The following is a 57,671-nucleotide window of genomic DNA, read 5'->3' as shown; positions in this document are numbered from 1 at the left end:
AAATAATCAGGATAGCTGTTTCTCAATTGCTTGGCTGATTTCTGTTCCAAAGCCATGTGCGATAAGAATAATGCGATACCGATCAATGCATCTCTGCCATAATGGAGATCAGGAACAATGATGCCACCATTTCCTTCGCCACCAATCACAGCGTTTACGGCTTTCATTTTATTTACCACGTTCACTTCACCAACAGCACTGGGTGTGTACGTGCCACCATGTTTAATGGTAACATCTTTCAATGCACGGGTAGAAGACATATTGCTGACCGTATTTCCTTTTCTGTTTTTTAATACATAATCCGCAACAGCAACAAGGGTATATTCTTCGCCAAACAAAGAACCATCTTCACAAACAAAACACAAACGATCTACATCAGGATCCACAGCGATACCAATGTCTGCTTTTTGTTTGTTGACTTCGTTACAAAGTTCTCTTAAATGCTCCGGTAAAGGTTCCGGATTGTGAGCGAATTTTCCATTCACTTCACCATTCAATACTGTAATATCTTTAACGCCTAAAGCTTTTAATAGGGCAGGCACAGCAATGGCTCCGGTGCTGTTGATGGCGTCCAATACCACTTTGAATTTTGCTTTCTTGATAGCTGCAACATCCACCAAAGGATAAGCCAATACGGCATCAATATGTTGTTGAAGTGCTGTTTCATTAACGGTATATCCACCGAGTTTATCTACTGATGCAAACGTAAAATCATCTTTGGCAGCTATCTCTAACAAGGCTGCGCCATCTTCTCCACTAATAAATTCTCCTTTCTCATTCAACAATTTCAGGGCATTCCATTCTTTGGGGTTATGACTGGCAGTGAGGATAATACCACCTGCTGCTTTTTCAAAAACAACAGCCATTTCCACGGTAGGCGTCGTGCTTAATCCAAGATCTACCACATCCAGTCCAAGTGCATTCAAAGTACTCACCACCAGACGTTGAACCATCTCCCCGCTGATTCGTCCATCGCGACCAATGACCACTTTTTGGTTGTCGCCGGCTCTTTTGGAAAGCCAGGTTCCGTAAGCTGCGGTAAAGCGAACCACATCTAGTGGACTTAATGTATCGCCGGGTTTGCCGCCAATTGTTCCTCTGATACCTGAAATGCTCTTGATGAGTGCCATATTGCCTGATATTTTGCGGCTGTAAACATAATTCAATTTTTGTAGCGCTGCTTCATGTAATTTTGCGCTATCAATGTGTTTTTATGCCGGATAAAGCGTGGTTTAGGGATTGGTTTAATTCTCATTATTATCATTTATTGTATCAGCACAGGGACGATCGTGAGGCGATGGATTTTATCGCTACGCTGATTCAATACCTGCAACCCAAATCAGGCTCCCGTATGCTGGATGTTGCCTGTGGTAAGGGACGGCACAGCAAAGCATTGGCGGATATGGGTTTTGATGTAACAGGTATCGATCTTTCAGCCGCTTCTATCATTGCTGCCAAAGAGCAGGAAGCAGAAAATTTACATTTTTATCAGCACGATATGCGTTTGCCTTTTTGGGTGAACTATTATGATTATGCATTTAACTTTTTTACCAGCTTTGGTTATTTCAGAACACGCCGTGAGCATGATAGCGCCATTCGAACCGTTGCGCAAAGTTTGCAACATGGTGGTTATTTTGTCATTGATTACCTGAACGTGCATTATGCAGAAGATCAATTAGAAAAAGCAACCATCACGCAGGCAGGAGAAGTGCTATTTCATATCAGCAAATGGCAGGATGAAGATCATTTCTTTAAACAAATTCAGATTACGGATCCCACACATCCTACACCACATCATCTTTATACCGAACGAGTAGCAAAATTTTCATTGGGCGATTTCACAGATATGCTGGCTTACCAAGGCATGCAGGTACAGGAAGTATTTGGCGATTACCAATTGGGGAGATATGATGTACGTAAATCTCCCAGAATGATTATTCTGGCTAAGAAATATTAATGCTTAATTATTCTTGGGTAGGAACGATGTTTTTTTCAGGAGATTCCACTTTTTTATGGTTAACTACGGTAACAAATCGAGGTATGTGCACACGCACTTGGTTTTTATCAAAAGCGAAAGTCCCGGGCATATTAAAAACATAATCGCTGCCAGGTGACCAAACAGGCATCGTATTTGTTAATCCGGTATGCAATTCTCCTTTTACAAGTTGTTTTCCTAAAAGCCTGTTTTTTAACGAATCTGATAAAGTAATTTGTTGAGGATATTCCTTTACAGTAAGTGGTTCTAATAAAATACCATGCTTCTGTTTTTCATTCAACTTCAGAAATTTTTTCAAATGGGGATTGGTGGTTACATGAATGGTCTTTTTTTCAGTTTGCTGAGCAAAAGATATCATACAAGAAAAGAATAGGAGTAGTAGAAACAGTATCTTTTTCATACTTTAAATTAATCATTTATGAAATGGGTACTACTATTATAGATGGATATTTTGTTAAAAGTTTATTAACGACACATACTGTAACTTTATCCGCTCATGGCTGACTACTTTTTATTACAGTCTTTTTTTCAACGCCTTCTTCAAACAATATTGGAGTGGGATAGCTGGTTGTTCTTGAAAATCAATACGATAGTTACTCATCCACTACTCGATAAAATATTTCCGTTATGGCGTGATTCGGAATTATGGGTACCTTTTTATTTGTTTCTGATTGTATTGGCCATTGTGAATTTTGGTAAAAAAGCAGGGTCTTGGATTTTATTTGCAATCATCAACGTCGCCCTCACAGATCAGGCGAGCAGTTCATTGATCAAGAATTGGTTTGCTAGAATACGTCCATGCAATGAAGAACTCTTAGTTGGGAAAATGCGGTTATTACTGGAGCATTGCTCAGGTGGATTTAGTTTTACATCCTCCCATGCCACCAATCATTTTGGGTTTGCCATGTTTGTTTTTCTAACTACCCGACATCTTTTCGGAAAATGGGGAAAATGTCTGTTTGTGTGGGCTGCAACTATCAGTTATGGTCAGGTATATGTTGGGGTGCATTATCCCATCGATATTTTATTTGGAGCATTATTGGGTTCAGGTATTGGAGCTTTGACAGCAGGTTATTACAATCGTAAAATGGGGCCCATTACTTTATCGCAAAATGAAACATCTCTTTCACAATGAGCGACCGATTATTTAAAGGAACTTTATTAGCCTGTCTGCTGGTATACATACTCGCTATGTGGAGTATTCCTGTTATTGATATCGATGCTGCACAATATGCATCGATGAGTAGAGAAATGCTGGAGAACAATAGCTATCTCAAGTTGTACGATTTAGGGAATGATTATCTGGATAAACCTCCTATGCTTTTCTGGCTCTCTTCACTCAGTATGCGTTTCTTGGGTGTGTATGACTGGGCATATCGTATTCCCTCTGTATTGATGTTGTTATTGGCTATTTATGCTACCTACCGATTAGCCTTGCTTTTTTATAGCCAAATGATAGCTCAGTTATCTGCAATAATATTGGCTTCCTCACAAGCTGTTTTTTTAATGGTACATGATGTTCGCTGCGATACCATGTTATTGGGTTGGGTAACTTTTAGTTTGTGGCAATTAGCAGCTTGGTATGAAAACAACCGATGGAAACATTTGATCTGGGCATTTGTGGCAATAGCAGGTGGTATGATGACCAAAGGTCCTATCGCACTCATGGTTCCAATTTTTGCATTCGTACCTCATTTTGTATTAAGAAGAGAGTGGAAACAGTTCTTCAGATGGGAGTACCTCATCGGACTATTGATAGTAGCTGTTTTGTTATTACCCATGAGTATAGGATTGTACCAACAGTATGATCTGGAACCGGGTAAAATATTTCATGGAAAACCTGTGAATTCCGGTCTTCGTTTTTATTATTGGACGCAAAGCTTTGGAAGATATACCGGTGAAAATGTATTCAATGAAATGAATCATTTTACGTTTCTTCTTGAAAACATGTTATGGAGTTTTCTTCCATGGATATTTTTCTTTTTTGGAGGGTTGATCCTTGCCGTTCGGGAGCTGTGGATGAAACGATTCCGAATATCCGGTAAAGAAGAATGGATGACAGCAGGTGGCTTCATCATTACCTATTGTATTCTGGCAAGAAGTCAAGCACAATTACCTCATTATATTTTTGTGGTGTTGCCACTGGCGGCTATTATCACTGCACGTTTTCTGCATCGTATGCTTTTTGAACAGCAATGGCCGGTTTGGGGAAAGCTATTCAATTGGGTACATGGGTTTATTTTTTTACTCTTATGGGTTGCCGTGATCGTTTTGATTTTCTGGCCTTTCCCGGAAATTTCGATGGTATTAAAACTGTTGGCAATTGTTGGATGTCTGGGTTTTATTGGATTACTATTTCAAACCCGCAAACAACCCAAGCCTCTTTTTATTTTGGCGCTCTATACGGTCATAGGCGTTAATTTTCTGTTGGCGACAGGTTTTTATCCGCAGTTATTGAAATATCAAATGGGGAACACTGCCGCATCCGTTATTCATCAATCGCAACTGGATAAAAACAAAGTGATCCTGTATGAAATTGATGAAAGTAGGGCTCTTCACTTCTATGGTAAACATATTTTTCAAAGAAAAACGGCGCTGGATTCTTTGGTCGATAATGAAGTGGTTTTAACCAGAAAATCAACAGTCCCGGCGCTACAACAACGCTTTCCCAATCTGAGTACTATATTTGAGGGAGAATATTTCGGGGTAAGTATGTTGACCTTACCCTTTTTGAATCCAAAAACAAGATCAAAAGAAACCGTTTCTTATGTCCTCGTAGATCTGGATGGACAAAAAAATAAGAAACAATAACATGACGGAAATCTTTATTATACTCGGTTTAATCATTCTGAATGGATTTTTTTCCATGGCAGAAATTGCATTGGTATCAGCCAGAAAAGCGAGGTTGGAAGCACAGGCTGCTAAAGGTGATGTAGATGCGAAAAGAGCTTTAGACCTCGCCAATCACCCAGATACTTTCTTATCAACCATACAAATTGGTATTACACTGGTGGGGGTATTAACGGGTATCTACTCCGGAGATACATTCAAAGAGCCTTTGAAAGATTGGCTCTCTCAGTATGGCACATTTGGGGAATATGCCAGTACTGTAGCCACCATCATCATTGTAATCATTGTTACTTACCTCTCATTGGTATTGGGAGAACTGGTGCCTAAAAGAATTGGACTCAGCAATCCGGAAGGTATTGCTAAATCCGTGGCAGGACCAATGCGTATTGTAACCTGGATCACATTTCCATTTATCTGGTTATTAAGTAAGTCATCACATATCATTATTCGTTTGCTGAACATGAAGCCCAATGATAATCAGGTGACCGAGGAAGAGATCAAAGCGATTATCAGTGAAGGAACAGAACAAGGAACAATTGAAGAAGCAGAGCAGGAAATTATTGAACGTGTATTTCATTTGAGTGATCGTAATATCACTTCACTCATGACCCATAGAAGCGATATTGTTTGGTTGGAAGTAGATGATACTGTTGCTAGCGTGAGGGGAGAAGTGATGGAAAATATGCATTCGGTATATCCTGTTTGTGAGAAGGATATCGACCATATCAAAGGTGTGGTCTCTCTTAAAGATTTATTTGCAGCACATACTGATGCAACCATCAGCAGTTTGATGAAAGATGCGATGTATGTACCGGAAAACAATACTGCTTATCAGGTATTGGAAAAATTCAAGCAAACCAAAATTCATCATTGTTTTATTGTGGATGAATATGGTTCTGTACTGGGTTTAATTACCCTCAATGATATTTTAGAAGCCATTGTAGGAGACATTCCTCAGGAAGAAGATGAAGCCTATGAGATTTTGGAAAGAGCCGATGGCAGTTTCCTGGTAGATGCACAGATCCCTTTCTACGATTTTCTTACCCATTTTGATAAAACAGAATGGATGATGGAGGGAGATCGTGATTTTGATACACTGGCAGGATTCATTATCCATGAACTCGAAAAAATTCCGGTTACGGGAGATACGATGGAATGGAAAATGTTCCGTTTTGAAATCATTGATATGGACCAACATCGCATCGATAAAATCTTGGTCAGCTTGATTGAATCATAGCCTAAAACCGGAAGCTGGTTTCTCTTTTTGGATAATCCAATTTGTAGGTTTTCTGTATTCCCTTTGTTTTTACATGTACAATATTCACTTGGTTCGATTCATAATCGTACAATAAGCTACAATCAACATCAACGGTATTGATCAAGGGTTGATTTTCTATTTCAAAATAACACCAAGTGCTTTCCATTTGCTGTTCATATCCCAATATGCGAAAATTGACGGGTTTCCCATTCACATTCAGTTTGAGCCGCTGTGAAACATAAGCCTGCAATTGTTTTTCGATCAACTCTTTTTGCGCAGCATTTGCGATATCAATCTTCTGTTTACTGAATTGTTGTAAGGTTTTTTCCAGGTCATCACTGAATACCCTAACACTAATTTCCAATGTTGCTTCTTTGGCGTTATGGTTGATGTCAATAACCGACATAAAAAAAGGATGTGCCACATTGAGCAATCCGATCAACATCCACTGAATCATTATATTTACCATCTCAAAATCTTGCTTTTGTAGATACAAAGGTCACAATAAAATTATAATTCACCTATGGATCAATTTATTGTCTATTTTGAAACGGGATTCCAGCATATAGCCGACCTGAAAGGCATCGATCATATTCTGTTTGTGATGGCACTCTGTATCCGGTATCAGTTTATTGATTGGAAAAAGCTATTGATCCTCATTACCTCCTTTACAATAGGGCACTCCATCACATTGGCTTTAAGCGTATTCAATGTGGTGAATTATTCTGTTGCCTGGATCGAATTTTTGATCCCCGTGACCATTGTCATTACGGCGATCAGCAATCTGTTTGTCACCAAATTTACTTTCAAAAGTAAATTTCCACTGATTTATTTCTTTGCTCTTTTTTTTGGATTGATCCATGGTTTAGGCTTTAGTAACTACCTAAAAAGCATGTTGGGAAAGGACGAAACTATTATTGGTCAATTATTGGCGTTCAATTTGGGATTAGAGGCGGGACAGATCATAATCGTGCTGGCAATTTTGCTCATTTCATTTATATTCGTCCAACTTTTGAAGTGGAATCGCAGAGAATTTCTTTTGTTTATAACAGGAGGAGTATTTGCAGTAGCACTTCTCATGGCATTAGAAAGAATACCACAATAAAAACGAAACGATGAAAAAACTTGCTTCACTAGTAGTGGCTATTGGTATGTTCTGCTCTGTTCAGGCGCAGAATATCATGAATAACCCCACTTCTAATCATGGAAACAAATTTGAACAGTTGGGTACCATTCTTCCTACTCCGAATGAGTACCGAACTGCCAGTGGTGCGCCCGGACCAAAATATTGGCAGCAGCGTGCAGATTACAATATCAAAGCTGAGTTGGATGAAGCCAATCTCAAACTCAAAGGAAGTGAAACGGTTACTTACTACAACAACTCTCCGGATATATTGACCTATATCTGGTTACAGCTGGATGAAAACGAGCACAGCTCTGTGAACAATGCTGGGTATGAGGATGCCAGCTCACTCCGTCAGGTAAGTGTGAATTCACTGGATAATATGCAAGAGCGAAAGTCTGATAATGGCTACGGACATATCATCAGTAAATTGACGGACGCTACCGGTAAAAATTTGAAGTATACCATCAATCGCACTATGATGCGTATTGATTTGCCAACACCTTTGAAACCCGGACAAAAATTTGTGTTCAATCTGGATTGGAGTTATAAGATTTCAGATCGTATGGTAAAGAATGGTCGTGGTGGCTATGAGTTGGTAGATGGTAATCATCTTTTCACCATGGCACAGTGGTTTCCTCGTCTTTGCGTGTACAGTGATTTTCAGGGATGGCAGAACCATCAGTTTACCGGTAGAGGTGAATTTGCCTTGACTTTTGGTAATTACAACGTACAGATTACTGTTCCTGCTGATCATGTTGTATTGAGTACAGGAGAGTGTCAAAACTATGCACAGGTGTTAACACCTGCGCAATTGGCTCGCTGGAATCAGGCACAATCTGCCAAAGAGCCCGTTGAAATCGTAACCCTGGAAGAAGCTAAAAAAGCTGAGCAGGGTAAGAGTACACAAAAGAAAACCTGGATTTACAAAGCGGATAATGTTCGTGACTTTGCATGGACTTCCAGTCGTAAATATGTATGGGATGCAATGCCTGCATATGTTGAGGGTAAGAAAGTGATGTGTATGAGCGGATACGGTAAAGAAGCATATGGCTTGTACAGAAAATATTCTACCAAGGCGGTAGCGCATACCATTAAGAGCTATTCTAAATTCTCGATTCCTTATCCATATCCTGTTGCACAAAGTATTGAAGCCTCGAATGGTATGGAATATCCAATGATCTGTTTTAACTACGGAAGAACCAATCCAGATGGTACTTACAGCGAAGCAACTAAATATGGAATGTTGGGTGTGATTATTCATGAGGTAGGACACAATTTCTTCCCGATGATCGTAAACAGTGACGAACGTCAGTGGTCATGGATGGATGAGGGCTTGAATACTTTTGTTCAATACCTGTCTGAAGAGTTGTGGGATAACAAATATCCTTCACGTCGTGGGCCGGCCTGGGCGATTGTAGATTATATGAAATCTCCAAAAGAGCAGTTAGAGCCCATCATGACGAATAGTGAAAACATCATTCAGTTTGGTCCCAATGCATATTCAAAACCTGCTACAGGTTTGAATATTCTTCGTGAAACCATTATGGGAAGAGAACTGTTTGATTTTGCATTCCGTGAGTATGCACGTCGCTGGGCTTTTAAACATCCTACACCTGCTGATCTTTTCCGTACCATGGAAGATGCTAGCGCAGTAGATCTGGACTGGTTCTGGAGAGGTTGGTTCTATAGTATTGACGCTTGTGATATTGCTATTGACACCGTTCGTTATGCTGTATTTGATCCAAATGCACAACCGCAACAGCGTGCTTCTACAGAAGGACGTACCATGCCTATCGATAAACCTGTATTAAATGCTTTTGAAGATATTTCTAAGATCCGTAACAGAGAAGATAAAAGCATTATATTCCAAACAGATGTAGATACTTCTTTGCGTGATTTTTATTGGAGATATGCTCGCGGACTCGAGCCTTACGATTCTGTAACAAGAGTACCTGTACCTTCTTTCGGAACACCTGAAGTATTAACTGATGCTGAAAAAGCAAAATACAAAGACATGCATTTGTATGAAATCACTTTCAGCAATAAAGGCGGATTGGTAATGCCATTGATTGTTGAGTTTACTTTTGAAGATGGTACCAAAGAAACAGAACGTCTCTCTGCGCAAATTTGGAGAAAGAATGAGAATAAAGTAACCCGCTTGTTCATGACCAAGAAAAAAGCGGTAAGTATCAAGCAAGATCCGATGCGCGAGACTGCTGATATCAATGAGAATAACAACAAATGGCCTGCGGTTGCAGAACCTACTAAATTCCAGTTGTTCAAATTGCGTGCTGCTGCTCGTGGACAATCACAAGGAGTGAATCCTATGCAGAATGCACAACAAAAGAAAAACTAATCTGATCTAATTTTTTATAAAGCCGTTTCTTGCGTTGAGTTAGAAACGGCTTTTTTATGTAAAATAAACATCTATGCGACAGTTTCTTTCATTTATGTGTTTTCTGTTATCGATGCAAGTATTTGCTGCGTCAGTAGATACGATTACTATTTATAGTCAGGCGATGCGTAAAAATATCAAGACTGTGGTGATCAAGCCTGAAGGATATGAAATGCAAGGCGCTAAAAAATATCCGGTGGTGTATTTATTGCATGGTCATGGCGGTAATTACAGAAACTGGATTACAAGGGTTCCTCAAGTCAAAACCTTGGCAGACCAACATCAAATGATGATTGTTTGTCCGGACGGTGCTACCGGTAGCTGGTATTTTGATAGTCCGATCGACAGTAACTATCGATATGAGACTTTTGTGAGTAAGGAAGTTCCTGATTTTATTGATAGTATGTATCAGACGATCAATGAAAGAAAAGGTAGGGTGATTACGGGCTTGAGTATGGGTGGACATGGCGGTATGTTCATCGGATTTAGACATGCTGATCGTTTTAGTGGTTGTGGCAGTATGAGTGGGGCTTTACATGTATCAGTGATCACCAATGGCTATGATGTAAAGAAAAGATTGGGGGATACTGCAGTGAATAAAAAGTACTGGCAAGATTGGAGTGTGTTGAAAGTGATAGAGCAATATCCAAAAGATTCTTTATCGATTTTGATCGATTGTGGTATACAAGACAGAATCATTGGAATGAGTAGGGCAGCACATGACAAAATGCTAAAGCTGAATATCCCACATGATTATATTGAAAGACCTGGTGCTCATGATTGGGCATATTGGAGAACGGCGATTGATTATCAACTATTATTTTTCCGAAAACATTTTGATAAAATGCTCAAATAAAAAGAAAGCAACCTCCTTGCCTGAGGTTGCTTCTTACTGCATGTTATACAGTTTGCCCATTATCAGTCTGTGAATTTACCACCTGCTGTAATCCAATCAGTAATTTTCTTTTTATCAGTGGCACTTAATTGTCCGCCTTGTGGCATGAAAGATGGGTTGCCATCTACTGCTCTTGCTTTGATACGTGCAGACGCATTGACAATGTTACAATCCGTACTCAATGAAATACCTCCTTGTGCAGAAGCACCTGAATGACAGCTCACACAGTTGGTATTGATGACTGCTTTCACTGCTGCAAATAAAACACCGCTAGGGGATGAATTAACAGTGACTGCGCCTGATTTTGTACAACCTTCACTATCTTTTGCGATAATGGTGTGATCTCCGGCAGTTACATTATTGAATACATTGGATGCCTGAAAAGTGCCTCCATCAATATTATAAGTGAATCCGGTACTTCCGGAAGCTGTTACGGTTACTGAACCACCATTACAACCTGCTGCATTGGTAGAAGCCAGTGTAATCGTGATATTTTTACTGGCACAGCTATTTCCTGCCGGAGGTGGGGGATTACTGCCTGTAGATGGACTATCTCCTCCCTTGCTACACGCTACAATGATACTGGCTGTGCCGGCTATCATCATTAATCCGATTATGCTTTTACGAATTTGGTTCATATCGAAGTTTTAGATTTACCTTATGTACGTCATTTCTTTTTGTTTGGTTGCCTGAACTGGTAAGAAAAATAAATTCCGAAACTACTCAGTTTCGCACTGCCAAATCCCAAACCGCTCAATGGTAGGTTGGCAAAGGGTTCAACCACTAGGGAAGCACTTTTATTGACCTCCCGAATCCAGCCCGCAGATAATTTAAGAATGGAGAAAGGATGTGTTTTTCCACCCGGATAATTGGCATTTCTTCTTATCGGTAAGCCATTGTAGTAATAGAAGTAATTGTAATTTTCACGGGTCATGAGGTAGGAGGAAAGTCCACCGCTAACAAATGCCCTAGTTTTTGTTTTGGTATCAAACGTGTAACGAGCTAATAAAGGAATTTCCCACATCGTACAAAAACCATCTACTGTTTCCAGTTTGTAATTGGCTACCCAACTACCGGCAGGAGCTTTGAAATCGCTACCTGCCATTTTATAATTTTTTCGTGTGTATAATCCACCGGTATGAATAGACCAATTGTTGTTCAAATGATATCCGATCATGATTCCTCCGGATGCGCTTGCCTTGTCAGCGTACCTAAACTTGACAGTTGTGGCATCCATACCCACTACTAAGGCAAAACTGAAAGCGTTTTTTACTTTTTGGGTTTTGGATGTTGACAAATCTGTATGGGTTACAATTGGCTGCTCTTGTAAAGCGTTTTCCATGATTGATGAAGTATCCTTTATCTCATTGATACTGGTATTGGCTAAATTGCTGCCTGTATCAATGGTTGGACGAATAAAATTGACATTTTCTTGTAACGTGTTCTCTACTTTGGTAATATTTTCTTTAGTAGTAGTTGATGGATTCGAAAATCGCTTGATTTCATTTTTCTCTTCTGTTATCAATGCCGATTCTCTAGATGTTTTTTGTTGAACCGATACCGAACTAAATGATTCAGATCTCAATTGCTTGGGTGAAGAGAATGATCTTTGATCAATAGCATCCGTTGAAACTTTAACCGTATTTTTTGATGGATCAGTAGAAATGATCTCTTCTTTTTTAAGGGTACTGTTTGCAAGAGTTGATTCAATAGAAATTTTCTCTGATTTAATTTGCTTTGTTAAAAGATGATTGCTGATTTGTTTTTCGTCCAATCGGTTTTGGGTGTACCATAGGATACTTCCACCAAGTAATAACGCAGCCATGATCCACCAGAAAAAGAAAGGTCTTCTTTTCTTTTTCTCAGTAGGTAATATCTTATCAAGCTCTCTTTCCATTTGATCCCAGGAAGGAGACGCCGTCACCGTATAGCGATCTGCTGCCTCACGGCTCAGCTGCTCAAGTCTGCTATCGTTTTCCGGGTTAGACATAATTGGTAGGTATGTTTCTTTGTGAAATAATTTTTCTCAGATTACTCTTGGCTTTCGACAAATTCGATTTGGAAGCACCTATACTGATCCCCAATGTCTGCGCAATTTCATCATGACTAAAACCTTCAATAACAAAAAGATTGAAAACCGTTCTATAAACAGGGGTCAATTGTCTAATGGCTTCTATAATCTCCTGATAGGCCATTTTATCTAACCCGGTTTCCTGTGTATCACCCATATGATCATAATCACTGTCATTTTCCGGGTGTATGATATTCAATTGCACTTTTCTGAGTTGATCAATACAGGTGTTAACAATGATGCGTTTGAACCAGCCTTTGAATAGTGCTTCTGTATCTCCATCACGCAATAGATCAAACCGATCAATATTTTTATAGAGTTTGATAAATGATTCGTGTACCATTTCTTTCGCCTCTTCCTGCTGATGGATATAGCGAAAAGCGATTTTCATGGCATAATCAAATAATCCCTCATACAACATACGTTGAGAGTTACGATCATTCTGAGAACAACCGTTGATCAGGGTTATTATGGAGGCAGTCTGGGTTGACAAAATGGGCAGTAAAAGACTTTAGCCTTTCTGTTAAACTACAATAAATGATTGGGATACGCAATCTGTATGGTAGGGGTTGCCTCAGATGTCAGAAATATTCTAAACAACATTATCCGCCGGTTCTGCCATCTCTTACCTGTACTTTTTTCTTTCCCGAGTTCTTTTTTTCGAAGTCGAGCACTTCTTTGGGCTTGGTTTTTACCGACGAAGTATCCTTCTTTACCGACGTACTATCCGCTTTTTTGCCCCCTTTTTCAGGATTCCCGGGTTCTTTTCCGGGTTCAACGATCTGATCAAGAAACCAATGTTCTGTTTTGATCAGTTCACCTGTCATGGGATAAAAAAAACGCCAGCGACCATGTTTAAGCGCGTTACCACTTGTTTTAACGATCACCACTTCATTCTTATTCGGGTCAATTACATCTTGTACTTCGATGGTATCAAATTGTTTGGCCGGATTGACGGCTCTCCAGCCTTCTTCCCGCTCCAGGCCTGCAATGGTGTAGTATCGGCACATCCCGTCTTTCAGTCCCCATTTGTAATTTTCAACGGCCAAAAGATCACCCATGAGGTTGAATTTTCGCCAGATACCTTCTTTTTTTCCATTGATAAAGACACCTTCTTCTTCATAACCTCTCTCACCTCTTAACGGAGGCATTTCTACTTTCCAACGCCCTTGTTTTAGTCCATTTTTGTCTGTGCAATTGATGGTATCACGTTTAGAAGTAAGCTTAAAAGTGACACACTGAGCCGTAGAAGCCAAGGAAAAGAAAATGAATAATTGCAGGGTCAGAAAACGCATATTCACTAAATTGAGCATCTCAAATTACCAACTATTTATTTTAGTATGAGAAAATTAACAACTGCTTGCTTCCTGTTATGGTCTTTGATCGGATTGGCACAGGTTAAGCCTACATCAGCTGATGAGCGCATGAAAGGTGTTCAGCAAAGAAAATTGATGCAACAACAGTCGCTTATCAACAACACGAGTTTCCGCAATATCGGACCCAGTGTCATGAGTGGCAGGGTGGTAGATATGGAAGTAAATCCGGAAGACCCCACTGAATTTTATGTAGCGTATGCTTCCGGAGGTTTATGGCATACAATTAATAACGGGATCAGTTTCAATTCCATTTTTGATACCGAGGATATCATGACCATTGGTGATATAGCCATGGATTGGAAAAGTCGTACCCTTTGGGTAGGAACCGGTGAAGTCAATAGTAGTCGTTCGAGTTATGCAGGAATTGGTGTCTATAAATCTAATAACAATGGCAAGTCTTGGGAGTATCTCGGACTTCCTGAAAGCCACCACATTGGAGAGATCAAATTGCATCCTACTGATGTGAATACTGCATGGGTGGCCGTACTTGGACATTTGTATTCTCCCAATAAAGAAAGAGGGGTATACAAAACAACCGATGGTGGCAAAAACTGGAAACAGACTTTGTATGTAGACAATACTACAGGTGCTGTTGATATCGATATCAATCCAAAGAATCCGAATGAATTGTTTGCAGCTATGTGGTATCGTACACGTTCGGCTTCCAATTTTGAAGAAGGGGGTAAAACCAGCGGTATCTACAAAAGTACAGATGGTGGTGAGAATTGGCAATTGATGTCAAAAGAAGGTTCCGGATTTCCTTTTGGTGATGGTGTGGGAAGAATTGGATTGATGGTATATCCTTCCAATCCATCTACCATTTTTGCGGTCGTAGATAATAATTTCCGTCAGCCAGCCAATGCCAGACAAAACCAAGGCGATACCAGTCGTTATGTTTTAGCCGATTTTAAAGAGCTCACAAAAGATCAATTCCTCGCATTGAATGATAACAAGCTGAATGCATTCATTCGTTCACCGAGAAATGGAATACCGCAGAAATATACTGCTGCATCTCTGAAAGAAGCAGTGAACAATGGCACCCTTGCTCCAACAGCCATTTGGGATTATTTATATGATGCCAATACTGCTTTATTTGAAACACCTATCTATGGTGCACAATTATACCGTAGCGATGATGGCGGTACTAGCTGGAAAATGACACATAAAGATGCCATTCCAAACCTCTACAGCACTTATGGATATTATTTTGGTAAAGTATGGGTGAGTCCGGTGGATGATAAAAAAATCATTCTGACCGGTGTTGGTTTATTGATGAGCACAGATGGCGGTGCTACTTTTAAGCAAATCGGAAAAGAAAACGTGCACTCTGATCACCACTATGTATGGATCAATCCTAAACGCGATAGTCATATCATCAATGGTAATGATGGAGGTTGTAATATCACGTATGATAATGGAGAACATTGGTTCAAAGCCAATACGCCTCCTGTTGGACAATTCTACAATATTGCAGTAGATATGGCTCATCCATACAACGTATACGGTGGCTTGCAGGATAATGGCACTTGGTTTGGAGCCGGCATTACCAGAGAAAACTATGACTGGTATGATAGTGGTCATAATCCTTATACTTCCATTGGTGGTGGTGATGGTATGCAGGTGCAAGTTGATTGGAGAGATAATAAAACAGTGTACAGCGGTTCTCAATTTGGAGCTTACAGCAGACAAACAATTGGTACAAGAGAAAGAAGAAGTGTTCGTCCGGCAAGAGACTTGGGTGAAACAGCTTTGCGTTACAATTGGCAGACACCTATCTTACTCAGTCGCCATAATCAGGATGTATTCTATTATGGTAGTAACAAGTTTCACCGCAGCATGAATCGTGGTGATAGTTTAGTGACTATGAGTGCTGATTTGACCACCAATCCTAAACAAGGGGATGTTCCATTTGGTACTTTAACCACGATGATTGAAAGTCCTCTTCGTTTTGGTTTGATTTATGTTGGGTCTGATGATGGTAATATTCAAGTGTCTAAAGATGGGGGCAATACCTGGACGCTGATCAATAAAAAATTACCCAAAGGCTTGTATGTGAGTCGTGTGACCGCTAGTGCATTTAGTGAGTCGCGTGTATATGTTTCATTGAATGGATATCGTAATGATCACTTCACAGCTTATGTGTATGTGAGTGATGATTATGGTACTACATGGAGACCAATCATGACTGATTTACCTGCAGAGCCTGTAAATGTGGTGAAAGAAGATACGGAAGATGGGAATATCATTTATGTAGGAACCGATGGAGGTTTGTATGTAAGTGTTGATGGCGGAAAGAGTTCTATGCTGTGGAATAAAGGTATGCCTAGCAGTGTTCCCGTACATGATGTAGTAGTGCATCCAAGAGACGGCGAAGTTATTGTGGGTACACATGGTCGTAGCCTGTATATCGCCAAACTCGATGAACTCCGTAAGCTCGCGAAGAAGAAGTAATGTCTGATTTTTGAAGTTTGTTTTTTTGATCTTTGATTTCTTGATTTAATATTTACTCCAAATCAAGAAATCAAAGATCAAAAATCAAACTTTCTTTTTCCTCAATATCCATAAATCTTGTTTGCCTGCTTTTTTTGGATGCAGTTCCCCATCCCAGTATTCAAGTATCTCAAATTTTTCTGCTAATGTCGTCTTTAATTTTTCAGGTAAGTGATAGGTAGACATCATTCTGTGTCCTTTTTTAGAGAAAGGAGTATTGTATATTCCTTCTGATTGGATTTGTTGTTGCTGTTGTTTGGATAGCTTTTTGATGAAATGATTTCCATGCGTGGTGATCCAAATAATGCCATTGGGTTTTGCAATTCGATTCAATTCATTCATCCATTTTTGTTGATCATCACTGGCGATATGCGTAAGTACAGAAAACCCAATGATCAGATCGAAATAAGTTTCTTTAAATGGGAGTGGAGGATATGTCTCCTGAACTTTGAAATGAATACCCGGTATGTTCTTTTGATTCCATACAATGGTATCAATATTTGGATCAGAGGCATGAATATTGACTGATGGAGTGAATTTTTGCAGATGTCTGGTGATTCTGGAAGGTCCGCATCCCCAATCAAGTATCGTAGGTGACTTGGGTAAATACTGTTGTACAGACTCCCATATTTCATGGGTAGTCAACTTGCCGTCTTCGATAAATTTTTGATAATCCAGAAGGTAGGATTCATATAGTGTATAGTCATCCGGGAAAGCTATTCTTGGATGTTTTCTTTGGTATTGAAAATTTGCATATCCATATTGGATTTGTTGCCAACGAAAAGCCAGTTGGTCAAATAGGCTCAGGGGTATGGTCTTTTTTAACCGGTTCAACATCTGATAACAAGATAAAGTATTGAACTAAGAAATAAGTAACTTACAATAAATCATTTAATCTAGACTTATGCGCACTTTAGCATCTGCAATTTTTCATGTAATTTTTATAGTAAGTATGGTAGTAGGATGTAAAACCGACAAAACTGCTGATACAACAGAAAATAGTGAAGGGGCTCAATGGTGGAAAGAAGAAATCATTTATCAATTGTATCCCCGTAGTTTTCAAGATAGTGATGGGGATGGAGTTGGCGATTTAAAAGGTATCATTTCTCGATTAGATTATCTGCAAGGCTTAGGAATCACTGCTGTATGGCTCAATCCGATTTATAGTTCTCCAAACGACGATAATGGCTATGATGTTAGTGACTATCAAAATATCATGAAAGATTTCGGTACCATGGATGATTTTGATCAATTATTAAAAGGGCTGCACAATCGTAACATAAAGTTGATCATGGATCTGGTAGTGAATCATAGCAGTGATGAACATGAATGGTTTAAGCAAAGTAGAACTTCTCGAGAAAATCCTTATCGAAATTATTATCACTGGTGGAATGCCGAAAGAGGGAAGCCGCCATATCGTTATAGTTTATTTGATGTGAATCATGATGCATGGATGTATGATTCTCTTACCAATGCTTATTATCTCCACTATTTCTCTCGTAAACAACCCGACCTCAATTGGGAAAATCCAAAACTGCGTGAAGAAGTATATGACATCATGAAATTTTGGGCTGAAAAGGGAATTGATGGATTTAGATTGGATGCTTTTCAGTTTGCAGCCAAGGATACCAGTTATCCCGCTTTTCCGGAAGGCTATGAGAAGAATTTTACCAAGTATTACGCCATGCAAGGCAACCTGCATGGTTATCTGAAAGAGATGAATGAAAAAGTATTTAGTAAATATAAAGTACTCAGTGTTGCCGAAGGTGCAGGTAACTCATTTGAGGATGCGCATCAGCTTGTAGATGCAGATAGAAAGGAATTACATATGGCTTATGCATTTGAAGGAGTAGATATTGCCAAGCCGGAAGGGTATAGTCTTTTGGTTTTTAAAGAAGTATTCTCCAGATGGGATAGTGCTTTTGCGGAAAAAGGCTGGTTGTCAATTTTTCTTGGCAATCATGATCAAGCCAGAATGGTCAGCAGATTTGGGAATGATGATCCGGCATATCGTTCTGCATCTACGTCTATGCTCAATACGTTTATCATGACCATGCGAGGTACGCCGTATATCTACAATGGTGATGAGTTAGGTATGACCAATGCCGGATTTACAAGTATCCATGAATTCAGAGATGTACAAACCCTGAATGAATACAAACGTTTACAATTGACAAAGGGTGACCTGGCTGCTTATCTTAAAAAAATACAAGCATCCAGCAGAGATAATGGAAGAACCCCTTTTCAGTGGGATAACAGTAAAAATGCAGGATTTACAACAGGAACACCATGGATTAAAGTCAATGCAAATCATGTCGATATTAATGTTGCTCTACAAGAAAAAGACCCCAACAGCTGCTTGAACTACTTTAAAAAACTGGTTCAATTGCGAAAAGATCATATCGCTTCATTGGTGTATGGAAAATATACTTTGTTGGATAAAAATAATCCTGATATATATGCATACACAAGAGAAAGTGATGGTGAAAAATTACTGATCGTGCTAAATTTTTCTAAAGAAACAAAATTGCTCAATCCGGGATTCGGCTTGCAAAAAGCACAAATACTTTTGTCCAATCTTAGTACAAATCCTGTCATTACAAACGAAACCATTCATCTCGCTCCATATCAGGCTGTGATTTATAAACTGTAATACTTATGAAAGCTTTTATTTCTAAATTGAAAATAACGGTATTGTTTTCTTTTCTGTTAATAGGTTGTGCCAATCAGCAGGAGCATGTAGTGGTGAGTAGTCAAGTAGTTAAAGAAGATCCCGGTGATGTCATCTATACCAACTCTACGATCATTATTCAGCCCACTCAATTGCAATTAGATAGTCTTCAACAAAAACTCGGAGAATCCAATTTCCAAATCGTACAGGGTGACTATGTATTCTATGCAAACGCAATGACGGGATTCTTTTCCGATAAAAATGTGGTCAAGTATACTTTTTCAGGAGTCAATTCGCTTCATTATAAAAATGCGGAAGGTAAGGTCATGAAGTATAACCTTGAACAGAATGGAGAGTCATGGCAACTTTATTTCTATTCACCGGAAAAAGGATTTCGTCGTGTTGATTTTGTAGACTACGAATCAGCGTTTACAAAATTCTTTAATCAATAAAAGGCTTCGCTACTGATATTCTACGATGCTATCATCTCATGCAAATACTGCTTACTCTCTTCTTTAAATGCTTTTCTCGGTTTCAAACCCAGTAATTGGAACATTTGATTGTCTTCGTCAAACGATGGGTTAGGAGTGGTCAATAATTTATCACCGGCAAAAATGGAATTAGCACCTGCCATAAAACACAGCGCTTGATCAGCAACACTCATCTCTGTTCTGCCTGCACTTAAACGTACCATGGTCTTAGGCATCAGTATTCTCGCAGTGGCAATCATGCGAACCATATCCCATACATCTACTTTGGAATTATGCTCTAAAGGAGTTCCCGGAATGGCTACCAATGAATTGATAGGTACACTTTCAGGATGTTCAGGCATGGTGGCCAATGTATGCAACATACCTATTCGATCTTCATGTGTTTCACCCAATCCTATGATACCACCACAACAAACGGTAACACCGGCTTTACGTACGTTTTCCAAAGTTTCTAATCGGTCTTCATAGGTACGCGTAGTGATGATTTCACCATAATGTTCTTTACTCGTATCTAAATTGTGGTTATAAGCATACAATCCCGCATCTGCCAGTTTTTGAGCCTGGTCTTCCGTTAGCATACCCAGTGTACAACATACTTCCATTCCCATTTCATTCACACCTTTCACCATATCCAATACACGATCAAAATCACGATTATCTCTCACTTCACGCCAAGCAGCACCCATGCAAAAACGAGTAGACCCTGCTTCTTTTGCTTTCTGGGCATATGCCAATACCTCATCTTTTTTCATGAGGGCTTGAATATCAATACCGGTATTGTAACGGGCAGCTTGTGGACAATAAGCGCAGTCTTCACTACAGCCCCCTGTTTTAATACTCAATAGGGTACATACCTGTACTTCCGCAGTATCATTATACTTTCTATGTAATTCCGCTGCTCGAAATACCAGTTCGAGCAAGGGCATGTTGTAGATATCGTAAATTTCTTCTTTGGTCCAGTTATGACGGATGTCGATAGACATAAAAATCGATTTAGATTACAAATATATAGGAACAAGCAACAATAGAAGAGCTTTTCATATTACAATCTCTGTGTAACTACGTGGTTTATTGATTGGCATTTTTAACCACAGTGTCGCAGAGTTTCACGGAGATTGGTAAAAGGGAACAAAAATCATTTACTTGCTCATTCCCTGTTTCCTATTTCTTGTTTCTTATTCTTTATTCCTCCGTTTTCCTATGTTGAATATAATTCCTCCATTTTTCAATGACTTTCTGCATATCATCCGGTAGTGGGGCTTCAAAATGCATGGGTTGTTTGGTTACGGGATGAATAAATCCAAGCGTCTGCGCATGTAAAGCACAGCGTGGACAAATATCAAAACAGTTATCTACAAATTGCTTGTATTTGGTGTAGATGGTGCCCTTTAAAATTTTATCGCCTCCATATTCCCAATCATTAAAGAGTGTATGTCCAATATGCTTCATGTGCACACGAATTTGATGTGTACGTCCGGTTTCTAAAACACATTCTACTAATGACACATAATTGAATCGCTCGAGTACTTTATAATGTGTGATAGCATGTTTCCCGATTTCTCCTTCCGGATAGGCATCAAACATTTTACGATGCTGACGATGACGGGCAATATGCGCTTCAATTGTTCCATTGTCTTCTTGTACATCACCCCATACCAATGCCACATATTTTCTATTCACGGTATGATTGAAAAATTGTTTGGCTAAATGAGCGGCCGCATCACCGGTTTTTGCCAATACAATCAATCCGGTAGTATTTTTATCAATTCGATGTACCAATCCAAAACGTGGCAATGATTCTTCGTCTAGATTCGGATTTTGTTGCAGGAAATGATAGGCAACACCATTCAACATCGTGCCTGTAAAGTTGCCGATGCCGGGATGTACCACCATATTCGCCGGTTTGTTGAGTACCATCACTGCATCATCCTCATACACGATATTCAAGGGAATATTTTCAGGTTTCAGTTCGGTATGTTCAGGATTGATGAGACTCATCAACACAATCTCATCACCCGGCTTGATCTTATAATTGCTTTTAACAACCTGTCCATTAACGGTCAAAAAACCGGCGTCAATACCTTTTTGAACTTTGTTACGGGTAGCACCTTCAATACGTCCCTGTACCCATTTGTCAATGCGTAAAGGTTCCTGACCTTTGTCTACTTTAAAAGTCTTTCGTTCATAAAGTTCCTCAGTGCCTTCTTCAGGCTGGAGATCCAAATCTTCCTGCATCCTGCAAAAATAGCAGAAACCATCCAAGCGCATTTAAAATGAAAGGATATCCGCTTTCCATACTAATTTTGCAAGATGCAGTCAGTACTATTCAGGGATTTGGGATTCAGGTCTTATCAATCGGTTTGGGATGAGCAGGAAGCCATGCTTAAAGAGAAGGTGGATATGAAGTCGGCTGCAAGAATGATGGGGCATGTTGATCAGTCCGCCAACATGGACAACCAGAAAACGGATACCGCCATTGTTGGTCGCCTGACCAACAATACAATACCCCACCATCTTTTATTAGTGGAACACTCACCGGTATACACCCTTGGTAAAAGTGGAAAAACTGAACATATTTTGATTTCAGAACAAGAAATGCAGGAGAGAGGCATTGACTATTTTCATATTAATCGCGGAGGCGATATTACTTTTCATGGCCCAGGACAAATCGTTGGATATCCGATCCTAGATCTGGAACAATTTAAAACCGATCTTGGATGGTATTTACGAAGTCTGGAAGAAGTGATGATCCTAACACTGGCACATTATGGATTACAAGGCGATAGGAGCAAGGGAGAAACAGGTGTTTGGCTAGATCCGGATATTCCCGGAAAAGAAAGAAAGATCTGTGCCATGGGTATTAAATGCAGTAGATGGATTACCATGCATGGTTTTGCATTCAATGTAAATACCGACCTCCGCTACTTTGATCATATTGTGCCCTGTGGAATTGTAGGTAAGCAAGTAACTTCATTAGAAAAGGAATTAGGATATACTATACCTTTTGAAGAAGTGAAGATATTGGTGAAAAAGAACTTTGAAAAAGTATTTGATATTGTATTGATAGAGGATTAATCTTTCTGCAGAAAAAATTTATTTTTTTCAATCAGTTCATTGTTTTTATAAAGTTCAAAATCGTACCACCCACTCCTTTTAAAATTGGCTTTATCCATGATCAACTCATGTTCTTTTAATTGATTGATCCTGAACAACTCTTTTCCTTCCAAATCAAAGAATACAATTCTGTATTGCTGAAAGTCTTTTTCCGGCACAGATATATTCAGGTAGCCGGATGATTTAGTATAAATAAATTTAGAAGGTTTCCATACTTGTTTGGGTACAAAGCGATGCAGCTCAGCTCGGAAAGTAGTGATCTGATAAATCGTATCTTTTGTTGTATTGGTCACAGAATCCTTGAAACGCTTGTAAAATGGCAGTTCGATTTGTACCAATAAAGTATCTTTTACAAATACGCTTACATACTCTTTCGGTTTTGGAATAAAAGGATTCCAATTGATCTCACCCGGTTTGAGTACAGATAAGGAGTCTTGCGTGAACTTAATCAAAGAGTCACGGAAGTTTCGATAGGCAGTGGTTGATAATTGAAATGCAGGTTGTCCTCTTTTATAAATTTGAATGTATTTTTCTGTAGGAGTAGTGGTGAGACTATCTTTTTTAATCTCTGTTTTAGATATGTCAATGCGCGCATCGACATTATCACTGGGAATGTCTGTACTAATAGTGTTGGATTCTTGTCCGGGTGATTTGATATCAGTAAAAAAATAGTTGCCCCCTTTCAAAACATAAAAAATGCGGTAATAAATACGTGGGGCCGATGGAAGTTTTTGATCAATGTATCCATTTGCGGGCAGTTCAGGTGATTGAGTAGAAAAAATAGTACCAAAATTAACCCCATCAGTAGAGCGTTGTACTGCCAATTGATTACAGGATGGATATGGATTGATCCAACTGATACTTACTTTTCCTTTGCCAATCTCTCTCACTGTAAAGCCGGGTAATGCTCTCTGTGATAAAGCTTGGTTCGTCATCAGTATCCATACAAGGATCAGCAAATTTTTTCCATTCATGATAGCAAATATAAAGGCAGTGGATTGATTAAAAAGGAAGGATCTGTGGTGAAAGGGATCTGTTACCTTGTAATCCACCACTATGGATCAGTAGTAATCGGCTGCCTGTTGTGAAAAATCCCTTTTCTATCAAATCATGTACTGCATAGATCATTTTAGCAGTGTAGACAAAATCGGTAGGTATTTTTTCAGCCCACCAGAACTGTTGCATAAAATTTAAAAGTTCAGCTGAATGTTTAGCATATCCACCCCAATCATATCCATGTAAGCATTGGAAATTTGATTTCTTTTCAGGCATTTGACTAATGATCTGTTCTATTTCCTCCTTGATGCTGAAATGATTTCTAAGTACACTGATGCCTATGATTTCCTGTGAGGGTTCTGCGCTCATGTTGAGTCCGGCCATCATTGTACCTGTACCTAGCGCACAAATGATATGGGTATAGCTGCTAGTATCATGTATGTTTAAAATATCGGCTGCACCTTTTGCCCCTAATAAACCATATCCACCTTCAGGAATCCAATACCATCCCGACTGATGATAGGAATCCTGTATTAGTTGCTTATCTCGATAATCACTCCTGTTGATGAATTGCAGTTCCATGCCATAGCTTACGGCTTCTTTTAGTGTTGGAGACAACGCTGTATCTGCATCTCCACGAATAAAACCGATCGTAGGGATGCCGGCTTCTTTTCCGGTCAAAGCCAAAGCAATGATATGGTTAGAATAGGCGCCGCCAAAGCTTGCTAGTTTGCAAGCTTTGGCTGTTATAGCTTCATCGAGGTAATATTTAAGTTTAAACCATTTGTTACCACTGATCACGGGATGTATCAGATCCAATCTCAGTATATCAGTATGAACATCTTGATTGGAAAGCGTTTTGACTGATTGAATATGAATATTTTGAATATTTATCAACATCTGTTCTTTTGGTACTGCTGAAAGTTTTAGTTTCGTTGCTCTCAAAAGGATATTATGAAACCTACATTAGTCATTTTAGCCGCAGGGATGGCCAGCCGATATGGAAGTATGAAACAGATCCAGTCTTTTGGTCCCGATGGCGAAACTATCATGGATTATTCAATTTATGACGCTATCCGTGCAGGATTTGGAAAAGTTGTTTTTATAATCCGAGAAGAATTCGCAGAACAGTTCAAAGCCATATTCGAACCCAAGTTGAAAGGAAGAATCGCTACTGATTATGTATACCAACATTTATCAGCTTTTACCAATGGATATGCGGTTCCTGCCGATAGAACCAAGCCATGGGGTACAGGGCATGCTGTATTATGTTGTAAGGGAAAGGTAAATGAACCATTTGCAGTGATCAATGCAGATGATTTTTATGGGAAAGATGCATTTGCAAAAGCCTATACCTTTTTAACGACACAATGTAATGAACAGACTTACTGCATCATTGGTTATCAGTTGCGCAATACTTTAAGCGACAATGGAACCGTGAGTAGGGGTGTTTGTGATGTGGATGCAGCCGGTAATTTAACCGATATCAATGAACGTACAAAGATTTTCGCAAGACCTGAAGGGGATATTGTATACGAAGAAAATGATCAATTAACAGTATTGCCGGAGAATAGCCTGGTTAGTATGAACTATCTCTGTTTCGCACCCGGATTTATTGGTCTGGCAGAAAGTCTATTCAATGATTTTTTGGAAAAGCAAGGACAAGAATTGAAATCAGAATTTTATATCCCAACGGTAACCAAACATTTTGTTCAATCCGGTAAAGGAGTAGTAAAAGTGATCCCAACCTCTTCTCAATGGTTTGGGGTTACTTATAAGGAAGACGCTCCTGGGGTACAAGCTAGCATTAATGCCTTGGTGGCTGCGGGAGAATATCCAAGTAGTCTTTGGAAATAATGGTGGATGGCAGATGTAGGATTTCTGATGTCGGATCTCTGATTTATGATTTGAAATTATTGTAAAAAATAAAGCGGCGAACACAATAAAAATGTTCGCCGCTTTGTTGTATTCAGCCATCAGCCATCAGCCATCAGCCATCAGCCATCAGCCATCAGCCATCAGCCATCAACTACTTCGCAAACGCCTTCACGTAAAACACACATTCCTCTACTTCAGCAATCTGCTGTTTGCGTTGTGTGCCTTTGATGCTGGATTTAGAAGGAAGCTTGATTTTTTCTGCAGTATCTGATTTTCTGAAAGAATCAACCAGACCAAAAATATTTTTAGATTTTACAGCAAATACAACCCCTTCCGCTGAAGATTGTCTGGTACTCAGCACGCCTATAATCTCTCCATTTTTATTGAGAACCGGTGCGCCGGAGTTACCCGGGTTTGCACTCATTTGTAATTGATAGGAGAGAGAGTCGCCATCAAAACCGCTACGGGCACTTAGATAGCCCATTCCGTAGACGATTTCATTACGGGGATATCCCAGGGTATAAATTTCTTCTCCCAAATCAGAAGCAGATTTTCGGATACCATAAGGAAGGCTCTTACGTGGAATAAATTCTTTGTCTGTAACCTTTAATATAGCCAAGTCTTTATCCTGATCGATATGGACGATATCAGCATTGAATTCTTTTCCTTTATTATTCACAACAATGGCGCCAGAGCCTTTCAAAACGTGGGCATTGGTAATAATGAATCCTTTAGGATCGATCAAAAATCCGGAGCCGCCACTTACAAAGCGAACACCCTCAGGTAGTTTACTTTTTACCTCATTGATCAAATTCCCTTGAACTTGCTGATTCTTTTTGATGACAGCAATATCATTGCTCAGTTGTTGTAATTGATTACCATTGACAGAAGGTGCAAAATACATCACCAATCCACTAATGAACAGCGCGATCACACCACCAACACTGGCAGCGATGGCTGTTACACGTTTGTATTTATTCCAAAGTTGAATCACTTTGCCGCGTGTACTGATGTCTCCACCTTCATTGATGTCTCCACGATCCAGCAAGTGCTGGTGAGCTTCATGTAAACCATGTTTCAGGTTACGATGGGCTGAATACATATCCATTTGATGGAGGAACATGTTGTGTTCTACCACCATCTGGTCTATTTCAGGGGTATTTTTACGAAGCGTCTCAAAATAAGTACGCTCTTCAGCGCTCATGTCGCCGCTGAGGTATCTTTCGATGGCTTCTAATAATAAAATGTCATCCATGGTACTTATTCTCCGATATTATATTGCGTAAAGAACAATTTCTTTAAGCGCATTAAACATTTATACTTCTGGTTTTTGGCATTATCGGCATTGGTATAACCAAATTCGCGTGCCAATTCCTGCATCCCCATTTTTTTCAGGTAATACCCTTCCAATAAACTTTTACAGGGTTCACCCAAACTATTCATTGCCCTATCCATGATGGCGAAAGCGGCGTTTCGCTTTTCATGGTTTTCGAGATCTTCCTCCACCGGGATAGTCTCTTCCAGGCTATCCACTTGATTCGAATATCTTCCCAGTTGTTGTAATCGTTTAAGCCATAAACGCCTGCATATGGAATATACATAGGTTTTAATTTGACAGGTTAAGACAAATGATTCGCTTTGTGCTTTTTCATACAGCGCAATCATAGCTTCCTGAAAAATATCCCTGGCGTCGTCATAAGAACCATTGTTGTTCAATATGAAAGCCTGAATGGTATTGAAATTATCTTTATAGATGGTTTCAATTGCCTTGGAATCGTTATTGGCCAGTCCTTTCAGTAATGCTTGCTCGTTGGTATCGGCTTTCACTATTGTTCTTTTAATACGGTGTAGAGGGTAAAAGTAACCCAAAATAAACCTAAAATATTTTTTTGAAAAAAACGTGTTACCCCGGGTTACCTTTCATCATAACCGGGTATTAACCTTAAAATCACTCAAAAAAAACCACACAATGAAAAAATTATTATTCGTTCTGGCACTGGGCGTATTCGCTGCTTGCGGTAACGCTGAAAACAAAGAAGCTGCAACTGATTCAACTGCTGTTGCTCCTGTAACAACTGATAGCACTGCTACAGCTACTCCTGATAGCGCTGCTGCTACTACAGACAGCTCTGCTGCTGCTGCTCCAGCTGCTCATTAATTTGAACGCAGAACCCGTGATGAAGATCATGAAGCGCCCGCTTGCCGGCCGATAGGGTTCTCGAAAGAGTTTTTCATATGGCAAGCAATCGTTAGAGGCCGCTCCGTTTCCACGGAGGGGCTTTTTTTCTTCGTCACGTTCCGATCGGAGATCGGAACGTGACGAAGAGTGACGGGTCGTTTTGTAGATTGGGAAGAACGAATTTTTAGGCGGTATTACCTCGAATAGAATGATTTTACATTTTATCGACGATCGTCATCCCGATAAGTATTTTATCCTAGGATAAAATACTTATCGGGAAACTAAGGTTTGTTAGCTAAATATTTTTTTCAGGATTGATGTTTCATATGTTTTCATGTTCTATATTTGATTCAATGAACACAACAACAAACAATACCTGGTTTTATTTTTTCTTTTATTACTTCTTTAATCAAAGGAGCCGGGTAGTATTTGTTAAAGCTTAAGCGAACAACAACAATCAACATACAGTCCCGGCCAATTGGTCGGGATTTTTTTTGACTAATAACGAAAATGACTAAACAGGGAATCATAACAGCAAAGACAAATAACGGTATCGCCATACAAGGCTATGAAGGCAGCTTCCATCAGGTAGCCGCTCGTTCTTTTTTCGGTAAAACTGTTGCCGTCATTCCCTGTGCCAGTTTTCGTGAACTGATACAGATTGCAGGAGATGCGAAACGATCAGCAGGTGCTGTAATGGCGATTGAAAATTCCATCGCAGGAAGTATTCTTCCGAACTATAATCTCTTACAAAAAAGTAAACTCAAAGTAGTAGGAGAGATTTATCTCTCCATCAGTCAAAATTTATTGGTGAATCCGGGTGTTCGATTGGAAGATATCAAGGAAGTGCATAGCCATCCGATGGCCATTCTTCAATGTTTGGATTATCTGGAACAATATCCATGGAAATTGGTAGAAACAGAAGATACCGCTTTAAGTGCAAAATTATTGCACCAACATAGAAGTAAACATACAGCAGCTATTGCCAGCAAATTGGCAGCAGAGTTGTTTCAATTGGAAATTATTGCTCCTGATATCCATACTATGAAGAACAATATCACCCGTTTTCTGGTATTGAAAAGAGCAGGCACTTTTGAAGCAGATGCACATGCCAATAAAGCTTCGGTATACTTCCAAACCAGTCATGATAAAGGTGCATTGTCCAAAGTACTCACCAAAATTGCGGCAGGTGGAATCAATCTCAGCAAACTGCAAAGTATGCCCATACCAGGTAGTCACTTTAAATATGGTTTTTATGCAGACATGGAATTTGAACATCAAAAACAATTCAATCAAGTACTCATGTCTATTGAGTCTTTAACCAATAATGTCAAAATTTTTGGTGTGTATACAAAAGGGAAACTTATTAAAGGATAATGATGGAAATAAAAACAGCTAGTAGATTAGATGGGATTGGTGAATATTATTTCTCTCAGAAGTTGAGAGAAATTGAATCACTGAACAAAGAAGGTAAAGATATCCTGAACCTAGGTATTGGCAGCCCGGATTTACCGCCGCATCCAGAAGTCATTCGTGTGTTGCAAGACACTGCAGCAAAAGATCATGTTCATGCGTACCAGAGTTATAAAGGTTCTCCCATACTGCGCAACGCCATCAGTCAATGGTATCAAAAATGGTATGGCGTAGAATTGAATCCGGATACAGAGGTATTGCCATTGATCGGTAGCAAAGAAGGCATCATGCATATTTGTATGACCTATTTGGATAATGATGATGAAGCTTTGATACCCGATCCGGGTTATCCCACATACAGCAGTGCAGTGAAACTGGCAGGGGGTACACCTATTACCTACCAGTTATCAGAAGCACATCAATGGCAACCTGATCTGGAGGCACTTGCTCAAAGGGATCTTTCGAAAGTAAAATTGATGTGGGTGAATTATCCGCATATGCCTACCGGACAAATACCTGCTGCTGATTTTTATGCGTCATTGATTGCATTTGCCAAACAGCATAACATCTTGATTTGTCATGATAACCCTTATAGTTTTATTCTGAATGATCATCCATCCAGTTTATTAAGTGTTCCTGGCGCAAAAGAAGTGGTGCTTGAACTGAACTCACTCAGCAAAAGTGCAAATATGGCTGGATGGAGAGTAGGCATGTTATGCGCTGCGAAAGAAAGAATTGATGAAGTGTTACGTTTCAAAAGTAATATGGATAGTGGCATGTTCTTGCCTGTTCAATTGGCGGCGGCAAAAGCATTGGAGTTGGGAAAAGATTGGTATGATGAGGTCAATGCAATATATGCAGCCAGACGTGAAAAAGTATTTGAGTTGCTGACACAATTGAACTGTCGTTTTTCAAAAGACCAAGTGGGGATGTTTGTATGGGCTGCGGTTCCTGATTCGTTGAAAGATGGTTATGAATTGAGTGACCGAGTATTATACGGAGCTGATGTCTTTATTACGCCCGGTGGTATTTTTGGGGAAGCGGGAGAAAAATATATCCGTGTCAGCCTTTGCGGAAGCATAGAGAAATTTGAAGAAGCCATTCACAGAATTCAAACCCAATTATAAGATGAAAATAACGATTATAGGTACCGGATTGATAGGTGGGTCACTGTCATTGACATTGCGAGAGAAGGGATGGGTCACACATGTCATAGGTGTTGACAATAACCCGATCCATGCGGCACGTGCATTGGAGTTGCAGCTGGTGGATGAAATAACAGATTTATCAACTGCCATCGCAAAATCAGATCTGATCATCTTATCAACGCCGATCAATGCTGCCGAAGATATGTTGCCACAGATATTAGATCAGATCACCCATCAGGTGGTCATGGATGTAGGTTCCACCAAAAAAATAATCTGTGAATCAGTGGCTCATCATCCAAAGCGAGGTCGATTCGTTGCCACACACCCCATGTGGGGAACAGAATACAGCGGACCGGATGCTGCCGTGAGGGCTGCATTTGCCAATAAAGCCACAGTGATCTGCTCTAAAGAAGAGAGTGACGAAGATGCAGTGCAGAAAGTGGAAGAGCTATATAAGACATTGGGCATGCATATTCTGTATATGAAAGCTGATGATCATGATGTACATGTGGCATATGTGAGTCATATTTCACATATCACTTCATTTGCGCTGGCCAATACTGTATTGGAGAAGGAAAGAGAAGAAGATGCCATTTTTGAACTGGCCAGTGGTGGTTTTGAGAGTACCGTACGATTGGCAAAGAGTAATCCTGCCATGTGGGTACCCATTTTCATGCAAAACCGTGATAATGTGCTAGATGTACTCAATGAACACATCGCCCAACTCAGGAAATTCAAAGCCTGTCTGGAAAAGGAGAATTATGACTATTTACAGGAGTTGATTGAGAATGCGAATGGGATTAAGCGGATTTTGAGATAAGGAGTGGTCGATAGTCCATGGTCCATAGTCCATGGAAGAACAATGATGTTTTTTACTATGGACTATGGACTATGGACCATCAACCAACCCAAATAAAACCCGCAAAGCCCCCTATATTAGGTAACTTTGCACAAATTTTTTATACATGACGACATTTGAAGCGTTGGGAATCGATGCAAGATTGATTCAGGCAACGAATGAGTTGGGGTATGTGAACCCAACCGCAATACAAGAACAAGCGATACCCGTACTACTGAGTGGTACGAAAGATTTTATTGGGCTCGCTCAAACAGGAACAGGTAAAACGGCAGCATTTGGATTACCCTTATTGCACGTAATTGACGCAAAGGCAAAACACCCACAGGCGCTGGTTGTTTGTCCAACCCGCGAACTCTGTTTACAAATTGTAAAAGAGTTAGAACTGTTTAAGAAATACATGACTGGAGTTTCAGTAGTAGCTGTTTATGGTGGCGCATCCATCGGATTACAGATACGCGATTTGAAAAGAGGAACACAGATTGTAGTAGCAACACCGGGTAGATTGATTGATCTGATCGAAAGAAAGGCAATCAATTTGGAGGAGATCAAGTATGTAGTATTAGATGAAGCAGATGAAATGCTGAACATGGGTTTTCAGGATGATATCGAATTCATCCTAAAAAATACTCCTCAGCGTGAAAGTACATGGCTTTTTAGTGCAACCATGCCACCTGAGATCAGAAAAGTGAGTAAGCGTTACATGAAAGATCCTGCTGAAGTAACAGTAGGAAAGGTTAACACGGCCAATAAGAGCATCGATCACCAATATTATGTAACCAGTTCTCATCATCGCTATGAGACCTTGAAACGCATCATCGATTTCAATCCGGGTATCTATGGCATCATTTTTACCAGAACTAAAATTGATGCACAAGAAATCTCTGAGCGATTAACACGCGAAGGATATGATATTGATGCCTTACATGGTGATCTGACCCAAGGACAAAGAGACAAAGTAATGGGGCAGTTCAGGGATAAGAGTTTACAACTGTTGATAGCTACAGATGTGGCGGCGAGAGGCATCGATGTACAAGGTATCACACACGTTATCAATTATGAGTTGCCCGATGATGTGGAAGTATACACACATAGAAGCGGAAGAACGGGTCGTGCAGGTAATGTTGGTATTTGTATTTCCATCGTACATAGCAAAGAAATGTATCGATTGAAACAGATCGAAAGAATCAATAATTCTAAATTCCATAAGCTGGATATCCCAAGCGGAAAAGATGTATGTCGTAAACAGTTCTTCCATTTCATGGATAAATTGTTATCGGCAGATATCAGTCATGGTGATTATGAAACCTATGTTCCAATGTTGGCTGAAAAGTTCGCAGAAGTGAGCAAAGAAGATGTATTGAAGCGTGTTGCAGCTATGGAGTTTGATCGTTTTCTGAAATATTATGAAAATGCAGAAGACCTGAATTTCCGTGAAAGAAACAGAAGAGAATACAATGATGCGCCAGACCAAGGCAGACGCAGAGATGCAGGTAAAGGAGATAATCGTAAAGAATATAAACGCGGAGGAGGTTATAGCCGTTTGTTTGTAAACCTTGGTACCAAAGATGGTTTTTATAAAGCAAGTTTCCTGCAGTTCATTCTCGATATGAGTGATTTGAAAAAGGATGTGTTGGGTAAGATCGATATGAAAGACATGAATAGCTGGGTAGAAATTGAAAAAGGCGCAGCCAATCAAATGATCCGTGCATTGGATGGAAAGAATTACAAAGGAAGAAGAATCAGAATGAATGATGCAGATTCAGGAGGAGCAAGAAAACCTAGGAAGGGAGAAGAGTAAATCTTTGATTTCTTGATTTTTGATTTTATGATTTGTTCATAAATCAAAAATCAAGAAATCAAAAATCATAGATCAAAAAATTATATGGAGCAAGCAATCGAACAAAAGACAAATGTGGATGCTTTATTGCAGAAGCGCCCACTGATCATTTCCGGTCCGTGCAGTGCCGAGACCGAAGAGCAGGTTATTCAAACGGCTACCAGACTGGCAGCAACCGGTAAAGTAGATATTCTGCGTGCAGGTATTTGGAAACCACGTACTCGTCCGGGTAGTTTTGAAGGCATTGGTACCAAGGGATTGCCTTGGTTGCAACAAGCACGTAAAGCATCCGGATTGCCGGTTGCGGTAGAAGTAGCAACGGGTAAGCAGGTGGAAGATGCACTGCATTTTGATGTAGACGTGCTATGGATCGGGGCGCGAACGACGGTAAACCCTTTTAGTGTTCAGGAAGTAGCAGATGCATTGAAAGGTGTAGATGTGCCGGTGCTCATCAAAAACCCCATCAATCCTGATCTGGAATTATGGATTGGTGCGGTAGAGCGTGTAGCAAAAGCCGGTATCAAAAACATTGGATTGATCCATCGCGGATTTAGTTCGTATGGTAATACAGAATATCGCAATGCACCTATGTGGCATCTCGCCATTGAAATGAAGAGACGTAATCCCGATATGCTGTTGATCAATGATCCTTCACATATCTGTGGACGAAGAGATATTCTCATGGATGTGGCACAAAAAGCAATCGATCTTGATTTTGATGGGTTGATTATTGAAAGTCATATCGATCCTGATAATGCTTGGAGTGATGCGAAGCAACAAGTAACTCCGGAGCGACTGGGTGAAATGATCAGTTCTATCATCTGGCGTAAGGAAGATATCAGTTCTGAAGAATTGCATGCTGCCATGGAAAAAATGCGTCAGCAGATCAATCAACTGGATGATGAATTGTTGCAACTGCTTGGACAAAGGATGAAAGTGGCAGATAAAATCGGACAATATAAAAAGGATAATAATATCACGATCTTACAAACCAATCGTTGGAATGCTATTCTCGATAGAGCTTTTGCAAAAGGAGAGCAATTGGGATTGAGTCGCGAGTTCATCACCAAATATTTTGATGCGGTACACATGGAAAGTATCAATCATCAGAACAAGATCATGAATGCATAGTGGTTATGAAGAAAAAAGCTGTACCATTTCCGGGTAAGACCGTACACTATTACTTTGATGCATCATTCGATCATTTGCAGAAAATGGTGGATAAAGAAAAAGTAGTATTGATCACGGATGAGCATGTTTTCTCAGCACATCTAAAGAAATTCAAAGGATGGAATACCATCGTTCTGAAGCCGGGAGAAGCATATAAAGTGCAGCAAACAGTTGATATGATCATTGATCAACTGATAGAGATGGGAGCAGATCGTAAAACAATCTTGGTAGGTGTAGGAGGCGGTGTCATCACAGATATTTCAGGGTATGTAGCCGGAATATTTATGCGTGGCATTGATGTAGGGTATGTACCCACCAGCTTATTGGCGATGGTAGATGCTGCGATCGGAGGAAAAAATGGAATTGATGTGGGCGTTTATAAAAATATGGTAGGATTGATTCGTCAACCTTCTTTCCTTTTGTATGATTATAGTTTTTTAAAAACACTTCCGGTAGCTGAATGGCAGAATGGTTTTGCAGAGATTATTAAACATGCCTGTGTCAAAGATGCAGCCATGTTCAAAGAGTTGCAACAGTATCGATTAAGCGATTATAAAAAAGATCTATCATTATTGAAAAAATTGATAGAGCGAAATGTCATGCTGAAAACAAAAGTGGTATTGTCTGATGAGCGAGAACAAGGAGAAAGAAAATTATTGAATTTCGGACATACACTCGGACATGCTATCGAGAATATGTATGAGTTAAGTCACGGTCAGGCCATCAGCATTGGAATGACTTATGCAACAATGATCTCTCAACAATTGAAAGGCTTTAAGGATACAGACGCGGTGGTGAATTTGTTAGCCAATTATGGCTTACCCACATTTGTCGATTTTGATGCAAAAAAAGCTTTTAAGGTGTTGCAAAAAGACAAAAAAAAGGATGATGTAAGTATTCATTATATCCTTCTTGAAAAAACAGGTAAAGCGGTGGTGCAACCCTTACTGATCATACAACTCAAAGAAATTTTCAAACAGTTTTAATCATACCGCAGCATGCTGCGATGATGCATGATAGTATGTCTACTCAGGTAAAAATAAATCCATCCACGATCCAGGGAACTATTCGGGCAGCTGCTGGAAAGAGTAGTATGCAAAGAGCCTGTGCAGCAGCTTTGTTGCGTAAGGGAGAGACTTTGATTATCAACCCCGGAAAAAGTAATGATGATTTAGCAGCCATTGATGTGATTCAAAAGTTGGGGGCTACAATTCGTTATACTGATGAAGGAGATTTGCATATTACTTCAAATGGACTATCACCCATTGATGCTGAAATCAGTTGTGGCGAAAGTGGTTTGGGTATCAGAATGTTTACACCCATTGCAGCGCTAAGTGAAAAACCACTCACCATTCATGGAACGGGTAGTTTGGTCAACCGTCCGATGTATTTTTTTGATGAGATACTACCTGCATTGCAAGTTCAAATCAAGTCAAACGAGGGTAAAGTGCCGCTACAGTTACAAGGACCTTTACGTCCGGCGAATATTGAAGTAGATGGATCATTGAGTTCTCAGTTCCTTACTGGATTACTCATGGCTTATGCAGCTGCGGGTGCTGATGGTATTACCATTCAAGTGAAAGATTTAAAGAGTAAGCCCTATATCGATTTGACATTAGCGGTGATGGCTGATTTTGGGTGGAAAGTAACACATGAAAATCATGAATATTTCCATTTTCATGGAACGACTTCGTCGAAAGAGGGGCTACTCAAATATCAAGTGGAAGGTGATTGGAGCGGAGCAGCTTTTTTATTAGTAGCTGGTGCCATTGCCGGACCTATTCGGGTTACGGGTTTAGATGTATTTTCAACCCAGGCAGATAAAGCTATATTGCAAGCATTGATGGATACCGGTTGTCGCATGTCCATCACCGATGCTTATATCGATATTTCACCTTTACCCTTAAAAGCATTTCATTTTAACGCAACGGATTGTCCGGATCTGTTTCCTCCGCTCGTAGCTTTAGCAGCTTATTGTGAAGGAACTACCGTTATTGAAGGTGTAAGCAGACTTTCTCATAAAGAAAGTGACAGAGGGATTACCTTACAGGAAGAGTTTGGTAAATTGGGGATTGAAATCGGCTTGCAAGATGATCTGATGGTCATTAAAGGAGGAACGGGGATCAAAATGGCAAAGGTTCATTCACATCATGATCATCGTATTGCTATGGCTTGTGCGGTAGCTGGCTTGTGTGCAGAAGGAGAAGTGATCATAACAGATGCAGATGCTATTAATAAATCCTATCCGGATTTTTATGATCATCTCCAGCAATTAGGTGCTGATATTGTCAAATTATAAATCAAAAGACTGTGAACTCGATCGGACGTATATTCAGAATCCACATCATTGGAGAATCGCATGGCGAATGTGTTGGGGTGATCATTGATGGTTGTCCGGCCGGATTACCCATAGCCGTAATCGATTTTGAAAAAGATCTGGAAAGAAGAAAAGGCGGCACTCAAAAAGGAACGACACCGCGAAAAGAGGATGATATCCCTTTGATCAAAACAGGCGTTTTCAATGGAAAAACAACCGGGGCGCCCATCACTATTCTATTTGACAATAAGAATACCCGTAGTGGTGACTATGAGAAGCAAAAAGCGATTCCGCGTCCTGGACATGCAGATTTTACAGCCGGTGTGAAGTATGGCGGTTATGAAGATTATAGAGGTGGGGGACATTTCAGTGGTCGTTTAACGGTTGGATTGGTGGCAGCAGGTGTGATCGCGAAAAAATTATTGCAAGCAGCCATACCGGTTGCCCATATTCTGGAAATAGGAGGAGAATCGGATATAGAAAAAGGGTTACAAAAGGCCATTGACCAAAAAGATAGTATTGGAGGCATTGTGGAATGTAGGGTGAGTGGATTGCCAGTTGGGCTAGGAGAACATTTTTTTGATTCAGTGGAATCTGTACTGGCTCACGCTGTATTTTCTATTCCGGCGATAAAGGGAATAGAATTTGGGGCAGGATTTTCAGCGGCAAAAATGTTTGGATCTGATCATAATGACCCCATACTGGATGCTACCGGTAAAACCGACTCAAACCATGCAGGTGGAGTGGTGGGGGGAATCACCAACGGAAATGAATTGGTTTTTCGGGTGGCGGTTAAGCCTACATCTTCAACACCCAAGGAGCAGACTACCTGGAATAGGGAAACAGAACAGTTAGATACGCTTTCGGTAAAAGGTAGACATGATCTATGTATCGCACTCAGGGTTCCGGTGGTGTTGGAAGCTGTGACAGCGGTAGTACTTGCAGACCTCATGCTCCTAGAGCAAAAAATCAATAAAATTTTATAAATAATTAAATATCAATTAATTGTGAATATTCAATCAGAATTTATTTATCATATTACAACGGCTGATAAATGGGAGAAAGCCAAGTCGGTTGGATTCTATGAAGCTGACAGTCTGGCTGTAGAAGGCTTTATTCATTGTAGTACTGAGGATCAGGTAGCGGGTGTATTGGAGCGTTATTATCAGGGTCAGACAGGCTTGGTAAAGCTTATTATTGATCGCCAGAAAGTGGACAGACCTGTTATTTTTGAGTTGGCTGGGTCAATTAATGAGGTTTTTCCACATATTCATGGGGTATTGAATTTGGATGCGGTGGTAGATATAATTCCGGTTCATGGATAATCATAACTATATCATTAGTGCGTCTTTGCAATTGGTGCCGATCGTTTCGGGAGCTAAGCACCCTTATGAATGGATCGATGACGTGATTGCCATTATTAAGGCTTCAGGGCTGCCCTATGAAGTAGGGCCTTTTTCTACCTCAATCGAGTCTGATTATAAATCAGTTACGGAGCTTATTAATAATATTAATAACTTTCTTTTTACCCAAAAATGCCCTGAGTGGGTATTACAGGTACAGTTGCAGCTTCGTTCCGGAGCTGATATGACTTCAAATGAAAAGACGGATAAGTATCGAGAGTGATGATATACCGCTGCTTTTGTCAACTGCACTTTTATTCAGTCAATTTTAATCTCTTGATTATAATGTGTAATAAATAATTGACTATCAATTATTTGAAATTTTTTGTTTGAATTAATAATTGAATCATTTTTTCATTTCTGGCATGGTGTTTGGTTAATGGGCATGACCGTATGTGCATATCCTCATTTGTATTTGGGGGCAAGGATGAGTAATATTACTCGTGTAGGTGGAAGATGGTACGGCAATTAACATCATGAAACTATTACTATACATTATTGGTGCTTTGTATTTTTTGATTCCCTCCGGAAAGCCAATGGCCTCTGTTGGGGCGTCTCATGCAGACACTATCCCTGTTCAAGACACGATTCCATCTCTGAAAACCGGGGGTGATAGTCTTGTGTTTTATAAAGACTCGATTCGGGTTGGTATTGGAGAAGACCTGTTAGGAGATTCCTTAATGCCTCAAGGTAAACTGATCAAAGGGGTAGCCAGTTATTACAGTTCTAAATTTGAAGGTAGAAAAACGGCTACAGGAACCATTTTTAGAAACGCCGGTATGACCGGAGCCAGTAATCATTTTAAGTTAAACACCCTTGTTATGGTTACCAATTTAAGAAATAACAAAAGCGTAATAGTGCTGATTACAGACCGGATGCACCCTCGTATGAAAAAGAAGGGGAGGGTGATTGATTTGACTCGCAATGCAGCAAAACAACTGGATTTCATTCAAAGAGGGTTGGTTAAAGTTTCGGTTCAGCCAATTGTACCTATAGCTAAGAATTGAGTGGGAATAAGTTCGGAATAACTTAAAGTTATCTTAATTTTCGGAAAATCAGTTTCACCATGTATTTTTGTGCCAATCAATAAAAAACTGTTATGAAGAAACTTCTTTTTTCCCTGATAGCCAGTTGTTTGGTATTCGCAGCGTTCGCCCAGACCGCTCCGAATAGCTATAAAAAAAGACCCTCATTAGGGATTAGTTTTGTTTTGAAAGACATGTACACTTCTGATGCTATCAGTAGAACTTCATTGTCATCTGTTATTTCTAATAAACAATGGACTCCATTTAACAGAATGGATCCGGGATTGAATATTCAATATTTCCAGGGATTGACCGAGTACGTTGATTTTCAAGCAACCCTTTCCGGATCATTCGTAAGATATCCTTTTTACCGTAGAGCAGGAGTTGCACAATCTACCAACAGTAAGTTTCTTCTTGAAATAGACGCAGCTGCAAACATCAAATTATTGACAGATAAGTATACAGTAGTGCCTTACTTAAGTTTTGGTCTGGGTGCTTCTATGTATACCGGTACCTATTTTGCAGCCTATGCACCTGCGGGTATGGGATTGCAATTCAATTTGGGTCAGGAGACTTTTCTCCATACACAATTCGTTCATAGATCAGCTATTTCCAATTTAGCAGTTAATAATTTGGCTTACTCAATCGGATTGACTTCTCCATTGACCGATAAAAAGGAGCCCGTGAAAGTAACTCCTCCGCCACCTCCACCAGTAGTTGAGAAGGACACAGATGGTGATGGTATACTCGATAGTAAGGATAAATGTCCTACTGTTGCCGGTGTTGCCAAATACGATGGTTGTCCTGTTCCCGATACAGATGGTGATGGTATCAATGACGACAATGATAAATGTCCTACCGTAAAAGGTTTGGCTAAATATGACGGTTGTCCAATACCCGATACAGACAAGGACGGTATCAATGATGAAGAAGATAAGTGTCCAACAGTTGCCGGTGTTGCTCGTTATCAAGGTTGTCCTGTGCCGGATACAGATAAAGATGGGATCAATGATGAAGAAGATAAATGCCCAACTGTACCTGGTGTAAGAGAAAACAATGGTTGTCCTGCCATTAAAGAAGAAGTTGTAAAGAAAGTAACAGCTAGTGCAAAGAATGTATTCTTTGTTACCGGTAGTGCAAAATTGCAGACAAAATCATTCAAGTCTTTGGATGAAGTGGTTGCTATTTTAAAAGAAGATGCTGCTTTAAAATTAGACATCGAAGGTCATACAGATAATACCGGAACTGATAAAGTGAATATTCCATTAAGTCAGAACCGTGCTAAATCAGTTTATGATTACATTGTTAGTAAAGGCATTGACGCTTCAAGACTTAGTTCAGAAGGATATGGTTCATCTAAGCCTGTTGCTGATAATAAAACAGCTGCCGGTCGTACTTTGAACAGAAGAGTTGAAATGAAGCTCAAATATTATTAAGAAGTGACAAGAATGAAGTTGCAAGGAACAAGTAAATGTTTCTAGAGAAAAAGCTCCGAACATGTTCGGAGCTTTTTCTTTAGTGTGATGATGAAGAGCGTGAATCTTAAAGAACTAAACAATATTGACTTCTCTCTCTAAGTGAATGCCAAATTTTTCAAAAACAGATTGCATGATATCTGTGGATAGTTTGAAAACATCAGCGCCTGTTGCATGACCATAATTCACCAATACCAAAGGTTGTTTTTCATGACATCCTACATCTCCTTTTCGAAATCCTTTCCAACCACATTGTTCTATTAACCAGGCTGCAGCAATTTTTACTTTCTGTTCGCTCACTGCATGACCCACTATCAGTGGAAATTTTTCTTCCAAGGTTTTAAATCTATTTAGGGATATGATAGGATTTTTAAAGAAACTTCCGGCATTGCCTAATGTATCCGGGTCAGGCAATTTTGATTGTCTGATACGAATAACGGCATCCGAAACTGCTTTGATATTTAATTCTTTGATCTGCATTTTCTCCAGCTCTTGATTGATTGCTCCGTATGAAGTATGAAATTCAGGTACTTTTTTCAATCGATAGGTAACACTGGTAATGATAAATCGGTTACGATATTTCTCTTTGAATACACTTTCCCGATAACCAAATTCACAGTCTTTGAGATAAAAGATCTCTTTATGCTTTTCATTGATATGCCAGGCTTCTAATGAGTGAAAAACATCCTTAATCTCAACGCCATATGCCCCTATATTTTGCATAGGAGAAGCACCCACACTGCCGGGTATTAAACTCAGGTTCTCTAAACCGGCATACCCTTTTTCAATACAATACATCACAAACTGATGCCAGTTTTCACCGGCCATGGCTTTTACGTAGAAGTAATCCTTATCCTCATCAATCAATTCAAATCCCTTGAGGTCATTCTTCAGCACCAAGCCATCCACATCTCTGGTAAATAGAATATTGCTTCCCCCGCCCAATATGAGTAATGGCATGTATGGAAGTTCATTATAGTGCTCCAGCATTTCTAAAAGCGCTTCCATGCTGTTGAATGATGCGAATAAACGAGCATGAACATCTATCCCAAAACTATTAAAAGCCTTGAGTGATCGATCAGGTGTAAACAATGTTCCATGATACATAAGCATTACTTTTCCTAGCTATAATGGATCTACATTCAAGACGACCCTTACCGCTTTATACCTTTTATTCGATTGTATGATGACGATCTGCTGCATGATCTCACGCTTACACTGCTGGATCTTTTGTACATCTTTGGGTAATTTAATCAACACTTCCCAAAGATATTGGTTTCTAATTCTATCCACTACGGGTTGAGCCGGTCCGCTCATTTCCTTTAAAAAGCTGCCGGCCATTCCTTGTATCAGTATATGTGCAGCTTCTTCTGCCAGCTGTTTCTCTTTGTGCTTGAATGTAAGTTGAATCAATCTGCTGAAGGGCGGATATCCGAATTGTTTCCTATTCTCTATTTCATACTGATACAAAGCTTCATACTGATGTTGTTGCACGAATGCCAGTACAGGATGACGCGTATTGCTTACCTGTATCAATACTTTACCCAATTGATCTTTTCTGCCGGCTCTACCACTCACTTGTTCCATTAACTGATAGGCTTTTTCATTGACCCTGAAATCTGTGAATCCCAATATCCCATCTGCATCAATAATACCTACAAGATTTACATGGTCAAAGTCTAAACCTTTCACCACCATTTGTGTACCCACTAATATATCCAGTCTTTGTTGTTCAAACAGTTTGATCAGTGCATCATGATCATGTTTTCCTCTTACACTGTCATAATCCATTCTAGCAATTCTGGCATCAGGGAAAAACTCGTTTAATAGTTCTTCTATCTGTTCTGTACCAAAATTTTTCTGTGTGAAGTCATGACTTCCACAAGCCGCACAGGTTTGTATGACCAGATAATGGGTTCCACAGTAATGGCAGGTGAGTTTATTCTGAAATTTATGATAGGTGAGTGTTACATCACAGTTCTTGCACTGGGGAATCCAGCCACAGGTATTGCAAATCTGATAAGGAGCATATCCTCTACGATTTTGAAAAAGAATGACCTGTTTTTGTTGGTCAAGCGATTGGCGAATAGCTTCCAAAAGTGGCTCTGTAAATGCAACTTTAGCTTTTTTTTGCTGAAATTTTTTAACATCGATCAATGTGATATCTGGTAATTGTGCATCTCCAAAACGTTCTGTCAATTGTACAAGTCCGTATTTGTTTTGCAGACAGTTGAAATAACTTTCTACAGAAGGTGTAGCACTCCCCAATAAAACTTTGGCTTGAAACAGATGGGCATAATAGATGGCAGCATCTCTCGCATGATAACGAGGTGCAGGGTCTTGCTGTTTATAGGAACCATCATGCTCTTCATCTGCAATGATCAAGGAAAGATTTTTGAACGGCAGGAACAGTGAAGATCTTGCGCCAAGCACAATTTTGATCTCTCCATTTTTTACTTTATTCCAGATTTCAACCCGTTCATTCGCATTGAATTTGGAATGATAAATAGCGATATATCCCCCAAAGTATTCCTGTAATCTTCTGATGATCTGCGCAGTCAAAGCAATTTCCGGCAACATATATAAAACCTGTTTGCCTTCTTTGATTTTTTCTTCGATAAGCTTTGTGTAAATCTGTGTTTTACCACTCGCGGTAACGCCATGTAATAAACAAACAGATTTCTCTTCGAACTGGGAATGAATTTCTGATAACGCTTTTTCCTGAGCAGGTGAGAGGGTGAACTGGATATTCACTTCTGGAGTGCCATAAGATATTCTGTCACTACTTCTTTTTTCAGAAAGAAGAATACCTTTATCAATCAAACCCTTTAGTTGAGCTGCAGTAGCAGTAGATTTTTTTAGTAACTCTTGTTGCAAAACTTCACCCTCTGTTCTTTGCAAATGCAGAAAAGCCAATAACAATTCCATTTGCTTAGGTGCTTTTGTCCAGCCGTTGAGTAATGCTGCCAGGTTTTCTTCATTTTTATAAGTAGGGTGTAAAAAGATGTAGGTCTGTTTCTTCTCTTTATATTTCTCTTTCAATTCTTCCCATACATAACAAACTTCTTTATCGATCAGTTTTTTGATAACAGGATATACGTTTGCTACATCCAATAATTCCTGTACTTCATTCAGGCGAAGCTCTTTTTTTAATTCTAAAGCTTCGGCAACAATATATTCACTGTCAGATAAGTCGCTGAAATCGATGCTGCGCTCTTCATTCCAAACCAGGATACTTTCACTGGATAATTTGAGATTAGTAGGAATGGCAGCTTGCATGATCTCACCTTCACTGCACATATAATAGTTCGCCATCCACTCCCAGAAGCGTAATTGTTCCGGATAAATGATGGGTTCATGATCCAGAATATTGATAATATCTCTCGGATCAAAAGCTTCCGGCTTGTTATAGTGAAGTCTTTTGATAATGCCAGCATATTTTTTACTCTTCCCCAACATCACTTCCACCCGAATGCCCGGTTGTACCTTATCCTGCAAAGCAGGCGGAATTGCCCAAGTATAATTGAGCGGTAAGGCAAGTGGTATGATGATCTCTGCGTACACAACTACTAATTTGATCAAAAATAAGGCTTATGCTGTTGGGTATGCTCTATATCTGCGCAGACCTGCATCCATGATATCATATACTTTTTCTTTAAGCAAAGGGATGTCTTGCATAGTTAAACCTTCCACAGGAATTTCATTCAAAAAAACCACTCTGCTTTTACCGGGAGTCAATGAGAAAATACTGTTGTAATGTAAACGCTCCAATGTATCTACCAGTAAAACCGGTTTAATCGGCGTTTCAGTTTCAATGGCAATACGAAATGCGCCATCAAAAAAATCTTTTAATGGGCTAGGTCCCATATTGAAAGTGCCTTCCGGAAAAATAAAGATGGAAATACCATGTCTCAATGCCGATTTCAAAGCACGTACACTCTTGGATCTGGTCCCTGCATTTTTTCTATCAACCAATACCACGGCAGCTCTATAGATCCAACCAAATACAGGTACTTTAACCATTTCATACTTGCCTAATATTCGGATGGGTTGATGTGCAATTAAAACCAGTGGCGGAATATCCATATAGGAGATATGGTTGGCAACAAAAATGTATTGTTTGGTAGGATCATGCGGGTACTCATAAATTTCTTGATGTGAAACTCCAATCAAAAAATACCAGACTTTAGCCCAGATCATGCACAGTTTGTAAATGAGATTACCTCCGGTAAGTTTTCCAAACAAAAGCGCTAGCATGACGAATGGAAAAACACCCAACATGATGACGACAAAAAGAATAAAAGCATAAACGCAGTATAACAACTGAAGCAGTCTGATCAGCGGATTCATCTATCGAACTTAAGCAAATAATGGGATAAATGAAGAGGGGAGCTTATAGTTTATGGTCAATAGTCCATAGACCATGGACCATGGACCATGGACCATGGACCATGGACCATGGACTATGGTCTATAGTAAAAGAAGGAGAGGATGTAGACAATAAAATATAGAAACTGATATTGGGTTGAATAAGAAGAGGCTGCATCAGACTTTTGATACAGCCTCTTTGTGCATGTAGGTTGTTTTCTAAAATTTATAGACAGCTGCAATTAAGAATGCCATGGTACTTTTTGTTTTTGTACTGGAAGCTCCTTTAAAAAACACATCACTTGCTGAATTATCCATTCTGAACTCAGGAATGATGGTCAAATTTTGATTCTTGATATTGGCTGATAATGTAGTAGCATAAATTTTTCCACCAATACCAATTGGAGAAACAGATCTATCATCGAAATAATCTTGCCGTAGTGTAAAACCTAAGGATGAAACAGGGTCATAATTAAAATAGAGGGCATGACTTTTCCAATTGGCTGATTGTCCGGCGGATTTGAGACATTGCATACTACCATCATAAGCAATACCCAATTGATCAGATAGGGCTCCTGTGATCACCATGTTGTACTGTGTAATGCCATTTCCTCCCTGAAAATTCAAGTAGCCTTTTACCTTATCATCTTTAGAAGCGGTACTGAACTGTGCTAAAATAAATTTTGCAGATGTAGTAGTGGTAGATTGATCTGTTGGATTGGCCACTCCAATCATCATGGCAGTTTTTCCGCCCAAAGAAATATCAGCTTTTACGCCGGTATGAAAGAATGGACCATAGGAGAAGCCATACGACATGCTGTAGTTTCTGTTGCCGGGTGCATCCACCAATTCATACCCAATATGGGTTGCCCATTTGCCCATGGTTAATTTGAAGTGATCGGTGACTGCATAGCTCAGGTACATTTGTTTAATGGCGGCGAGTGATCCGGCATCATTGTAAGAAAATTCCTGTGCTCTTCTGCCAAAACCAATATCTGCAACGGCAGATACTTTTCCTAAAGAGTGATCTACCCTGAAGGAAGCCATGCCCAACTCAAAAGAGTTTTGAGAGTTGGTAAAGCTGGTAAAGTTATTGGTTTTTGTGGGTGCATCAGAAAAGCTGTACCGGTAGTAGGCGTCAATGGAACCCGATAGAACGGTGCTTGCTTTTTTGGAAGAGTCTGATTGTGCGTTTACTGAAAGGCAGGCGCATACTGCTGTTGAAAGGGTTAAAATTTTGCGTAACATTGCATTGGTTTTATAATTAACAAATAGGTACAGTCGGTAAACCTGGTCAGAGGTTTATCATATGGCTGTACCTTATTTTCTTTAGCAAATCGATGGAGAGAACATACTGCAATCAATGGGTCAGCATTTTTTGCAGTATGATGCATGAATTAGTCGGCGAGCATACTTTCTTTCAAGTAGCCATTTTCTTCTACCAATAAAGTGCCTTGCACATATTTTTCATTGTGTTGTGTAGCATCCAATCCCAATAATTCTTCTTCAGAGCTAACACGTAAGGGCAGTATGAAATTGATGAATTTGAAGATGCCAAAAGACATCACAAAACTGTACACTACCACAATTCCCAGTGCTTTTATTTGTGTGAAAAAGAAAGCAGCATTACCATAAAACAAACCATCTGCTCCTGCACTGTTCACAGTTTTAGTGGCAAAAATGCCGGTGAGTAGCATACCTACTATGCCACCTATACCATGACAAGGGAATACATCCAAAGTATCATCCAGTTTAGATTTGGATTTATAATACACGGCAATATTAGAAATGATGGCAGAAAGCACACCAATGAAAATAGATTGGGGGATAGCTACAAATCCGGCACCGGGTGTAATGGCTACCAGTCCAACCACAGCACCGATACAAAATCCGAGTACGGAAGGTTTTTTACCTCTTAATACATCAAAGAACATCCATGATAATCCAGCAGCAGCGGCAGCAGTATTGGTAGTAGCAAATGCAGAAACCGCCAGCGCATTGGCGCCCAAGGCCGAACCGGCATTGAAACCGAACCAGCCAAACCAAAGTAATCCTGTCCCAATCAATACATAAGGAATGTTTGCAGGTGGAATTTCTTTTTGATCAACGTGGGCCTGTCTGCGCTTCAGTACCATGGCGCCGGCCAACGCTGCACAACCTGCTGAAATATGTACCACTGTTCCTCCAGCAAAATCCAGTGCGCCCATTTTAAACAAGAATCCTTCCGGATGCCAGGTCCAATGTGCAATGGGGGCATATACCAATAAGCTGAACAATGCGATGAAAACGATATAAGAAGTGAATTTTATACGTTCTGCAACAGCGCCTACCACCAAACCGGGCGTGATGATGGCAAACATCAACTGAAATAAAGCAAATAAGGTGATGGGAATGCTAGGCGCCAGACTCCAGGGTGCGCCGGAATTGATTCCTTTGAAGAATAAATGTGTAGAGGGATTGCCAATAAAGCCGCCGATCGATTCTCCAAAACATAAGCTATATACTACCGTAACCCATAAAATGCTGACAACACCTGTCGCTGCCACACTTTTGATCATAGTAGAGATTACATTTTTGCGGTGTACCATTCCACCATAAAAGAAGGCCAGACCGGGTGTCATTAAAAATACCAGTGCAGTAGCAACCAATATCCAAGTAATATCGGCGGCGCTATAGGCTCCGGCCTCATCGGCATAATTCGGTAAAGAGGGGATAAACAAAGCTACCAGTGCTACAGCTATTAATGCTGCAAACGGAGCGATCTTCTGAATGGTCATTTTTTTCATACTAGGGTTTTAAATTTAACATTACGATTATTGTAATTTGATAATCTGATAACAAAATACTCAATTAAATAATAAATTTTAAATAAAATATTAACATTTTAGTAATTAATATTTGTTTTTAACTTTGGAAATAATACCATCAAAATACTGTTACAGGTGCATTTTATACATAAAAAAACCTTTCAAACGCCGTTGAAAGGTTTTTGGAATAAAATATTAATAAAATAATTATGTATTAATTAAATAGCTTTGATCCTTAGATTCTAGTACCGATGTCCCCATTAAATACTGATCCACCCGTCTGGCACATTCCCTTCCTTCACTAATGGCCCATACCACTAAGGATTGTCCTCTTCGCATATCGCCCGCAGCAAATACTTTGGGAATGCTGGTCTGATAGTGTTTTTCATTCGCCCTAACATTCCCTCTTTCATCCAGTTCTACGCCTAACTCCGCAATCAATCCTTGATGCTGTGGGTGTACAAATCCCATGGCCAATAATGCCAATGAACAGGGTATCTCTCTTTCCGTACCCGGTATCTCTTCAAATCCTGCCGGTTTAATATCGGTAGAAGCTTTCCACTGTAGATCTGCTATTACAATAGATTGAAGGTTTCCATTTGTATCGCCCTTGAATGCCTTTGTCACCACTGCCCATTGTCTATTCGCTCCCTCTTCATGTGAAGAAGTAGTCTTTAATACCATGGGATAAGTAGGCCATGGCATAGCAGCCGTTCTTTTTTCAGGTGGCTTGGGCATCAATTCCAATTGAGTTATCGATAAAGCACCTTGTCTGTTGGAAGTGCCTACACAGTCACTACCCGTATCTCCTCCGCCAATCACCACCACATGTCGGTCTGTTGCCAGTAAATCCTCCGTTTTGATCGCCTCACCCGATACACGTTGATTTTGCTGCTTCAAAAAATCCATCGCAAAATGCACACCTTTTAATTCCCGACCGGGAATATTCAAATCTCTTGGAATGGTTGATCCTCCTGCTAAAACAATGGCCTGGTATTCTCGTAACAGATCATTGATACTAATATCCACACCCACATGAGCATTACACTTGAAAACAATCCCTTCTTCCACTAATAAAGCAACTCTTCTTTCCACTACCCATTTCTCTAACTTAAAATCAGGAATGCCATAACGCAGTAGGCCACCAGGATATGCATCTCTCTCAAATACGGTCACCTGATGACCGGCATAATTCAATTGTGCAGCCGCGGCTAAACCTGCCGGACCCGAACCTACCACGGCCACTTTTTTTCCGGTTCTTAGATTGGGCTTTCTGGGTTGTACAAATCCTTTTTCAAAAGCGGTTTCAATGATATGTTTCTCTATTTCTTCAATTGCTACGGGGTTTTGGTTGATGCCCAATACACAGGCACTCTCACAAGGAGCCGGACAAATACGTCCGGTGAATTCAGGAAAATTATTGGTGGCACTGAGAAGTTCATAGGCTTCATGCCAGTTTTGTCTGTACACGGCATCATTGAATTCAGGAATGATATTGCCTAATGGACAACCGCTATGACAAAAGGGAACGCCACAGTTCATGCAGCGAGCGGATTGTTGATTCAATTGATCATCCGTCATTCGTTCCACGAATTCTTTATAATCGCCAATTCTCTCTTGCGGCGATCGCTTGGATGGATGGATTCTGTCGAATTCTATAAAGCCGGTTGGTTTTCCCATAAAAATGCTTGAATGGTTTAATATCCTTGAGTTACGGTTGCTTTCTTTTGTAATGCTTTTTTATAATCTCCCGGAAATACTTTCACAAAGTTTTTGAGTTGATGATCGAAGTCATCCAAAATAAATCTGGCAACTGTGCTGTTGGTATAAGTGTGGTGTTGTGTAATCATCTCTTTGAGATAAATACTATCATCTGCTTCCAAAGGATCGAGTGCTACCATTTCCATATTGCATTTTTCAGCAAATGAACCTTCCGCATCATAGATGTAAGCAATACCTCCGCTCATGCCTGCTGCAAAATTTCTTCCTGTGCTGCCTAATATAATGGCTTTGCCACCTGTCATGTATTCGCAACCATGATCTCCAACACCTTCCACCACCACTTCGGCTCCTGAATTTCGCACGGCAAATCGTTCACCCGCTTTTCCTCTGATGAATGCTTTTCCGGATGTAGCTCCATATAACGCCACATTACCAATGATGATATTCTCTTCCGGAACAAAGGCCGATGCTTTTGCCGGATACACAATCAGCGTAGCACCACTCAAACCTTTTCCGAAATAATCATTGGCATCTCCTTCCAATTCTAAAGTAATGCCTTTGGTATTGAAAGCGCCAAAACTTTGTCCGGCTGTTCCTTGGAAACTAAAATGAATCGTATCATCCGGAAGTCCTGCAGCTCCGTATTTTTTTGTGATCTCATTGGAAAGAATAGTACCCACAGTTCGATCTGTATTTTTAATATCTATACTGGCACGTACTTTTTCTTTTTGATCAATAGCCGGTTTTGCTAACGCTAATAATTTCCAGTCCAATACACTGCTCAATCCATGATCCTGTTCTTCTTGTTGATACAATCCTGTATACAATGATTCGGGTTCTTTGAAAAGCACTGCGGACAAATCCAATTGATCATATTTCCAATGCGTGATACCCTCTCGCATTTCCAGAGTATCAACTTGTCCCACCATTTCATTCACCGTTCTATAACCTAATTCTGCCATGATCTCTCTCAGTTCTTGTGTAATGAACTTGAAAAAGTGAACAACATGATCCGGGTCTCCGGCGAATCGTTTTCTTAATTCGGGATCTTGCGTAGCAACACCTACCGGACAAGTATTCAAATGACATTTCCGCATCATGATACAGCCTTCTACAATGAGTGCGGCAGTAGCAACACCCCATTCTTCAGCGCCTAATAAAGTGGCAATTGCAATATCTCTTCCCGTTTTCATTTGTCCATCAGCCTGTACTACGATGCGACTTCTCAATTTATTTTTCACCAAGGTCTGATGTGTTTCTGCCAATCCCAATTCCCAGGGTAAACCTGCATGTTTGATAGAGCTGATGGGAGAAGCGCCTGTTCCGCCGTCATGACCTGATATCAATACCACGTCCGCTTTGGCTTTTGCTACACCTGCTGCAATGGTTCCCACGCCTGCTTTGGATACCAGCTTCACATTGATGCGTGCTTTTCTGTTGGCATTCTTCAAATCAAAAATCAATTGCGCCAGATCTTCAATCGAATAAATATCATGATGTGGTGGGGGAGAGATCAATCCAACACCGGGTGTAGCATGTCTGGTTTTGCCAATCCAGTCGTCTACTTTATGGCCGGGTAATTGTCCGCCTTCACCCGGCTTGGCTCCTTGTGCCATTTTAATTTGTAATTCATCCGCTTCTGTTAAATACAAACTCGTAACACCAAATCTTGCTGAAGCTACTTGCTTGATGGATGAACGCATCGAATCTCCATTGGGCAATGGTTGATACCTGATCTCATCTTCTCCACCTTCACCGGTATTACTTTTGCCACCGAGTCTATTCATGGCGATAGCCAGTGTAGTATGTGCTTCCCAAGAAATAGAGCCAAACGACATGGCACCGGTTGCAAACCTTTTATAAATATTCTCAGCGGGTTCTACTTCATCGATGGATATGGATGGACGATTTTTTCGGAACTGAAATAAACTGCGTAATGTGCATGCTTTCTCTGATTGATCATTGATGAGTTTGGAGTATTTTTTGAAAGTATTGTAATCATTGCTTTTCGTAGCATGTTGTAATAAGTGAATCGTTTGTGGGTTGAACAGATGAAACTCGCCTTTTCTTTTCCATTGATAGATGCCACCTACCGGTAATCGGTCTACCGGAATTTCTTTTTTACCAAATGCAAAGAAATGTTTCGCTAATGTTTCTTTAGCGATCTCATCCAATCCCATACCTTCAATTCTGGAAGTGGCACCGGTGAAATAAGTGTCCACCACTTTTTTATTCAAACCGATGATCTCAAAAATTTGTGCACCTTGGTATGATTGCAAAGTGGAAATACCCATTTTAGAAAACACTTTCAGCAAACCTTCATTTACTGCTTTGATATAATTTTTCTTGAGCTGATCAGCATCTATGTCCGTTTGTAATTTGTGGCTCAACTTCATATCTCTGATAGAAGATAATGCGAGATAGGGATTGATAGCTGTAGCGCCAAACGCAATCAAACAAGCAAAATGATGTACTTCCCAAACATCACCTGCTTCTACAATAATACCCACCTGTCCGCGATAACCTTTTCGTATCAAATGATGATGTACTGCTGCGGTTGCCAATAAAGATGGGATCTGTGCATGATCAGAGTCAATGGCTCTATCTGTTAGAATCAATACCTCAAATCCATCTTCAACCGCGTCTGCAGCGTATCTGCAAATTCTGTCGAGCCCCGCTTTCAAAGAACCGGGTTTACCATCTGCACGGAAATAAGTTTGTAATGTTTTTGCCTGAAAGATGCCGGTATCAATACTTCTGATTTTTTCCAACTCATAATTATTCAAGACCGGATGTTTGAGCGCTACACTATGACAAGCCAATGGATCTTCAACTAATAAATTACCATTGCTTCCTGCAAATGTGGCGAGTGACATTACCATTCTTTCTCGAATGGGATCAATGGGTGGATTGGTTACCTGTGCAAACAATTGTTTGAAATAGCTGCTGAGGTGTTGTGGTTGCTCGCTTAATACTGCCAATGGTGTATCGGTTCCCATGGAACCAATCGGTTCTTTTCCATCCAGTGCCATGGGAGCAATAATTGTATCCAAGTCTTCTGTTGAATAACCAAATGCTTTCTGATATTTGAATACTTGATCATGTTCTAAATGGGTGAACATTACCCTGGGTTCCGGTAGTTCCTCCAATCGGATCTTATACTTGTTCAACCACTCTCCGTAAGGTTTTTGAGAACAGATCTGTTGCTTCAATTCTTCATCACTGATAATTCGACCTTGTTCCATATCTACTACAAACATTTTCCCGGGTTGTAGTCTTCCTTTTTCTTTGATCAGTGAAGCATCGATGGGAAGTGTACCTGTCTCGGAAGCCATGATCACTCGATCATCCGTGGTAACACAATAGCGTGATGGACGTAATCCGTTTCTATCCAATGTAGCACCGATGATCTTTCCATCTGTAAAGGAAATGGAAGCGGGTCCATCCCAAGGTTCCATCATACAAGCATGGTATTCATAAAAAGCTTTCTTCATGGGGTCCATCTGTTCATTACCATCCCATGCTTCCGGAATCAGCATCATCATCACATGTGGTAAGGATCTGCCGGTGAGGGTGAGTAACTCGATCATGTTATCTAAACAAGCAGAATCTGATTGTCCGTTGGTAACAATTGGCAAGAGCATATCCATTTCTTCTCTCGTGAAATAGGGAGAAGTAAATCCTTTCTCACTTGTTCTTAACCAGTTCAGGTTTCCTTGTAGTGTATTGATTTCGCCATTGTGTGCAATGTATCGGAAAGGTTGTGCGAGTTTCCAAGAAGGAAATGTATTGGTTGCAAAACGGGAGTGTACGAGTCCGAATGCAGACACAACGCGTTTATCATTCAGGTCAGGAAAATAGCCACGTACTTGCGTGCTGGTGAGTTGACCTTTGTACACGATGGTTTTATGAGAAAGAGAAGCCAGATAAAATCCAATCTCATCTTTCTTAACGGTGTTGTTGATCGTATGCGTTGCATAATTACGCAGTACAAATAATTTTCGTTCAAAGTCATCCGGATTGGTCAAATGATCCGGACAAGCAATGAATACTTGTTCCATGAAAGGTTCTACGGATAATGCTGTTTTACCGATATCAGTTGTGTTGACAGGAACTTTTCGATAGCAAAGAATATCGAGACCGAGTTTTTCTGCAGAGCGATTGAAGATGTCGCGACACTCCTCGCGTAATCTGAGTTCTTTAGGAAAGAAGATAAATCCTACGCCATATTTTCCATAAGCAGGAAGATGTGCACCTTGGCGAATGCATTCATCAAAAAAGAATTCGTGTGGAATCTGGATCATGATACCCGCACCATCACCTGTATTGCTTTCGCAACCGCAAGCGCCGCGGTGTTCCATATTTTCCAATACCGTCAATGCATCTGCAATGTGCTGATGGGATTTACTGCCTTTGATGTTGGCTACGAATCCAATGCCACAAGCATCATGTTCGAAGCTGGGGTCATACAGACCCGTGCTGTTGTTAGAAACAAGCATGTGCAACCGAATTAAAGTTCAGGAAATAGAATGGCAGGCAATCAGCAGTAAGTTAATCAATAAAAGCGTAGAAAAGAAAATAGTTATTCAATAAATATCAACATTGGTTAAATATTGTTCAATAATGTGTGATTTGTATGCTAAATCATTCAAAACAAACGTTAGTTTTTTGAAAGGCTGTCATCCTCGTTGTAACTGATCACACATGTAATCATCAACTAAAACTGCCATATTTCTCTTAACGGTAAAATCTTGCGGCCTGCAGCCTGCAGCTTGCCACTCGTAGCTCATCCCCTCAATCAGCTAAATCTCTATACACAAAGTAGTGTTCCGGAAAGGAGAGGGTAATTTTTGTTTCTTTTTTGAAAATACCATACACGGTACTGCCGGTACCTGTCATGGATGCATACACTGCTCCATGTTGGTATAAGGTATCTTTGAGCTCACGAATTTTCGGATAAGCATCCATCACGGATGTCTCAAAATCATTGATCAATTGATCGCGCCAAGTAGAAGGATCTTGTGTAACGATCTGTTCACAACTGATAGAAGGGATAGCTGGTTGTAATTGTCCGAAAGCCCAACCGGTAGGAACATGGATACCGGGATTGACCAATACAAACTGGTAGGCACTGAGATCTAATGACAATGGCTTCATGATTTCACCTCTACCTGTAGCAAAACAGGGTTGGTTCAAAATAAAGAATGGACAATCGCTACCTAATTGTAGTGCATATTGAATCAATTGCTCTTGCGTTAATCCCAATTGAAATTGTTGATTCAGTAATCGTAGTGTAAAAGCACCATCAGCACTACCGCCGCCCAATCCCGCGCCCATAGGAATGGTTTTATGTAGGTGCATTTGAATGGAGGGAATAGCAGGGAAATCTTGTTTCAGTAAAGCATAAGCTTTTACACAAAGATTTTGATGAGTCTCGCCCTGAACAGGCAGTCCTGTTATATTGAAGTCAACAGGAGTATCCGTCGTCCCACGCACAATCTCCAATGCATCTCTCAGTCCATGTATCGGATAGAATACCGTTTCAATATCATGATACCCATCTTCCCGCTTATGCACCACCCGAAGACCGAGATTGATTTTTGCGTTAGGGAAAAGGATCATGGGGGAGGTGTGAATGGTGAATTGTCAATGGTGAATAGTGAATAGTGAGTAGTCAGTATTTTATTAAACTTACTTGTAGCTTGCAGCCTGTAGCTAGGAGCTAGAAGCTTGCAGCTCATAGCTTACTTCCTCTTATTCATCTCATCCCTAATCGCAATCGCTCTGATATAATCTTCATGTTCAAGTACATCATTGAGTAGGGTTTGCAATTCTTCTAGGCTCATATTGCTGAGGTCTTCACGTCCGCTGCCACTTTCTTCTACACCTACGGCTTCAGCTTTTTGTTTTTTACCGGTACCACCATCTTCCATGAGAATACCAGCATTTTCAAGGATATGTTCATAGGTATAGATGGGACATCCGAAACGAACAGCCAATGCCAATGCATCGCTGGTTCTACTATCTATTTCAACGGTATCATGTTCTGTGAAACACACCAGCTTGGAATAGAAAATGCCTTCTTGTAGATCGCTGATGATGATCTCCTGTAATTCTACATTGAATGCGTTCATGAAATTTTTCATGAGATCATGGGTGAGTGGACGGCTGGGTTGCATATTTTCCAATGCTACCGCAATGGCTTGTGCCTCAAAACCACCGATCACGATGGGGAGTCTTCTCATTCCGTTGGCTTCACCTAATACTACCGCATAAGAATGCGTTTGGGTAATGCTGTGTGAAAGCGCCACAATTTCCAATTCTATCTTTTTCATAGACCCCACGAAAATAAACCAAATTAGGTTAAGATGGATGCTCAGTTGGTGAAACCGTCATTCAGTTGATCAAATCCATTGACCGGATTTGATCTTTTTATCCAACAAAAATGTTCCGAATGGGAAAAAAGCAGCCAGAAAAGCCCAGATCAACATTTGGAAAGGCCATTGTTTCTCTTCCTTCACTACATATGCCAACCAGCAATAAGCAATGAACAATAAGCCATGAACCCATCCGGTAAATTTCACCGCTTCAGGTATTCCTGCGAAATATTTCAGGGGCATGGCAATCAGGAGTAATACCAATAGCGAAATACCTTCCGCAATACCAACTTTTCGAAATAGTGTGAGCGAACTTTTCATACTGCAAAGAAACAGGGAAGGATTGAGTAATTTGCAGAAAATAACATTGAATTATGCCGTTAGTTGATTTAGCAACGATCAGTCCTAAAGAAATTGTGCCGGGTTATTCCGCTCGGTTCATTCATACGGAAAATATGACTTTCTCTTATCTGGATGTAAAAGCAGGAGCTGCTTTGCAAGAACATGCACATCCACATGAGCAAGTGGCGCATGTATTGGAAGGGGAGTTTGAATTGACATTGGATGGTGAGCCGATTCGGTTTACACCCGGACAAGTGATCGTGATTCCATCCAATATTCGTCACTCCGGATTGGCGATCACGGATTGTAAATTATTGGATGTTTTTTATCCCGTTCGGGAAGATTATCGTGCACTTTAAAATGAGATGATGAACTTAGATCTGACCAATAAAACAGCACTGGTATGCGGTGCTTCACAAGGACTAGGTGCTGCAGTGGCACATGAACTGGCAATGTTGGGTGCCAATGTATGGCTGCTGGCACGCAATGAAGAGAATTTGAAAGCGGTGAAACAATCGCTGGATATTTCACTCGGACAACAACACGGTTATTTTGTAGCAGATTCAGGAGATCCCGAGCATATCAAACAGCTCATTACCGATTTTCTTGCCAAAGGAAAAAGAATTGATATCCTGGTGAACAATACCGGTGGTCCGGCTGCCGGTCCATTGCTCAATACTTCTTTGGAAGACATGCAAAAAGGAGTAACAGCTCATTTACTCACAGCACATACATTGGCTCAATTGGTGGTGCCGGGTATGAAAGCAAATAAATTTGGACGCATCATCAATATTTTATCTACTGCCGTGAAACAACCCATCAATGGATTGGGTATTTCCAATACAGTACGAGCAGGTGTGGCGAATTGGGCCAAGACATTGGCGAATGAGATCGGACAATACGGGATCACCGTCAACAATGTATTACCCGGTTATACAAAAACAGATCGACTCGATTATTTATTTGGAAAACAAGCATCCGATGCAAGTACCACTGTGGATGCGATCGTAGAAAAAACAATTGCCATGATTCCCGCAGGGAGATTGGGAGAGCCGGAAGAGTTTGCAGCGGCTGTTGTATTTTTATGTTCACCTGCGGCAGGATATATCAATGGTATTAATTTACCGGTGGATGGTGGGAGAGTGGGGAGTTTGTGATGTTGTTATTGGTCAGGCGACCACAGGTGTTCGGAAGATTAAGGAGGATTAGCCCCAAAAAGCTGCTCAAAGGTATTTGGATCACCACCACAAAGAATGACAATACTTTTGGTAACCTCTCTTTCTAATTCTTGTTCAAGGCGAAGCATAGGTATTTTAAATCCGGTAAGTTTATTGGTTTTCTTATACGCTTCCAATAATATAGCAGCGATCATTGTTACATATAAAATGACTTTTATGCCGTTCTCGCTTCTGTTTGTTAAATGATCAAAATTGAGTACCTGTTTAATAAACTTGAAGAAGACTTCTATATCCCAACGCTTTTTGTATATATCACTAATCTCTGCTGCAGTTGAATCAATAATATTGGTTACAAAAATGAATTTTTCACCGGTATTTTTCTTGTATGCTTCGATGCATCTAAGAGGGTATGCTGATTTTTTCGTTGAAGAAAATAAGTAACAC

53 protein-coding genes (1 of these 53 running past the window's edge) are annotated in these 57,671 nt (G+C 40.1%); 28 read left to right on the top strand and 25 right to left on the bottom strand.

Going from position 1 to position 57,671, the window contains the following annotated elements; genetic code table 11:
* Positions 1-1,130 carry the 5' portion of a phosphoglucosamine mutase gene (gene glmM / locus ACTIEV_RS04835; RefSeq protein ID WP_322196912.1) on the bottom strand. Its footprint begins 253 nt before the window's first position, so only the first 1,130 of its 1,383 coding nucleotides appear in the window; it begins with the start codon at positions 1,128-1,130; its stop codon lies beyond the left edge, outside the window.
* Positions 1,131-1,213: 83 nt separating this feature from the next.
* Here glmM and ACTIEV_RS04830 point away from each other — a divergent pair, with 83 nt between their 5' ends.
* Positions 1,214-1,957, top strand: a complete 744-nt coding sequence (locus tag ACTIEV_RS04830) for a class I SAM-dependent methyltransferase (RefSeq protein WP_322196913.1) — start codon at positions 1,214-1,216, stop codon at positions 1,955-1,957.
* Between the two features lie 7 nt (positions 1,958-1,964).
* On the opposite strand, the gene ACTIEV_RS04825 is transcribed toward ACTIEV_RS04830, so the two are convergent.
* Positions 1,965-2,396 (bottom strand): hypothetical protein, encoded by a 432-nt coding sequence (locus ACTIEV_RS04825; protein WP_439516220.1) that lies wholly within the window; start codon positions 2,394-2,396, stop codon positions 1,965-1,967.
* Positions 2,397-2,492: 96 nt separating this feature from the next.
* Here ACTIEV_RS04825 and ACTIEV_RS04820 point away from each other — a divergent pair, with 96 nt between their 5' ends.
* The 3 genes from ACTIEV_RS04820 to ACTIEV_RS04810 are packed head-to-tail and all read left to right on the top strand — an operon-like array spanning position 2,493 to position 6,083.
* Positions 2,493-3,131 carry a phosphatase PAP2 family protein gene (locus ACTIEV_RS04820; protein WP_322196915.1) on the top strand — a complete coding sequence of 213 codons (639 nt, stop codon included), beginning with the start codon at positions 2,493-2,495 and terminating at the stop codon, positions 3,129-3,131.
* Positions 3,128-4,807 carry an ArnT family glycosyltransferase gene (locus tag ACTIEV_RS04815; RefSeq protein WP_322196916.1) on the top strand — a complete coding sequence of 560 codons (1,680 nt, stop codon included), beginning with the start codon at positions 3,128-3,130 and terminating at the stop codon, positions 4,805-4,807. Before ACTIEV_RS04820 ends, ACTIEV_RS04815 begins: the two co-directional genes overlap by 4 nt.
* Position 4,808: 1 nt before the next feature.
* Positions 4,809-6,083, top strand: a complete 1,275-nt coding sequence (locus tag ACTIEV_RS04810) for a hemolysin family protein (RefSeq protein ID WP_322196917.1) — start codon at positions 4,809-4,811, stop codon at positions 6,081-6,083.
* A 1-nt stretch (position 6,084) separates the two neighbouring features.
* Here ACTIEV_RS04810 and ACTIEV_RS04805 read toward each other — a convergent pair whose 3' ends face one another.
* Positions 6,085-6,573, bottom strand: a complete 489-nt coding sequence (locus ACTIEV_RS04805; protein ID WP_322196918.1) for a DUF6702 family protein — start codon at positions 6,571-6,573, stop codon at positions 6,085-6,087.
* 54 nt (positions 6,574-6,627) lie between these two features.
* Here ACTIEV_RS04805 and ACTIEV_RS04800 point away from each other — a divergent pair, with 54 nt between their 5' ends.
* The 3 genes from ACTIEV_RS04800 to ACTIEV_RS04790 all read left to right on the top strand — a co-directional run bounded on the left by ACTIEV_RS04800 (position 6,628) and on the right by ACTIEV_RS04790 (position 10,481).
* Positions 6,628-7,209, top strand: coding sequence for a HupE/UreJ family protein (locus ACTIEV_RS04800; protein WP_322196919.1), 582 nt, complete (start codon positions 6,628-6,630; stop codon positions 7,207-7,209).
* 10 nt (positions 7,210-7,219) lie between these two features.
* Positions 7,220-9,586, top strand: coding sequence for a M1 family metallopeptidase (locus ACTIEV_RS04795; RefSeq protein ID WP_322196920.1), 2,367 nt, complete (start codon positions 7,220-7,222; stop codon positions 9,584-9,586).
* Between the two features lie 73 nt (positions 9,587-9,659).
* The gene (locus tag ACTIEV_RS04790) at positions 9,660-10,481 is read left to right on the top strand and encodes an alpha/beta hydrolase (RefSeq protein ID WP_439516219.1); all 822 of its coding nucleotides are present in this window, start codon (positions 9,660-9,662) and stop codon (positions 10,479-10,481) included.
* Positions 10,482-10,543: 62 nt separating this feature from the next.
* Here the strand turns inward: ACTIEV_RS04790 and ACTIEV_RS04785 are convergent, their stop codons facing one another.
* From ACTIEV_RS04785 to ACTIEV_RS04770, 4 genes are all read right to left on the bottom strand, one after another.
* Complete coding sequence (locus tag ACTIEV_RS04785; protein ID WP_322196922.1) at positions 10,544-11,158, bottom strand: c-type cytochrome; 615 nt, start codon at positions 11,156-11,158, stop codon at positions 10,544-10,546.
* A 29-nt stretch (positions 11,159-11,187) separates the two neighbouring features.
* A complete protein-coding gene (locus ACTIEV_RS04780) occupies positions 11,188-12,510 on the bottom strand; it encodes an outer membrane beta-barrel protein (protein WP_322196923.1) in 1,323 nt (440 codons plus the stop codon).
* Positions 12,503-13,084 (bottom strand): RNA polymerase sigma factor, encoded by a 582-nt coding sequence (locus ACTIEV_RS04775; protein ID WP_322196924.1) that lies wholly within the window; start codon positions 13,082-13,084, stop codon positions 12,503-12,505. The genes ACTIEV_RS04780 and ACTIEV_RS04775 overlap by 8 nt, the downstream gene beginning before the upstream one ends.
* Before the next feature lie 109 nt (positions 13,085-13,193).
* Positions 13,194-13,886, bottom strand: coding sequence for a hypothetical protein (locus ACTIEV_RS04770; protein ID WP_322196925.1), 693 nt, complete (start codon positions 13,884-13,886; stop codon positions 13,194-13,196).
* A 45-nt stretch (positions 13,887-13,931) separates the two neighbouring features.
* On the opposite strand from ACTIEV_RS04770, the gene ACTIEV_RS04765 reads away from it, so the two are divergent.
* On the top strand, positions 13,932-16,418 hold the full coding sequence (locus tag ACTIEV_RS04765) for a WD40/YVTN/BNR-like repeat-containing protein (protein ID WP_322196926.1): 2,487 nt from the start codon (positions 13,932-13,934) through the stop codon (positions 16,416-16,418).
* A gap of 84 nt (positions 16,419-16,502) precedes the next feature.
* Here the strand turns inward: ACTIEV_RS04765 and ACTIEV_RS04760 are convergent, their stop codons facing one another.
* Positions 16,503-17,294, bottom strand: a complete 792-nt coding sequence (locus ACTIEV_RS04760) for a class I SAM-dependent methyltransferase (RefSeq protein ID WP_322196927.1) — start codon at positions 17,292-17,294, stop codon at positions 16,503-16,505.
* 67 nt (positions 17,295-17,361) lie between these two features.
* Between ACTIEV_RS04760 and ACTIEV_RS04755 the strand changes: the two genes are divergently transcribed.
* Together ACTIEV_RS04755 and ACTIEV_RS04750 are read left to right on the top strand one after the other, a co-directional pair.
* Positions 17,362-19,110 carry a glycoside hydrolase family 13 protein gene (locus ACTIEV_RS04755; protein ID WP_322196928.1) on the top strand — a complete coding sequence of 583 codons (1,749 nt, stop codon included), beginning with the start codon at positions 17,362-17,364 and terminating at the stop codon, positions 19,108-19,110.
* Between the two features lie 5 nt (positions 19,111-19,115).
* Positions 19,116-19,580, top strand: a complete 465-nt coding sequence (locus ACTIEV_RS04750; RefSeq protein WP_322196929.1) for a hypothetical protein — start codon at positions 19,116-19,118, stop codon at positions 19,578-19,580.
* A 20-nt stretch (positions 19,581-19,600) separates the two neighbouring features.
* Here ACTIEV_RS04750 and bioB read toward each other — a convergent pair whose 3' ends face one another.
* Together bioB and ACTIEV_RS04740 are read right to left on the bottom strand one after the other, a co-directional pair.
* Positions 19,601-20,602, bottom strand: coding sequence for a biotin synthase BioB (gene bioB / locus ACTIEV_RS04745; RefSeq protein ID WP_322196930.1), 1,002 nt, complete (start codon positions 20,600-20,602; stop codon positions 19,601-19,603).
* A 199-nt stretch (positions 20,603-20,801) separates the two neighbouring features.
* Positions 20,802-21,854, bottom strand: a complete 1,053-nt coding sequence (locus ACTIEV_RS04740) for an RluA family pseudouridine synthase (RefSeq protein ID WP_322196931.1) — start codon at positions 21,852-21,854, stop codon at positions 20,802-20,804.
* Between the two features lie 75 nt (positions 21,855-21,929).
* Here ACTIEV_RS04740 and lipB point away from each other — a divergent pair, with 75 nt between their 5' ends.
* On the top strand, positions 21,930-22,694 hold the full coding sequence (gene lipB / locus ACTIEV_RS04735) for a lipoyl(octanoyl) transferase LipB (RefSeq protein ID WP_322196932.1): 765 nt from the start codon (positions 21,930-21,932) through the stop codon (positions 22,692-22,694).
* Here the strand turns inward: lipB and ACTIEV_RS04730 are convergent.
* Both ACTIEV_RS04730 and ACTIEV_RS04725 read right to left on the bottom strand, forming a co-directional pair.
* Positions 22,691-23,707: a hypothetical protein gene (locus ACTIEV_RS04730; protein WP_322196933.1), complete on the bottom strand. Its 1,017-nt coding sequence runs from the start codon at positions 23,705-23,707 to the stop codon at positions 22,691-22,693. The genes lipB and ACTIEV_RS04730 overlap by 4 nt on opposite strands.
* A 28-nt stretch (positions 23,708-23,735) precedes the next feature.
* Positions 23,736-24,674, bottom strand: a complete 939-nt coding sequence (locus ACTIEV_RS04725) for a 1-aminocyclopropane-1-carboxylate deaminase/D-cysteine desulfhydrase (RefSeq protein WP_322196934.1) — start codon at positions 24,672-24,674, stop codon at positions 23,736-23,738.
* A gap of 9 nt (positions 24,675-24,683) precedes the next feature.
* On the opposite strand from ACTIEV_RS04725, the gene ACTIEV_RS04720 reads away from it, so the two are divergent.
* Positions 24,684-25,586, top strand: a complete 903-nt coding sequence (locus ACTIEV_RS04720; RefSeq protein WP_322196935.1) for a nucleotidyltransferase — start codon at positions 24,684-24,686, stop codon at positions 25,584-25,586.
* 172 nt (positions 25,587-25,758) lie between these two features.
* On the opposite strand, the gene ACTIEV_RS04715 is transcribed toward ACTIEV_RS04720, so the two are convergent.
* Positions 25,759-26,862 carry a S1C family serine protease gene (locus tag ACTIEV_RS04715; protein ID WP_322196936.1) on the bottom strand — a complete coding sequence of 368 codons (1,104 nt, stop codon included), beginning with the start codon at positions 26,860-26,862 and terminating at the stop codon, positions 25,759-25,761.
* Positions 26,863-26,867: 5 nt separating this feature from the next.
* Entirely contained in the window at positions 26,868-27,434 is a 567-nt protein-coding gene (locus tag ACTIEV_RS04710) for an RNA polymerase sigma factor (RefSeq protein ID WP_250685258.1), read from the bottom strand.
* Between the two features lie 142 nt (positions 27,435-27,576).
* On the opposite strand from ACTIEV_RS04710, the gene ACTIEV_RS04705 reads away from it, so the two are divergent.
* The 14 genes from ACTIEV_RS04705 (at position 27,577) to ACTIEV_RS04640 (ending at position 40,394) form a co-directional block, all read left to right on the top strand.
* Entirely contained in the window at positions 27,577-27,765 is a 189-nt protein-coding gene (locus tag ACTIEV_RS04705; protein ID WP_322196937.1) for a hypothetical protein, read from the top strand.
* Between the two features lie 531 nt (positions 27,766-28,296).
* Positions 28,297-29,163, top strand: a complete 867-nt coding sequence (locus ACTIEV_RS04700; RefSeq protein ID WP_322196938.1) for a prephenate dehydratase — start codon at positions 28,297-28,299, stop codon at positions 29,161-29,163.
* Between the two features lie 2 nt (positions 29,164-29,165).
* Entirely contained in the window at positions 29,166-30,326 is a 1,161-nt protein-coding gene (locus tag ACTIEV_RS04695; protein ID WP_322196939.1) for a pyridoxal phosphate-dependent aminotransferase, read from the top strand.
* 1 nt (position 30,327) lies between these two features.
* Positions 30,328-31,167 carry a prephenate dehydrogenase gene (locus ACTIEV_RS04690; RefSeq protein ID WP_322196940.1) on the top strand — a complete coding sequence of 280 codons (840 nt, stop codon included), beginning with the start codon at positions 30,328-30,330 and terminating at the stop codon, positions 31,165-31,167.
* Between the two features lie 145 nt (positions 31,168-31,312).
* Positions 31,313-33,004: a DEAD/DEAH box helicase gene (locus ACTIEV_RS04685; protein WP_250685263.1), complete on the top strand. Its 1,692-nt coding sequence runs from the start codon at positions 31,313-31,315 to the stop codon at positions 33,002-33,004.
* Between the two features lie 84 nt (positions 33,005-33,088).
* A complete protein-coding gene (locus ACTIEV_RS04680) occupies positions 33,089-34,174 on the top strand; it encodes a chorismate mutase (protein ID WP_178888411.1) in 1,086 nt (361 codons plus the stop codon).
* 5 nt (positions 34,175-34,179) lie between these two features.
* On the top strand, positions 34,180-35,199 hold the full coding sequence (gene aroB / locus ACTIEV_RS04675; RefSeq protein WP_322196941.1) for a 3-dehydroquinate synthase: 1,020 nt from the start codon (positions 34,180-34,182) through the stop codon (positions 35,197-35,199).
* A 35-nt stretch (positions 35,200-35,234) separates the two neighbouring features.
* Complete coding sequence (aroA, locus tag ACTIEV_RS04670; RefSeq protein WP_322196942.1) at positions 35,235-36,512, top strand: 3-phosphoshikimate 1-carboxyvinyltransferase; 1,278 nt, start codon at positions 35,235-35,237, stop codon at positions 36,510-36,512.
* A gap of 11 nt (positions 36,513-36,523) precedes the next feature.
* Positions 36,524-37,516 (top strand): chorismate synthase, encoded by a 993-nt coding sequence (locus tag ACTIEV_RS04665; protein WP_322196943.1) that lies wholly within the window; start codon positions 36,524-36,526, stop codon positions 37,514-37,516.
* A 21-nt stretch (positions 37,517-37,537) separates the two neighbouring features.
* The gene (locus ACTIEV_RS04660) at positions 37,538-37,855 is read left to right on the top strand and encodes a DUF952 domain-containing protein (protein ID WP_322196944.1); all 318 of its coding nucleotides are present in this window, start codon (positions 37,538-37,540) and stop codon (positions 37,853-37,855) included.
* Positions 37,848-38,156 carry a thiamine-binding protein gene (locus tag ACTIEV_RS04655; protein ID WP_322196945.1) on the top strand — a complete coding sequence of 103 codons (309 nt, stop codon included), beginning with the start codon at positions 37,848-37,850 and terminating at the stop codon, positions 38,154-38,156. The genes ACTIEV_RS04660 and ACTIEV_RS04655 overlap by 8 nt, the downstream gene beginning before the upstream one ends.
* 102 nt (positions 38,157-38,258) lie before the next feature.
* A complete protein-coding gene (locus ACTIEV_RS04650; protein ID WP_439516218.1) occupies positions 38,259-38,405 on the top strand; it encodes a hypothetical protein in 147 nt (48 codons plus the stop codon).
* Positions 38,406-38,409: 4 nt separating this feature from the next.
* A complete protein-coding gene (locus ACTIEV_RS04645) occupies positions 38,410-38,940 on the top strand; it encodes a septal ring lytic transglycosylase RlpA family protein (RefSeq protein WP_322196946.1) in 531 nt (176 codons plus the stop codon).
* 92 nt (positions 38,941-39,032) lie between these two features.
* Positions 39,033-40,394 (top strand): OmpA family protein, encoded by a 1,362-nt coding sequence (locus tag ACTIEV_RS04640; RefSeq protein ID WP_322196947.1) that lies wholly within the window; start codon positions 39,033-39,035, stop codon positions 40,392-40,394.
* A gap of 114 nt (positions 40,395-40,508) precedes the next feature.
* Here the strand turns inward: ACTIEV_RS04640 and murB are convergent, their stop codons facing one another.
* From murB to ACTIEV_RS04590, 10 genes are all read right to left on the bottom strand, one after another.
* Complete coding sequence (gene murB, locus ACTIEV_RS04635; protein WP_322196948.1) at positions 40,509-41,540, bottom strand: UDP-N-acetylmuramate dehydrogenase; 1,032 nt, start codon at positions 41,538-41,540, stop codon at positions 40,509-40,511.
* A gap of 18 nt (positions 41,541-41,558) precedes the next feature.
* A complete protein-coding gene (gene priA / locus ACTIEV_RS04630) occupies positions 41,559-44,015 on the bottom strand; it encodes a replication restart helicase PriA (RefSeq protein WP_322196949.1) in 2,457 nt (818 codons plus the stop codon).
* A 9-nt stretch (positions 44,016-44,024) separates the two neighbouring features.
* Entirely contained in the window at positions 44,025-44,783 is a 759-nt protein-coding gene (locus tag ACTIEV_RS04625) for a lysophospholipid acyltransferase family protein (RefSeq protein ID WP_322196950.1), read from the bottom strand.
* Between the two features lie 237 nt (positions 44,784-45,020).
* Entirely contained in the window at positions 45,021-46,049 is a 1,029-nt protein-coding gene (locus tag ACTIEV_RS04620) for an outer membrane beta-barrel protein (protein ID WP_322196951.1), read from the bottom strand.
* Positions 46,050-46,198: 149 nt separating this feature from the next.
* A complete protein-coding gene (locus tag ACTIEV_RS04615; RefSeq protein WP_322196952.1) occupies positions 46,199-47,587 on the bottom strand; it encodes an ammonium transporter in 1,389 nt (462 codons plus the stop codon).
* Positions 47,588-47,815: 228 nt separating this feature from the next.
* On the bottom strand, positions 47,816-49,288 hold the full coding sequence (locus tag ACTIEV_RS04610; RefSeq protein ID WP_322196953.1) for a glutamate synthase subunit beta: 1,473 nt from the start codon (positions 49,286-49,288) through the stop codon (positions 47,816-47,818).
* Positions 49,289-49,305: 17 nt separating this feature from the next.
* Positions 49,306-53,829, bottom strand: coding sequence for a glutamate synthase large subunit (gltB, locus tag ACTIEV_RS04605; RefSeq protein WP_322196954.1), 4,524 nt, complete (start codon positions 53,827-53,829; stop codon positions 49,306-49,308).
* A gap of 295 nt (positions 53,830-54,124) precedes the next feature.
* On the bottom strand, positions 54,125-54,952 hold the full coding sequence (ispE, locus tag ACTIEV_RS04600) for a 4-(cytidine 5'-diphospho)-2-C-methyl-D-erythritol kinase (protein WP_322196955.1): 828 nt from the start codon (positions 54,950-54,952) through the stop codon (positions 54,125-54,127).
* A 122-nt stretch (positions 54,953-55,074) separates the two neighbouring features.
* The gene (locus tag ACTIEV_RS04595) at positions 55,075-55,665 is read right to left on the bottom strand and encodes a bifunctional nuclease family protein (RefSeq protein WP_178888425.1); all 591 of its coding nucleotides are present in this window, start codon (positions 55,663-55,665) and stop codon (positions 55,075-55,077) included.
* A 69-nt stretch (positions 55,666-55,734) separates the two neighbouring features.
* Positions 55,735-56,028 (bottom strand): DUF3817 domain-containing protein, encoded by a 294-nt coding sequence (locus ACTIEV_RS04590; protein ID WP_322196956.1) that lies wholly within the window; start codon positions 56,026-56,028, stop codon positions 55,735-55,737.
* Positions 56,029-56,081: 53 nt separating this feature from the next.
* Between ACTIEV_RS04590 and ACTIEV_RS04585 the strand changes: the two genes are divergently transcribed.
* Entirely contained in the window at positions 56,082-56,408 is a 327-nt protein-coding gene (locus ACTIEV_RS04585; protein WP_322196957.1) for a cupin domain-containing protein, read from the top strand.
* Between the two features lie 9 nt (positions 56,409-56,417).
* Entirely contained in the window at positions 56,418-57,206 is a 789-nt protein-coding gene (locus ACTIEV_RS04580) for an SDR family oxidoreductase (RefSeq protein ID WP_322196958.1), read from the top strand.
* Between the two features lie 38 nt (positions 57,207-57,244).
* Here ACTIEV_RS04580 and ACTIEV_RS04575 read toward each other — a convergent pair.
* Positions 57,245-57,671: transposase (locus ACTIEV_RS04575; protein ID WP_439516217.1), on the bottom strand; the 427-nt coding region annotated here is incomplete at its 5' end.

Origin of the sequence: Sediminibacterium sp. (assembly GCF_051861365.1) — a bacterium.
Classification (GTDB): Bacteria; Bacteroidota; Bacteroidia; order Chitinophagales; family Chitinophagaceae; genus Sediminibacterium.
Note: the sequence above shows the minus strand (reverse complement) of the source record. Positions and strands in the feature narration are given on the sequence as shown.

What these genes read in the sequence shown, in the direction of transcription:
- ACTIEV_RS04830 (WP_322196913.1), top strand. Translation starts at nt 1,214, where the DNA reads ATGCCGGATAAAGCGTGGTTTAGGGATTGGTTTAATTCTCATTATTAT.
- ACTIEV_RS04825 (WP_439516220.1), bottom strand. Translation starts at nt 2,396, where the DNA reads ATGAAAAAGATACTGTTTCTACTACTCCTATTCTTTTCTTGTATGATA.
- ACTIEV_RS04820 (WP_322196915.1), top strand. Translation starts at nt 2,493, where the DNA reads ATGGCTGACTACTTTTTATTACAGTCTTTTTTTCAACGCCTTCTTCAA.
- ACTIEV_RS04815 (WP_322196916.1), top strand. Translation starts at nt 3,128, where the DNA reads ATGAGCGACCGATTATTTAAAGGAACTTTATTAGCCTGTCTGCTGGTA.
- ACTIEV_RS04810 (WP_322196917.1), top strand. Translation starts at nt 4,809, where the DNA reads ATGACGGAAATCTTTATTATACTCGGTTTAATCATTCTGAATGGATTT.
- ACTIEV_RS04805 (WP_322196918.1), bottom strand. Translation starts at nt 6,573, where the DNA reads ATGGTAAATATAATGATTCAGTGGATGTTGATCGGATTGCTCAATGTG.
- ACTIEV_RS04800 (WP_322196919.1), top strand. Translation starts at nt 6,628, where the DNA reads ATGGATCAATTTATTGTCTATTTTGAAACGGGATTCCAGCATATAGCC.
- ACTIEV_RS04795 (WP_322196920.1), top strand. Translation starts at nt 7,220, where the DNA reads ATGAAAAAACTTGCTTCACTAGTAGTGGCTATTGGTATGTTCTGCTCT.
- ACTIEV_RS04790 (WP_439516219.1), top strand. Translation starts at nt 9,660, where the DNA reads ATGCGACAGTTTCTTTCATTTATGTGTTTTCTGTTATCGATGCAAGTA.
- ACTIEV_RS04785 (WP_322196922.1), bottom strand. Translation starts at nt 11,158, where the DNA reads ATGAACCAAATTCGTAAAAGCATAATCGGATTAATGATGATAGCCGGC.
- ACTIEV_RS04780 (WP_322196923.1), bottom strand. Translation starts at nt 12,510, where the DNA reads ATGTCTAACCCGGAAAACGATAGCAGACTTGAGCAGCTGAGCCGTGAG.
- ACTIEV_RS04770 (WP_322196925.1), bottom strand. Translation starts at nt 13,886, where the DNA reads ATGCGTTTTCTGACCCTGCAATTATTCATTTTCTTTTCCTTGGCTTCT.
- ACTIEV_RS04765 (WP_322196926.1), top strand. Translation starts at nt 13,932, where the DNA reads ATGAGAAAATTAACAACTGCTTGCTTCCTGTTATGGTCTTTGATCGGA.
- ACTIEV_RS04760 (WP_322196927.1), bottom strand. Translation starts at nt 17,294, where the DNA reads ATGTTGAACCGGTTAAAAAAGACCATACCCCTGAGCCTATTTGACCAA.
- ACTIEV_RS04755 (WP_322196928.1), top strand. Translation starts at nt 17,362, where the DNA reads ATGCGCACTTTAGCATCTGCAATTTTTCATGTAATTTTTATAGTAAGT.
- ACTIEV_RS04750 (WP_322196929.1), top strand. Translation starts at nt 19,116, where the DNA reads ATGAAAGCTTTTATTTCTAAATTGAAAATAACGGTATTGTTTTCTTTT.
- bioB (WP_322196930.1), bottom strand. Translation starts at nt 20,602, where the DNA reads ATGTCTATCGACATCCGTCATAACTGGACCAAAGAAGAAATTTACGAT.
- ACTIEV_RS04740 (WP_322196931.1), bottom strand. Translation starts at nt 21,854, where the DNA reads ATGCAGGAAGATTTGGATCTCCAGCCTGAAGAAGGCACTGAGGAACTT.
- lipB (WP_322196932.1), top strand. Translation starts at nt 21,930, where the DNA reads ATGCAGTCAGTACTATTCAGGGATTTGGGATTCAGGTCTTATCAATCG.
- ACTIEV_RS04730 (WP_322196933.1), bottom strand. Translation starts at nt 23,707, where the DNA reads ATGAATGGAAAAAATTTGCTGATCCTTGTATGGATACTGATGACGAAC.
- ACTIEV_RS04720 (WP_322196935.1), top strand. Translation starts at nt 24,684, where the DNA reads ATGAAACCTACATTAGTCATTTTAGCCGCAGGGATGGCCAGCCGATAT.
- ACTIEV_RS04715 (WP_322196936.1), bottom strand. Translation starts at nt 26,862, where the DNA reads ATGGATGACATTTTATTATTAGAAGCCATCGAAAGATACCTCAGCGGC.
- ACTIEV_RS04705 (WP_322196937.1), top strand. Translation starts at nt 27,577, where the DNA reads ATGAAAAAATTATTATTCGTTCTGGCACTGGGCGTATTCGCTGCTTGC.
- ACTIEV_RS04700 (WP_322196938.1), top strand. Translation starts at nt 28,297, where the DNA reads ATGACTAAACAGGGAATCATAACAGCAAAGACAAATAACGGTATCGCC.
- ACTIEV_RS04695 (WP_322196939.1), top strand. Translation starts at nt 29,166, where the DNA reads ATGGAAATAAAAACAGCTAGTAGATTAGATGGGATTGGTGAATATTAT.
- ACTIEV_RS04690 (WP_322196940.1), top strand. Translation starts at nt 30,328, where the DNA reads ATGAAAATAACGATTATAGGTACCGGATTGATAGGTGGGTCACTGTCA.
- ACTIEV_RS04685 (WP_250685263.1), top strand. Translation starts at nt 31,313, where the DNA reads ATGACGACATTTGAAGCGTTGGGAATCGATGCAAGATTGATTCAGGCA.
- ACTIEV_RS04680 (WP_178888411.1), top strand. Translation starts at nt 33,089, where the DNA reads ATGGAGCAAGCAATCGAACAAAAGACAAATGTGGATGCTTTATTGCAG.
- aroB (WP_322196941.1), top strand. Translation starts at nt 34,180, where the DNA reads ATGAAGAAAAAAGCTGTACCATTTCCGGGTAAGACCGTACACTATTAC.
- aroA (WP_322196942.1), top strand. Translation starts at nt 35,235, where the DNA reads ATGTCTACTCAGGTAAAAATAAATCCATCCACGATCCAGGGAACTATT.
- ACTIEV_RS04655 (WP_322196945.1), top strand. Translation starts at nt 37,848, where the DNA reads ATGGATAATCATAACTATATCATTAGTGCGTCTTTGCAATTGGTGCCG.
- ACTIEV_RS04645 (WP_322196946.1), top strand. Translation starts at nt 38,410, where the DNA reads ATGAAACTATTACTATACATTATTGGTGCTTTGTATTTTTTGATTCCC.
- ACTIEV_RS04640 (WP_322196947.1), top strand. Translation starts at nt 39,033, where the DNA reads ATGAAGAAACTTCTTTTTTCCCTGATAGCCAGTTGTTTGGTATTCGCA.
- murB (WP_322196948.1), bottom strand. Translation starts at nt 41,540, where the DNA reads ATGTATCATGGAACATTGTTTACACCTGATCGATCACTCAAGGCTTTT.
- ACTIEV_RS04625 (WP_322196950.1), bottom strand. Translation starts at nt 44,783, where the DNA reads ATGAATCCGCTGATCAGACTGCTTCAGTTGTTATACTGCGTTTATGCT.
- ACTIEV_RS04620 (WP_322196951.1), bottom strand. Translation starts at nt 46,049, where the DNA reads ATGTTACGCAAAATTTTAACCCTTTCAACAGCAGTATGCGCCTGCCTT.
- ACTIEV_RS04615 (WP_322196952.1), bottom strand. Translation starts at nt 47,587, where the DNA reads ATGAAAAAAATGACCATTCAGAAGATCGCTCCGTTTGCAGCATTAATA.
- ACTIEV_RS04610 (WP_322196953.1), bottom strand. Translation starts at nt 49,288, where the DNA reads ATGGGAAAACCAACCGGCTTTATAGAATTCGACAGAATCCATCCATCC.
- gltB (WP_322196954.1), bottom strand. Translation starts at nt 53,829, where the DNA reads ATGCTTGTTTCTAACAACAGCACGGGTCTGTATGACCCCAGCTTCGAA.
- ispE (WP_322196955.1), bottom strand. Translation starts at nt 54,952, where the DNA reads ATGATCCTTTTCCCTAACGCAAAAATCAATCTCGGTCTTCGGGTGGTG.
- ACTIEV_RS04595 (WP_178888425.1), bottom strand. Translation starts at nt 55,665, where the DNA reads ATGAAAAAGATAGAATTGGAAATTGTGGCGCTTTCACACAGCATTACC.
- ACTIEV_RS04590 (WP_322196956.1), bottom strand. Translation starts at nt 56,028, where the DNA reads ATGAAAAGTTCGCTCACACTATTTCGAAAAGTTGGTATTGCGGAAGGT.
- ACTIEV_RS04585 (WP_322196957.1), top strand. Translation starts at nt 56,082, where the DNA reads ATGCCGTTAGTTGATTTAGCAACGATCAGTCCTAAAGAAATTGTGCCG.
- ACTIEV_RS04580 (WP_322196958.1), top strand. Translation starts at nt 56,418, where the DNA reads ATGAACTTAGATCTGACCAATAAAACAGCACTGGTATGCGGTGCTTCA.